Source organism: uncultured Arcobacter sp. (assembly GCF_937982575.1).
GTDB lineage: Bacteria > Campylobacterota > Campylobacteria > Campylobacterales > Arcobacteraceae > Arcobacter.
The window spans coordinates 55554-105552 of the sequence record NZ_CALJLR010000007.1; the positions used below are offsets into that span (position 1 = coordinate 55554).

Sequence of the window (49999 nt, forward strand, 5' to 3'; positions counted from 1 at the left end):
AAACGAAAGGATACTCCTAAGAAGGTCAAACCATATCTTGAAAAGATACTTGAATTATTACTTGAAGGTAAGACAGAAAATGATATACAAGAGTATGTTGCAAAAGTTAAAGAAGATTATATGAAGATGTCTATTGAAGATATCGCACAACCAATCACAGTTAAAAACATACGCAAATATCAAACTGGTGATGGATGGGCATCAGGAACACCACACCATGTAAAAGCAAGCATAGTGTATAATAATTATATCACTAAAAATGGTTATACTAATCTAAACCTTATACAAGATGAAGATAGTATAAAATTGGTATTCTTGAAGAAACCAAATCCAACATTTGAAGAAAAGATTGCATTTATCAAGAAATTTCCTTGCAAAGAGCTTGAAAAGTATGTAGATTATGATGAAGTATTTGATAAATCGTTTATGCATGTTGTGAAATCAATATGCGGTAAACTAGGAATGAAGATTGAAGATAATCCAATGTATGACATTGATGATATTATTTAAGGAGGGTTGACGATGAGCTATTTTAATTTTGGATATACTTGTCCAATTATTGATTCAAATATAAAAGGGTTTCAAGAAATAGTTGAAAACTATATCAGAGATATTATATTTGATGTGTATCAAGGAAAGGTTTCATATGCGGATTTAGATTCAAACGAGGATGAACAAGCTGAATATAGAGATTATGTTATATCAACAGCTGAATGTATATACGGTGATGTTGAATCATATTTTGAGGGTACTAGAAAGACTAATGAAGATATACGAAATTCTGCTGAAAAGCAAATAACAGATTTGGATGAAGAAATAGAGCGATTAAAATATATTATATCTGATAAAGAAGATGAGATAGATAGTCTTAAAAGTCAGATTGATGAGCTATAGGAGGTATAAAGATGAGTAACAAAACACCTGAAATGGATGATTTCCAAAAACAATTTGCAAAGATTCTAGGATGGTCTGGAAATGATGATGAATGTAGAACATGTAATAAGAAGGTAAACACTCAAACAGATTTCAAAGACAAGCTTAGTCTTAAGGAATATTCAATTTCTGGAATGTGTCAGGAATGTCAAGATAAAATATTTGGTTAATTACTATACGCTATATCGTATAATTTAAATATATGCGGTGTAGCGTATAAAACTTTTTGAAATTTGTTATTGACACGATTTAGATTGTATAGTAATGTATCTATGTAAGATAAATTGAAAGAGGTTATATTATGAAACTTTCTAAAGAAGCTCAAATGAAATTAGCGATATATTTAGCTGAACTCAGTGAAACATTTTGGAATGCTATACAGGATTTCAGAAGTGTCAAGCTTGGTCATATCGTTAAAGATGATTTATTTGATTATGAGCTTGATGAACTTAAAAGCACAAGAGTTCTTGGAAGATGTAAAGATTCAAACGGTAAATTCACAATACTACTTAACCCAGACCTTATAGAAAAATTCTTTGATGATTATAAAGAAACAATTGCACACGAATACACACATTTTCTTCAGGGTAGAGTGTTTCAGGGTTGTATGTCACATAGAGACAATTTTAAAGTTTTTATGAGGGTATTCGGTTATGCTGATGCAAAGGCAACACAACAAGTTTCAAATGAAATCATCAATCATGTTAAAGGATATAGAAAACAATCAAAGAAAACTTATCACGTTTATAAATGTGGCTGTCAGGAACACTATATAGGCAAAGTTAAACATAAAAACATGGAATCAAATCCTTATAGAAAATTAAAATGTACTGCATGTAATTCAAGATTGAATTATTTAAATAAAACTGTTGACAAGTGATTTAAATTAAGTTATAGTTTTTATATCAAAGAGAGGTTATATTATGAAATTTAAATATGAATCAACTTTTAATACCCAGATTGAAAAGTTTCTAAAAGAAATCATATTTCCAAAATGCAAAGAGGTTATAACAAAAGATTTTGATGAGTCTATACTAGATGATGTTATCATTGATAATATTGTTTCATGTAGTTTGTTTGGTAGATATAGTCTTAGTAAAAACACAGTGTTTTTAAATTATAAAATACTTGAAGCTGATTTTGAAAACTTTATAGGGGTAATTGTTCATGAATATGTTCATTTTCTTCAAGGTAGAGTTTTCAAAACTAAAATAGGTCATAACCCTCTTTTTAGAAAGGTAATGGTCTCACTCGGTTATGAACAACACAAATCAGCAAAATACAAGGAAACTCCTAATCTTTGGTATAGTATACTTGCATCACAAAGAAAGGGTAATAAAAGACATTTTATATACACATGCGATTGTGAAGGTCGTGAATGGAATGTAAAAGAAAGCAACCATATCTGGAATCAAAAACACGACACCATGACATGTCGATTATGCAATGCAAAAATAAATTATACTGGAAAAATGGTTGACTTTAGTGAATGACAGTGATATATTGAATTATAAATTGAAAGAGGTTATATTATGATAGCAGAAACAATTCTTAATCAGCTTGGCGGTAGGTCAAGAGTAAACATTATGATAGGGCTTAAAGATGTTTTTAAATCTGGTAAAAATGGGGAATCTCTCCAATTCAAATTTAAAGCAAAATCACCAGAGAAAATCAACTTTGTAAAAATAACACTCAATTCACTGGATTTATATGACATTGAATTCGGTTATATAAGAGGTATGAATTATACAATTAGAAAAGAGCTTTCAAATGTATATTTTGACCAGCTTATTCCAGTGTTTGAAGAAACAAAAACACCCAAACAACCCAGTAAGTATGAGGTGCTTGTAAAAGCTATGCCCGACCATTTTATGGATGAACCTAAGTTTGTACGCACTTTGAAAGAGTGGGCTGTTTATCACGATAGATACAAACCAGTAGGAGCTAAGAAGTTCACAACCCAGTTAAGAAACTACAGCAACGACAATCCACTTAAAGCGATAGAGATTCTTGATGTTTCTATGGGATGTGGATGGCAAGGCATATTCCCACTGGATAAAAAACAGAGGAGACTAACAATGAATAAGCAACAAGCAAAAGAACAGTATGATAACATGATGGCAAAATCCGACGAATTAAGAGCAGAAGCTGAAAAGCTTAAGGTTATCATAGACGCACCTGAGTCAGTGGTATGGAAGCCGATAGGGGGCGAAGAGTGTTTTAGGATTGATGATACTGGTAAAATAGTACGAATATCTTATACGTTACGCCACCATGAAGCTTCTTACCTTCGTGGTCGCATCAAACGCACTTGTGAAGAAGCTCAGAGGTTCGCAGACAGCGAGCTTATAATGTGCGAACTACAAAGGAAAGCTGATGAAGCTAATGGTGAGGTGTTGAGGGGTAAGGATTGGAGAGGATATAGACATTGTTCAATCTCTTTAGGTAATAATGATGCTTTTAATATAACGCACTCATGCTTATGGGTGGTAATGCATTCTTGTGCAGGCTTTAAGAATCACAAAGATGCACAGCAAGCACTTGACGAGCTTATTGAAAAGTATGGCAAAGATAAGGTGAAGACGGCTCTGAGTGGGGTGTGGAAATGAATATAACTACATTAATTATAATATCTATAAATTTACTTTTGGCAGGATACTGCGCAAACCAAAATAAAATAGGTTTTGTGATTATCGGTTGTACTATATGTATATGTATTCTTTTGTCAGATGTCATCGAAGCAATTAAAGTAAATAGGTGTAGAAATGAGTGAGTTAAAACCGTCAGAAGTAAGACAGTTCATGGAGCAGAAAGGACTATTACCTAATAACTCCACTCAATGGGTTAAAATGATAATGAATATGCAAGCTGAAATCGACAGGCTGAAAGAGGATAATGAGGAACTCGATAAACAAATCTCTGCTTGCGGCTTATCGGCAAAAGGTCTCTTATTTGAGCCTCAACAAAATCAGAAGTCTGGAGCATTGGTTGCCTTTAGAGAATTATATGCTGAAAATTTTAGCTTAAAACAACGCAACGCAGAGCTTGTGGAGGCGTTGACTACAGCTGACGAGTGTATTCAAGTTCTTTCTATGCTGAGTGGTGTTGATACTAATGACGTTCAGAAAATTATCAAACAAGCACTCGCTAAAGCAAGGGGGGAAGCGTGATTACAAAATACAAACAACTAATTCCACACGGTAAGAGTGATGAGAACGGCGATTGTTTCCGTACAGCGGTAGCCTGTCTGATGAATATACCACCTGAAGAGGTTCCGCATTTTTGCAGTAAAGAAAACACGGACTGGTCAGGGGAGTTTATGAGCTGGCTACAAAGTAAAGGATACACAACAGTAAACCTCGAATGGGGCGAATGGGTAGAAGACTGCTTAAAAGGTACATACCATCTCTTGCTTGGAATTTCTCCACGCTTTGAAGGACTATTCCATGAAATAGTCGGTTACGAAGGTTATCCGTTCCACGATCCGCACCCAGATAACTCGATGATTACGGATGATACTAGCAAATGGCAAATAAAGCTCATTATTCCAAAGCATTTTAATAAATGTAAAGACGATGAGAAATAAATTAAAAGGAGAACCCACATGTCAGAACTCATAATCTGTGTCGGTGGATGGATAATAACCAATGGCTTTTTGCATTTTCAATAATAACATTTTTCGCATTCGCCATTCCAACAATGATAAGCATGGAAATGAACAAGAAAACATTTGACAAAATAACACCAAAAGATTATGATGCTTTTATTAATGTTTTTGAAAATCCTGAATTTAGGATTGGGTATATTAAAAGTATTCAACATGGGATTTTTTATTCACTATGGAATTTTGGGAAACCTTTTTCATATTATAATGTCCCTGAAACCGTTGATATGAATATAGTAGAGATTGTTCGTAAAGAAATTTATAAAGGTAATGTTCGTTGTAAATAAAAATAAATTAAAAGAGGTAAAGAAATTATGAAAGTGAATTACAAAGGAAGAGACCAGAAAAGAGGAAAGATTAAACCTAGAGATATTGCAAAAAGGCAAAAGAAAGCAATGCAAAAAGCACTTGGGTTTCCAGAGTTTGAGATTGACTCATTCGCATTCGAAAAATCATTCGTGAGGTAGAAATATGAAAAAGATAGGCATTATATGTTCAAGAAATTATAGTCTCTCTGCTTATGATATGGATTTTATTGATAAAACAATTAAATCAATATGTGCAAACTATACACCAATACTATCACGTAGAACTGGAAATGGTGAAATTATGTCTGATTGGTATGGAACTCATAAAAGAGATATGATTTGTATGTCACAAAGATATTTTGATTCTTGGGTTCATGAAAACCTTGCAATGATTGATACATGTGATGAAATGGTTTTTATCTGGGATGGTCAATCTGAAGGTACTGAGTATTGCATTAACACAGCAAAATTTCTTGGTAAAAAATATACAATAATTAGAAATGGATGGTCAATTATATGAGTAAAAGTTATGACAAAGACCCAATTGGGCAAAGAATGAAACAATACGAACATGTATATACTTCAGATTGTGTTGAAAAGAAAACACCAGTTGTAATAAGAATTGATGGTAAAGCTTTTCATACATATACAAAAGGATTTGAATATCCATTCGATGAAGATATCACATATGCAATGGATAAAACAACTGAATATCTTGTAAAAAATGTTCAAAACTGTTGTATTGGGTATACACAAAGTGATGAAATAAGTCTCATTCTACTGGATGATAAGAATGAACACTCTGAACAAATGTTTGGAAATAAGATACAGAAACTTGCAAGTGTTACAGCTAGTATGGCTACGGCAATATTTAATCAAGTCATTAAAGACCGAACAAGCACAACAAAACTTGCAATGTTTGATTCCAGAATATTCAATGTACCTAAAGAAGATTTAGGTAATTATATGTTATGGATACATAGAGATTGTATTAAAAATTCTGTGTCAATGTATGCAAGGACAGTATATAGTCACAAAGAGCTTTACAAACAAGGTAAAGCTGATATGATAGAAATGATTGAAACAGCATTCAATGAAGGTAGATGTGATAGAACTTGGCATAACCTACCATATAGATTTAGATATGGTATTGTAATGACAAGTAAAGATGGTAGACATTTTCCAAAAGAAGATTGGACATACTACACATGGAATAATGTTATCAATCAATATTACGAGGATTAGAAAAATGATACCAACAATATTTTCAGCTGTTTGTGATATGTGTGGAAATGTAACACATCAGAATTATACACCTATTTGTTCTCATATAGTCTGTTATGACTGTTTGAAAGCAAATGATATGGATTGTCCAGTGTGTGATAATCTATGTATAAAACAGGATGTTGGTATGAAGTATCAAAATAAAGATAAAGAAAAGAAAAAACTAAAAAGGTAAGGAGTAAAAATTATGGAAATGAACGCTATGTTTTGGACTGACTTTTATAAGGTTGGTCATATTAATCAATACCCAAAAGGTATTAAAAAGGTTTATTCAAACCTCACAGCGAGGACAAGTAGACTCAATGGAGTAAATGAGGTCGTTGTGTTTGGATATACACATCTAATCAAAGATTTCATTATGGATTATTTTCAAAAGAATTTCTTTGATAAACCAAAAGAAGAAGTTGTAAACAGTTATAAATCTGAAATTACAATGGCTCTTAATACTGAAGATTTCGATACAACACATATTGAAAGGCTTCATGATTTAGGTTATCTTCCAATTGTTATTAAAGCACTTCCAGAAGGAACACTAGCACCTATTAGAGTTCCATTCATCACTATTGAAAATACTATTGATGAATTTTTCTGGGTGACAAACTATATTGAAACTATTTTCAGTGCTATTATTTGGCAACCTATCACAAGTGCTACTATTGCATTTGAATATAGAAAGATTGTTGATAAGTATTTTGCTGAAACTGGTAGTGATGAAATGGAATGGTTTAAAGATTTTCAATGTCATGATTTTAGTTTTAGGGGTATGGGTGGAAGAGAAAGTGCTTGTACATCTGGTATGGGGCATCTTACATCATTTATGGGAACGGATACTCTTCCTGCTATTATTTGTGCTAAACAGTATTACAACGAAGATGGTTTTGTTGGTGGAAGTGTTGGTGCAACAGAACATAGTGTAATGACATCATCTGCGAAAATATACGCTGAAAAAATAAATGAAATAATTGAAGAATGTTCAAATAAAGAAGATGCGTATGAAAAGATTATGGAATTGGTTGAAAATCCCAACCTAATTCTTTAAATGTTTTTCCTATATGAGATTCATTTAAATCATATGTGTTTGAAATCATTCTTTTAGTAATTATTTTAGATGCATTATTACACCTTTTTCTAATGGTATCAACAATTATACCACATGATTTAGATGCTTGATTAGCTGATTTGAATATACCAAATGGTGTTATCCAATCACCTTTATATTGAGCATTTCTTTCTGGGTTATTAATTTTAGTGGTAGATATTTTGTTTTTAATGGATTTATTTCTAGGAGTATTATATAAATGACTTTCTTTACCAGCTTTATGAGGGTTGTTATTTTTCCAATTAATTGATTGAATTTGTCTTCTTTCTTTAGTCATTACTGACACACCCTTTCTATTTTTAGAATTGGCTTTAGCAAATTCAATTTTTGATTGTTCATAAACGGTTGATGTTATTTTATATGTTCTTTTAACGTCACCATGTGTTTGGTTACACATAGCCCAGAATGCAAATTTTAATTTGTTATTGTTTGGGTAAATTTTAGTTAAAAGATGATGACAAATAAAATGTTCTTTAGCTGTTAGTAAAACTAAATTAGATGGATTATTATCACCACCAAGTGATTTTGGTACAATATGATGATTTTCAAAATATCCATCATTTTTAGACCTATTTTTATTTTTGGCTAAATTAATAATTTGTGTATACATATTTTTATAATTCATATATAATATTTATCTTTATATGAGTTAAAAAGGAGGATTTTAAAATGAAAAATAAGTTTTTTACAGATGAAGAAATGATAGGGTGGGGGGAATTAATAACTATTAAGAATTTAATTTCAAATGTTTACCCAAACGGAATAGTATCTATAGTGTCCGACAGTTTTGATTTCTGGAAAGTTGTTGGTGAATATCTTCCAACTCTTAAAGATGATATCATGAAAAGAGATGGAAAAGTTGTTATCAGACCAGATTCAGGAGACCCCGTTGATATTATTTGTGGGATTGATATACCTGATTTTTCTGAGTTTATAACACTTGACCTTGTTAATGATAGTGATGATGGTCATCTTGCAGAACTTATAAAAGATGATATAAGAAATGATGAAGATGGGTTTGAACATGCAGGTACAGTTATTGGTATTTGTAGAGTCAATGAGAAATATTTTGAATATACTGTTAGCATTGATTATTATATTGAAGATGAATGGAGTTCATATCCTAGAAACTATATCAATAATATGGAACTTAGTTCAATTAAAGAAATTAAGCTAACATGTCAGGAGAAAGGACTTATTCAATCCCTTTATGATACTTTTGGTGGTAACAAAAACAGTAATGGTTATATTGAACTTGACGCTCATATTGGTGCTATTTATGGTGATTCTATCACACTTGAAAGATGTGAAAAAATCCTTGAAAGACTCAAAAAGAAGGGATTTGCATCAACAAATATCGTTTTTGGAGTTGGTTCTTATACTTACCAATATAACACCAGAGACACCTTTGGGATGGCTGTAAAAGCTACAAATGTTACTATCGGTGATGAAGAACAAGCAATCTTCAAAGACCCTAAAACAGACAACGGTGTCAAAAAATCCGCTAAAGGTCTTCTTTATGTTCAAAAAGATGAAGAAGGTAAAATAGTTGTTGTGGATGGAGTGAATAGAGAAACAGAAGAATGTTCACTTAACATGCTCAAAACTGTTTTCAAAGATGGTAAACTTATCAGAGATGAAAAGTTTAGTAATATTAGAGAAAGGCTTAGAAATGTTTAATACAGACCCATTTCTAACAAATAGTATGTGTGTAGAAAGGCTACTGCAAGATTATCAGTCACATGGTAATCTTGTGGTTGCTTTTGATTTCGATAACACAGTTTATGACTATCACCATAAGGGTTATAAATTTGATAAACTTTTTGAAATACTTAGAAGGTGTGAACAGGTTGACATGACATTAGTTTGTTATACTGCTAATCCTGATGAAAAATTTATATCTAATTATATACGTGCTATAATAGGATTGAAAAAGTTTAAAATCAATGAATCCCCTGTTGACACTGGTGGTAAAAAGATATATTATAATATACTTTTAGATGATAGGGCGGGGCTTTATTCAGCATACTGTAATTTGAATATGGTTCTAAGCATTATTGAAAAGGAAAGACAAGAAGAGATTCAAAGGAGGGTTTCAAGATGAGTCAAAATAATATTGTACTGAGTGATGTTACATTTAACAAATTTCCTAATGGTGAAGTTGTATTAAATGAAGACGGATTTAATCACATTTTTAATTATAGTGAAGCTTGGGTTGCTGTTGTAGTCGATAAACCAATTGATGATATTGTGACAAAACTATTACAAGTATGTGAATATGTTAAACTTAAAGGATTTAAAATAAGCCTATATTTTCATTATCTTCCATTTGCAAGATATGATAGGAGTATGTCAGAAGTTGATATTAATGCTCTTAAATGGTTTGGTAAACTTATATCAAATATGGTCAACCCAGAGATGGTTTATCTGATTGACCCGCATAGTGATGTTGCTGAAGCTGTATTTGATTGTCCTGTTAACATCATTAAGAAAAAAGAAATATGGGATAGTAGTTTTTTTGGATATAATCCATTCTCACCAACCTCCAACATTGAAAATGATAGATATATAGTTTCACCTGATTTGGGTGCTGTCAAAGAAACGTATGAACTTGCTAAAGAGTTTCAATATAAAAATATTGCTATTGCTACAAAGGTTAGAGAACTTTCAACAGGTAAAATCATTGCATCAGATATAGATGTTAAAGATTTTGAAGGTAAAGATGTTGATGTGTTTGATGACATTTGTGATGGTGGTAGAACCTTTATTGAACTGGCTAAAAAGATGAATAATACTGGTAAGAAAAGACTGTTTATCACACACGGATTCTTTACAAACGCTGAACAGTTTGAAGAGCTTAATAAGCTTTATGATGAAGTTTATTATCTTTATGACTATAGATAAGGAGGAAAAATGACACTACAAGAACAAATACAGAAATCATTGGTAAACGCTCGTAAAGTGAAAGATAGTAATACACTCTCTACAATGCAAGTTGTAGTCGGTGAAATGCAGAGACTACCAAAGAAAGTTTTGAATGATGATGAAGTTATTTCATTACTCAAAAAGATTGTTGCTAATGAGCAAGAGAAGATTGATAAGTATGGTAAAGGTGATGAAAAGTTTATACAGATTATTAATGATTTTATCCCATCAGAATTGCCTGAAGAAGATATAATTGACTGGATTAAAGAAAATATTGATTTTTCTTCACTTAAGAATAAAATGCAAGCTATTGGTATTGTTACAAAAAACTTTGGTTCTCTTGTAGATGGGAAAAAAGTTAAAGAAATTATTGAGAGGTGTTTTAATGTCCAAAATATATAAAGAGATTATTAACACTTGTGGTGAATGTAATGGTTGTATTATGATTGATAAAGGTTATCATGAATGTGAGTATGAAGGGTTTGAAGTGAATCCAGATGAACTTCATAAAGATTGTCCATTAGATGATGAATAATTTTTTTATAATACTATTAACACAATTAGCTTTTGTATTTTTCAGAAATTTAAATATAAAGGCGGTGGCATCAGAAAAACTTTATGCTGTATTAATAACAGGGTTAGGTATACAGCTTACATGGTTGGGTTCTACAACATTAGCTGTAACGGCTACAATCAATCAGGACATATTAACCATAATTGGTTATTTGTTGGGTGGTGCTATAGGTAATTTCATGACTGTGAAAAAATAATAAAAAAGTAGTTGACAGACCTTACATGATGATATATTGTATTTATGTAAGGTCAATTAAACATAAGAGGTTACATTATGAAAGCTAAAGAATTGAAAGCTGAAGTTAAAAAAATCAAAGGTAAGCTTTACGGTACACTGTGCATACAAGATTATGCAACTGTGATAGAAAAATCTAGTTTTATAAAAATGCTAGATGAGTTTTCTGATGATGAGGAAACAAACCTTACAATTATAGAATGGGAAACTGGGCAAAAATGTGTTGACATAGACTATTAAATATATTAAGATTAATTATCAATTCAAAGAGGTTACATTATGAAAGTTACTATTTACAAAAAAGATGAATTTTTCGGAAGCGTTAAAAAGATTGAAGCAAATCTTGTTGAACACGGTCGCATGAAGTATGCACAATACAACAGCGCACCATTCGTTATTGCAAAACCAAAAAGAAAAAGAACTGCTTATAGATGGGTAGAAACTTTTCAACCTTATATGATTATTGTAAAGGGTTGGGATGCTCCTGCTGTTGACAATCCTTTTGTAGTTACTGAAAAGAATGACAGCGTGACAATATCCCGCACAAAATATTCTTCATTTGATGAAAGATATGGAACAGACTTTGATAAAGTTATTGATGCTTGGATAGCTGAAGATGAATCAAGACTTGTTGCTGACTATCGTGATTCATACCAGAAAAAAGAAGTCCAGAGAGTTATCAAACTTGATGTAAAAGCTATTGACAATAAAGGTAATGAATACAGCGTTATTCTTAAGGATGAACCATTTGATGGTACTCCTGAAGAGTGGAAAAGAAAACTTGTACTTAAGATTGAAGACACTCCTGCAAGTTGGTATCTTTTCACAGTGTTCGCAGAAAGTAGAGGGATTATTATCCCTGATGAAATTTCTATCAGTGGAAACGATTGGACTTGTGTAAACATGAGAGAAATCAGACAGGCTGTTAAAGATGTGCTAGGCTCTGAATTCTATGAACAACAAAAAGAAACTAATTAAGAGGTAATTATAATGAATACTTTGGTTACTATAGAGGGTAGAACAAACGGAATAACTGAATTCATTGAAGCCAGTGATATAGACCATTTGAAAAAACTTTCAATCAAAGAAATGATAAGATTAAATCTTTGTTATATATCATTCAAGGCTGATAGTATAGAATATAGATATAATAAAGACTTGAACGAGTGGTTTAAGTATAAAAGAAATAAAAGAATTTAGTGAAGAGGTATTAATATGTTTAGAGCAATTTACAAATTTTTCATGAATAACAGAAGAGCAAAGTTTTATAAGCAATGTATGAGATATGTAACAGAACAGAAAGGTATAAATCCTTATGGAGCTTGGGGTGATACAACACCTATTGATTATGATATATCATTAGTGTTAAAACTTCTTTTCACTCAAAATGATATCATAGCAATTTTAAAACCAGAAGATAATGGTAATTATGAGAGAATATGTGTTTTTTCAAATGGTCAAGCTATAAAATATTGGAATGTTAATAAATGGTATGGTTGGTTTAATAGCTTCACTATATATGATTCTGAAGGAAAGATTATTGTCAGTTTTTCATATCTTAACGATAGAAAAATAATTAAACCTAACGTCCTGAAGATTGTAAAAGAAAAAATAATTAAATTCGTGTAAAAGAGGTATTACAATGACTAAAGAAGAACTAATTGAAAAATAAATTATGTGAGAAGTCTTATTCCACACAACCCACTTTCAGATGCAACTAAATTACAATGCTTTGAATGTAAACATTTATCCTATAAAGAAGGGTTAGTTCAATGCAAATGTCCATCCGAAAGATATTCAGCAATAGTATTCAGGGATGTTATGTGGTATTCTCCAAACGTACATAAGGTTCACAAATATGGTATTTGTTCCAAATATGATGAACTGCCAAAAGAGAAACACGAACTTCTATGGAAAATAATATTCAGTGAAGTCGAAAAATATGAAGTTTATTTAAAAAAGCTGATGAGAGGATATAAATGATAAAAATTAAAGATAAAGAATATACGTTTGAAGACTTTAAAAAATTATCTGAAGAAAAGGATGAATTCTGTATGAAAACTGAAATTGTGGATGGTGAAACATTCTATTCATTTTTCTATAATGTGGCATTTGAGGATACATTTGATTCAGACCTTGCAAGAGAATTCAGAGGGATTGTTTTCAATGATAAGGGTGAATGTGTTGCAAGACCATTTCACAAGTTTTTTAATATCAATGAAAATGAATACACTCATATAAACACATTAAGACAGTATGAGGACGGCTATTTTCTTCCCTGTGACAAGTTAGACGGTTCTTTGATATATCCTATTATGGTTAATGGAAACGTTAAACTCAGGTCAAAGAAATCGTTCTATTCAGATGTTGCTAAGAATGCTCAAAAATATATTGATAACACCGATGATGGTCAAAAACTAATCAGTCATATTAAATCATATTTTAATTGTGGTATGACTCCAATGTTTGAATATATTTCACCAGATAATAGAATTGTGATAAACTATAGAAAAGAGGAACTTAAACTTCTTGCTTGTAGAAATACAATTGATGGTACATATGGCGTTCAATTCAACAATCCAACATTCAAACTGAGTAAACTTGATTCTTTTATTGAAGAAACGAGAGAAAGAGAAGGTATTGAGGGATATGTACTATATCACTATATTGATGGTGAAGTTAGGGATATTCTTAAGATTAAAACAAAGTGGTATCTTGTAAGACATAGACTTAAATCAAATATCCTGTTTAAGAATGTTTTTGACAGTGTTGAAAGTGGTTCAGTTGATGATATTGTATCTATTTATAAATCACTTGAAATGTATGATGAATATAATGAATATAAAACAAAAGTTTCAGTGATTCAGGATAGATTCCATAAGACTTATAAACAGATTAAGAATGTCTATGAGGGTATCTGTGAGACATATCCAGATATTGTTACAGATGACAAAAAATTTGCTTTACTAATTAAGGATATGGGTATAGAATATACAGGATTGATATTCAGCTATAGAAAAGGAATGGATATTACATCAGGTATTTTTAAAATGCTTAGAAGAGTATATAAAAGTGACAAGGAATTGTGGTTGTCATGAGATTGAAATTAAATACTGAAAAAGACCCATTTGACAATCCTAATGTTTATAGTGCAAAAATAATTGATAAAACATTTTTTGCCTTTTTTCCTGTTACTATTGTGGAATATTGGGATAATACTAAATCTGAAACACGTTGGTTTGAGAAAGTTACCGTTAGATATGAGCTTGAAAAAAGATGGTATGATGGAAAATATGTTTATACGGCTATGAAATTTATAGATTAAGGAGGTGTTCTAATGTTTGTATTTGATGATATGCTGAAAGATGTTTTTACTAATAAGGTGTTCAAGGTCAAAGGAATTAATATTAAGAATAATCTGATATACTATAGAGGGTATGATAAAAAGGGTAAACGGATTGAAAGTTGTAATGTTGATAGAGCATATACAGTAATTAATCATTGACAAAATAATTTGATGTTGTTATAGTTTAATAATACTATAAGGAGAGGTTAAAATATGAATAGAAGCAATTATGAAATTATAGAGGATTTTTTGAACTCTGACGAAGGGTTTGAATATGTGAGACAACTTAAAGATGTTGACCACACATACTACAGTTATAAAGATTGGAAAGTGAATAAACATCATTTGGAATGTGATATATTTACACATACAATGATGGTCGTGAATAACGCACTTCAGGATAATGCGCCAATTGAACTTGTTATTGCTGGACTCTTTCATGACTATGGTAAATGTTTTACTAAAGAATTGATTGATGATAAAGAAAGAGCAATGTTTAAGAATCACTGGAATTACAGTACAATAGCTTGTATTGAATATATCAAACTTGATGTGTTTAATTTGAGTCGTTCACAGATTATTGAAGTTCTTAGAATTATTAATAATCATCACTTGATTTATCAGTTTAATAGCAGTGATAATAAGAAGAAAACGGGTAGAAAGGTTTATGAAAAGTTTTATAAGTCTGAATCCACTCTTAGAAAAATTGTGAAGTTTGCTGAATATGACCATTACGGACGTATCACAGATGCGCCTATGGAAATTGCTCATGATGTATACGAAGAGTATATTTTTTCACATTTTAATACTGCTGAAGAAACGAAAGATAAGAATATTCATGCATACAAGAATCTTGTAATTATGAATGTTGGTCTTCCATGTTCTGGTAAATCAACATACACAGAAGATTTTGTGAAACATTATGAATACACAGTCCATGCCAGAGATAATATTATGAGAGATTATTATATAGACAATAATCACATGATTGTTAAAGATGGTTATATGGAAGTTCCAAGTTATAATGTAATATGGGATAGTGTTGACCATGATGCAGTTAATGAAAGATGTGAAGAACTTTACAGAGAGTATATCACAGATGCTAAAAATGTTATCATTGATGAAACAAATCTCAGTTTCAAAACTAGACAGAAGAAGTTTAACAAATTTCCATTGAAATATGGTAGAGTTATGCATGTTTTTATGACCCCTTTGAGTGTTATAAAAGACAGAAATACTGTAAGAAGTAGAACAACTGGTAAAACGATTCCAGAAAATGTTTATTACAATATGCTGTCAAGTTTCCAAATACCATATGACAATGAATATGATTTCATCAATTTTATATGGTGATAGATATGATAAAATTTAACAAAGGTTGTAGACCAAAAGAATCTGGTGAATATATGGTTATATATCGTGGCGATATAAAATATATGAATTATGAAATGCCTGATTATGAATGTAACGGTGCTGAAGTTGGCGATTGGTCAACGGGTGATATAATGAATAGAGATTATTATTGTGCTTATGACATTGAAGGTTATATAAAGATAGAATTTAAAGAGGATTCAAATGAATAAAGACATTATAACAGATATTGACAATTTTATAGATGATGAGTTTGAATTTGCTTGTAAAATAGATTCAAACATTTATGGTATAAAAGATTTCATCAGAGAAGGCATTGAATGTATTGGTAATAACCCAGATGAATTTGATATCAATGAATATAAAGATTATATAGTTGAAAAATTGACAGATATAATAAAAGATGATATAAAGAATCATATTAATGAAACATTTAAGGAGGTATAAGTATGAAAATTAGTTTTATTGAAGAGAAGGGTACAACAAAACACGGATTATTTATAATGAATGGTGAAGAGGTTGAGTTTATCCCAAATAGGGGTGAAATTGTCACATATACTGGAACTGAATACAGGGTTAAAGAAGTAATAACAAATTTTTCCCAACATCCAGTGTTAAACAGAGTATTGAAATAATTCTTAGTAAAAGGGAGGGTGTTATGAAAGTAAGAAAGAAACCTGTTGAAGTAGAGGCTATGCAATGGACGGGTTCACCATCCATAGTATCATTTATTGGTGTTGAAAATTGTACATATAATTCTACACCAGATGGAGATTGTCTTTTAATTAAAACACTTGAGGGTGTTATGAAAGCTGATGTAGGTGATTATATTATTAAAGGTGTTAATGGTGAATTTTATCCGTGTAAGGAAGAAATATTTCTTAAAACATATGATTTTGTTGAAGATGAAGAACCAAAAACAACTAAATCACTTGCTAATACTGATAGCAATGGTGCTAAAAAGAATGTAAAGGACATTCAGTTCTGGGGTGATGGTGATACATTTAAACTTATTTCTAAAGCATCGTCTGAGAATGAAGGGTGGATGAAATCAACAAAGGCTATGCAAGTTGAAGGTATGTTACAGACATCGGTTGTTGTTCAGGTGACAACACAACAAAGAAATCCAGATGGAAGCTATTCTGTTGCTGAAGCAGTCACACACATACCAGATGCTTATATTAAAGAAAAGAAAGATGAATCTGGTGCTGTAATATCCAGAGCAATTAAACATGGGGGAATCTAATGATACAGAAACAAATAGATAAAAGGATTTATTATAAGGTTCAAAGTTGGATTAAATCTATTGAAGATAAAACTCTTAGAACTAGAATTCTGGATAATATTGTTGTATCTGGTGGATGTATTACATCAATGTTACTGGATGAAGAAGTCAATGATTATGATATTTATTTCAAAGATATTAACGTGTTAATTGATGTTGCTAATTATTATTGCAACTATGCTATAACCAAATCATCGGCAAGAAATAAATTCAGAGACCATACAAACAATTATGGTGATAAAAATGACCTTAGAGTAATGATTTATGATTCTGAGAATGATAAAGATATTAAATGGTCTGTTGATAATGATTATGATGAAGGTGTGCATATGTTTTATGGATGTAACTATCATGAACTCAGTGATTTTGACCTTCCACTACAGTACACAGCAGAACCTTTTAAAGATGTTAGATATCAGGTCAAATGTTTTACACCATCATCAGGTATTACAAAGGTAAAATATAATAAGAATATGACTGATAAACCATACAAACCTGTTTGTATAACTGATAATGCTATATCACTTGAAAACGATATACAGCTTATACTTAGGTTTTATGGAAATCCTGAAATAATTATTTCAAACTATGATTATCAGCATACTAAAATGTATTGGACTTATTCAACTGGTGTAGTAATTAACATTGAATCACTTAAATGTGTACTTAATAAAGAACTTAAGTATACGGGTTCAAAATTCCCAATTGCAAGTCTTTTCAGAATGAGAAAATTTATCAAAAGAGGATGGTTTATTAATGTGGGTGAAATCCTTAAAATGGTCTACCAAATAGATAGACTTGACCTTTATGATATTAAGACTATGTATGAACAGCTTGTGGGTGTTGATGTTCTGTATATGAAACCTTTTATTGATGCTATGATGGAATATGCAAGAAAGGGTGAAGACAGATTTGGAATTGACCATCATGAGGTAATCAAAATAATTGATTCTGTATTTGAGAAACGATATATCAATCCTGAAGAAATTTATGAGGATGATTCTGATGGGGAAGATTAAAAATTTACAGATGACTGAATGTTATTATTGTGGTTCATCTGAAATTATTCATCATTGTAATATATGTGGTAAACCTTATTGTATGGAACATGGTGAAGAACCATTTGAAATAGATGATGAAAGGTTTTCAAAATACCTAAATGACTTTATCTGTAATGACTGTCAGGGATGTATTCAGATGATGGAAGATTAATTATGCAGATTGAATAACGCAAATTGCATAAATATTTGATTCACGTTTCACCCTATTCCTTATATTATACATTGTATGATATTTTTTATGGGGTGAAACATTTTTATTTGACAAACATATTTATAAGTGATATAAATATGAAAAATATATAAAGAGAGGTAAGATAATTGTTAGATGATATACAAGTTTTGTCAGATTTAGAACATGTCCTGAAACGTTCATCTCGTTATATTGGTGTTACAACACTAACAGACCAAGACATCTGGTATTATAACATGGGGGATGATTATTTCACATTTCAAAACGTGGAATATATACCAGCATTGATTAAACTGTTTGATGAAGTTATTTCAAACTCAGTTGACGTTGCAATCAAAACTAATTTTGAGTATGCTAATAAAATTGATGTGACTGTTGATGATAATTTTGAAATCATCATTACAGATAATGGATGTGGTCTAAAAACCGATATAGAACCTAAAACTGGACTTCCGATGTCTGTTGTGGCTTTTACATCACTTAGAGCGGGTTCAAAATTTGATGATGATTCAAGTTCAATTGGTCAAAATGGTGAAGGTGTTAGCCTTGTTAATATCTTTTCAAAATCATTTGATGTTGATACATCCAATGGAAAAGAACGTACCATATTATCATGCTCTGATAATCTTTCAAACATGACATATGATATTAAAAAATCTCGTAAGAAATACACCAAAGTATCATTCGTTCCAGACTATAAATTTTTTGGAATAGATGAACTTGATGGTGTTCATATAAATCTTATATACAAGCGTATACTTGATTTATCCGCTTGCTATCCACAAATTACATTTACATACAATGGTAAGAAATTACAGACTAAAACCTTTAAAGACTATGTTAAAATGTATGGAAATGATTTCAAAATATTTGAAACTGAAGATTCAAAATTAGCTATATTACCAACTGATGAATTTCAGTCAGTATCATTTGTCAATGGTATTGAATGTAAGCGTGGTGGCATCCATATACATTATCTTATGGCGAAATTATCTGATGACCTGAGAGAAGTCTTTGGTAAGAAGTATAAAGAAATCAAACCAGCTGATATTAAGAATAAAACATTTGTGATATATGTTATGAATAATGTTATCGCACCAAGATTTGATTCACAGACTAAAGAATATTTGAATGATTTTAATGGTCTTGGAACATACATAGGTGATGTTTATTTTGGCTGTGAGATAGTCGATAAGCTATCTGTATTTAAAGAATATAAGAACAATATTATAGATGCTTATAGGGTTAAAGAAGAGCTTAAAAAGAGAAAAGAGCTTGCTAAAAAGGAAAACTCTATACAAAAAGTTGAAGTCCCAAAACTCGTTGAAGCAAATTCAAAGTTTAGAGAAGATTGTTCACTGTTTATATCTGAAGGTGATTCGGCTGTATCCAGAGCATTATCAGTTAGAGATAAAGAACACCATGCAATTTTCCCACTTAGAGGAAAGTTTATGAATGTCCTTAAAAAAGGTGATACTGATATTATTAAGAATAAAGAGATTCAAAATCTATTATCCATTATGGGATTGAGATTAACAGACCCAGATATTAGTTCATGTAGGTATGGACAAATCAATATCCTTTGTGATGCTGATATTGATGGTCAAAGTATCATTGCTCAATTACTCAATTTCTTTTATAAATATTGGACTGATTTGTTTGAGCAGGGAAAGATAAATATAATACTTAGTCCGTTGATAATAGCTGATACTGTTAACGGAGAAAAAACATATTATACTTATCAAGAGTATATGAATGATAAATCAAATGTTATCAAGATTTTAGAATATAACAAAGGTCTTGGCTCATTGTCAAAAGACCAATACTATGATATTATGCACAATCCAAAATACATAAAAGTAAGTATTGACAATCTTAGTCAATACTCATTAGAATTAGCCTTTGGTAAAGATGCAGAATCAAGAAAATCATGGTTACTTGGTGATAGTGTTTTATACGAATAAAATTTTTATTATATAGGAGGGATTATGCCAGCATATGACGTTAAATGTGCAAACAAAGAATGTGAATATACTAAAGAGTATATTTGTACCCACTCACAATTAGAAACTATTATGGAGTCTGAAAAGTGCCCTGAATGTGGTGCTAATATTGAACGTGATTGGAGAGATAACAAATCAGAATTTAAGATTAATGGATTTAGTTATAAGAATGGTTATGGTAAGGGGGGTAAATTTAAGTGCTAGAACAAAACATATCCAAAGAAATATTTGATAAAAAATATCAATTTAAAGAACATAGAGGAAATGATTATTATAAAGAAACAGAAGCGGGGTTTTATCAAAGACTTGGTAACGGTGTTGATGTTGATGGTATAGAACAAACACTTGCTAATCATGAATCAGCATTTGGTGGGCGCATCATGTATGCGCTTGGAACTGGTAAAGGTTTTACAACACTTTCAAACTGTTTTACAATATCAATTAAAGCAGATTCAATGCAATCTATTATGGACTGTGTTTCTGAAGGCGCATTGATTCTTAAAGCTGGTGGTGGTATTGGAATGAGTTTCTCAATTCTTAGACCAACAGACGCAATACTTACTACAACTGGTGGAAAGTCTTCTGGTGCTGTTTCATTTATGTACATCTTTGATGCAATGTGTGGAACTATAATTAGCGGTGGTTCAAGGCGTGGTGCAATGATGGCAACATTATCTATCTATCACCCTGATATTCTTAGATTTATTGAATGTAAAAGAGATGGAAGTTTAAAAAATTTCAATCTTTCAATTCTTGCATCAGATGAATTTATGGATGCTGTTGATAATGATAAAGATTGGGAATTTATATTTCCTGATGTTACATGTCCTGAGTATAAAGAACAATGGGTATTTGGTAAACTCGGTGGTAATATCAAAGAATGGAGAGATAGAGGACTTCCAATTAAATCATATGGAACAATGAAAGCGAGAGAAATATTCGATAAAATTTCTCTATCAAATTATAACTATGCAGAACCAGCATTAATTTTTATTGATACAGTGAATGAAATGAATACACTTGCTTATACTGGTGAATGGATTGATACAACTAATCCTTGTGGTGAACAACCACTTTACCCATATGGAAGTTGTAATCTAGGTTCTATAAACCTTTCAAAATTTGTAAAGAATCCATTTTCGGATGACTCATATATTGATTATATTGAGATGTCTAAAGTGATTGAAATGATGGTAGAAGGGCTTGATAATATACTTGATAAAAATTGGTATCCATTATCAGAACAATACGAAGAGACTAAAAACAAAAGACAGATAGGTCTTGGTATAACAGGTCTTGGTGATATGCTTGCAAAAATGAAACTAAGATATTCATCACAAGAAGCAAGAAATCTAGTCGAAGGTGTCATGTTTAACATGGTTAACATTGCATATCAAAAGTCAAGTAAAATAGCACGTGATAAAGGTAGTTTTGAACTGTTTGATGTTGATGAATTTTTAAATAATGGTTTTGTGCAAAGTGGTGTTCTGTTAGATGAAACTATTGAAATGATTAAAGAGAATGGTCTTAGAAACAGTCGTGTACTTTCAATCGCACCAACTGGAACAATGAGTCTATTTCTTAATAACTGTAGTTCAGGTATAGAGCCTATTTTCGGGCTTGAATTTGAGAGAAAGATTCGTCAGGATAATGGTGAATTCATTCCAGAAAAGGTTAAAAATTATGCTTGGAAAGAATATACAGATATGTTTGGTGAAACAAATGAAGTCCCTGATTATTTTGAAACAGCACATGAAATAAATCCATTAGACCATGTAAAGATGCAAGCGATTTGTCAGAAATATGTTGATACAGCTATTTCTAAAACTATCAATTGCCCTGAGAATATCAGTATTGGTGCTTTTAAGGATATTTACATGACTGCGTGGATGAGTGGTCTTAAAGGTGTTACATGTTATAGGGATAAATGTTCACTTTCACCAATTCTATCAATTGATGGTGATAAACCTGAACAATCTAAACCAGAAGAAGGTGTTTTAACACATATACCAGTTGAAAAAGAACTGTTTGACCTTGAAGATGCTAAAAGACATATTGTTATATGGAAGGGTATTAAGGTTTATATCAATGTTGTGTTGGATGAGGAAGGATATCCGCTTGAAATATTCAGTCAACTTCCTTATGAGGCTGGTTTCCTTGATATGAATAGTGATGAGTGGAGACAAGATATATTTATGGAAAGAATGTCATACTGGCACACGATTTGTAGACTTATATCACTTTGTCTTAGATATAGCATTGATTTAGAAGAGGTTATGAAACAGCTTAAAAAGTCTTCTTACGCAATGTTTCATCTTGGTAATATACTTCATAGGGTGCTTAAACAATATCCTATTATAGATGAATCTGATGATTCTGAAGAGGAAAAGGAAGAAACTGTGTATGAAATATGTCCATCATGTGGTAAGCAAGCTTACTCTAAACAGGGTGGGTGTGACATATGTTATGAATGTGGTCATAGTAAGTGTAGTTAATATTTACTATTGACATATATTTTTATAAGGTGTAGACTATAAAAATTAAATATAAGCTACACCTTATATTTTTGATATAAGTTTTATAAGGAGGATATTATATGATAACATTTTATTTGGGTGGTGCTATGCGAAACCCTAATAAAGATTTTATGAAACCAGATGAACTTGAGTTTTATAAGGAAGATGTTGAATGGAGAAGTCGTATTAAATTTGTTTGGGGTGGCGTTGATTATAAATTTCTTGACCCATGTGACAAACATAAAGAACTTCATGCTAAAAGGATTCCAGTGACAAACACAATGATTTTTGAATCTGATAATTATGCTATTGAAAAATCTGATGTATGTGTATTCAATATTGAAGCTATGAATGATGGTTATCCGTGTATTGGAACATTACTTGAAATGGGTATGTGTATTAAAGCTGGTAAACCATTTGTAGTCATAACATCAAATAAAGAAGTCATTGAAAAACATCCATTTATAGCAACAAAGGCTTTCATGGTTATTAAAGATTATAATGATTTTGACCCAAGAATATTTGAAGTATAAGGTTATAATATGCTAGCTGAAAACAAATCAATTACGGAAATAATTGATAATGACTACAAAGAGTATTGCAATCACGTGATATATCATAGAGCAATTCCATCTATGATTGATGGGTTTAAACCTGTTCAGAGAAAGATATTTTATGTGATGAGAAGTATTCATGATTTTACAAAGATTGAATCGGTGTCTGGTAAAGTTATTGACAAGGCTAATTATGAACATGGTGGTACATCAGTTTCAGAAGCTTTAACAAAGATGACACAAGATTTTTGTGGTTCAAACAATATACCTTACTTCATTGGTAAGGGTAGTTTTGGTTCTCAAATCATTCCTAATGGTTATGCATCACCACGATATATATTTTCAAAGTATAATAAGTTTATGGATTATATATATCTGGATAATGCTATACTAGAACAGTCTGATAATATTGAGAACCCAGAACCAAAACATTATTATCCGATTATTCCAATGGTTCTTGTGAATGGTGCTAAAGGTATTGCTGTTGGATTTGCAACAAACATATCAAACTATAATCCTAAAGACATCATAAAGTATATTCAAGATGATTTAACGGGTGTGAGATACAAAGAACCTCTCAAACCATATTATAATGATTTCAAAGGTGATATTGATAAGTATACCTGCTATGGAGAATGTGAAATTATCAACACAACAACAATCAGAGTAACAGAATTACCAATCGGTATAACCAGAGAACAGTATATTGAATATCTTTATAAACTTGTCAACAAAAAAGAAATAGAAGATTTCACAGATAATTCAGATGATAAATGGGATATAACTATTAAAGTCAAAAGAGCTACTCTTGCTGATACCGATTTTAATATATATGACAAACTCAAATTATCAGCTAACGTGAATGAAAATATTACTGTTATTGATGAGAATGGGGAAATCAAAGTATACAATTGTGTTGAAGATTTGATTAGAGACTTTGTTGATTTTAGAATTCAGATATACTATAAGCGCATAGAATATATGTTAAAAGTCATTCAGGAAAAGATTGATAGACTTGACACGCATATGCTGGGTATTGAAAACATACCATCTGATTTTATTAATATGACTGACAAACAAATCAGGTCACATTATAAATCTTGTGGTATGAATGAAGACCAGATTGATTTTGTTATGGGGTTATCAATTAGTAGACTTAATAAAACATACATAGCAAAAATCAAAAAGGATAAAACTGAACTTCGAAAAGAGTATAAATATTATAAAGAAGTTGATGCAACTGATTTGTATCTGGCTGATTTAAATATACTTTTGGAGAAGTTAAATGGCATACAATAAGTATTCATTGGTTCATGTTACTGTAGATAAGAAAGATTATAAAATGTTTAAAAGGTATATTGATGTTGTTTTTGAAGATGCGAGAGATAAAGACGATATACTCGTTGGCAATCAAAGCATACTCATTGACACCACATATCTATTTGAACTGAATGGTGGGCATTGTTTTTACAATCAAGGAACACCAATGAAAAAATCTATTGTGAACATAATGGATAAAATGAATGAACTATATGAACAGTTTAAAAACGATTATTTTTTGATTTATATTTAATGAGGGATAAATGAATAAAAGAAAATATGAAAGTGTATATGAAGATTATATTGAATTGCTTGACAGTGGTATATGCCCACAAGATGCAATAATCCAATTATCAGAAGATTATGATTGTGCATTAACCACAATTCAAAGAGATATTAGAAGAGCAAAATCCGCAATCGAAGCTAAAGAGTATTCTGAACAGGCTGAAGAAGATGGTCATTTTGTAAAGGCTAAATCAACTCTTTATAAAGATGGTCAAAAGGTTCTTGAATGGGTTAAAACAGACATCAACAAAGATATACTCCATCAGAAGGTTCAAAAAGCTATTAAAGAGCTTATACAAGAAGCTGAAGGTATTTATGAACCCATTCCATATGAATTTAAAGAACCAGCTAATAAAGATTTGACAGTATTCTTTCCAATAGCAGACTCACATTGGGGTATGCTTGCACATGCTGAAGAAACAGGTCAAGATTATGATTTAAAAATTGCTGAAGAGTGGTTTGAAAAGGCTACAAACTATCTCATTGAAACATCACCAAACGCACAAGAGTGTGTTATATGTGATTTAGGAGACTTCTTACATAGTTCTAACGATGAAAACAGAAGTCGTAGTGGTCATGCCCTTGATACAGATAGCCGTCATCATAAAACGGTTAAAACGGCTTTTAAATGCATGGTAAGACTATGTGATAAACTACTTAAGAAATATGAAAAGGTTCATTTCTATTCTGTTGCTGGTAATCACTCAGAATATGCTAACATCTATTTACAATCATATATATCAGCTTGGTTTAATAAAGAAGATAGACTGATTGTTCATGAATCACCAGCAATGCAACAATATCACAGAGTTGGTAAAGTTATACTTGGTTTTACACATGGTCATATGTTGAAAGCTAATAGGGCTGGTGAAACATTTGCATTTGATAATCAAGAGTATTTCAGTGAGTCAAAGTTTAGATATTTTCACTTTGGACATGAGCATACTAATAAAACGTTTGAGAGTCCTATTTGTGTTGTTGAACACCATAAAAATTTGACACCAAATGATAGTTGGTCGGCTAGTCAAGGATACAGAGGGTATGGTGAAGTTAAAGCGATTTTATACAATTCAAATTATGGTGAAATAGGTAGAATTATATTTAATACACAGATGCTTAACATGGGGGATTGATGTTATGGGTGGAGTGGATGAATTTTAAAAGTGGGATTTATTCCCACTTTTTTCATTTTAAGGCTTGACAACATATATAAAGTGTATTATCTTTATTATGTAAGGCTAATTAATAAATATGAGGTTTGACTATGCTGAAATCTGAAATTAAAGAGCTTAAAGACAAGTACAACAGAGCATTCGAAAAAGAGATGAGAGAACATAGAAATGTTCTTAGAAGTTTTGAATTACCTGAAGAGCTTCAGTTTAATGATATAATACAGGATGTCTATTACACATCACCAGCACTTCACACAACTAATTCTTATATCAAGCGTATAGAAAAGATGATAAAAGAAATCTCGTATGAGCCTATTGTTGAAGCTGGTAAAGCTATGAAAGCAATTGCTGAAGAATATGGTCAGGTTAATGAAGAAATCAAAAACATACCAGTGACAACAAAGAGACCTAAAGTTGACCCACTCGCAGAATACAGGGTAACACCACACATTGTTAGAGATAAAAGAGTGATACTCAAACAAGTTGCTAGTAAATTCAAAGTTGCTGTTGGAATGTATGGTTCTAAAACTCACAAAGGAAGTGGATATGTTTGTACAATGGATGATGGTTCTATAGAATACATAGTCAGCATAAGTTGTGGTTCTCAGAAGTTTCTTGATACCATGATTGAGTCGGCACTCTATGTGCTTCCAGATGACTATCCAGTTACTTGTGAGAAATGTTTAAAGAAATAATTATGAGGGGTTAACACCCCTCAATTTTTAAGGAGGTTTTATGAATTTTATGGATGTATTAATGGTGGTAGGGATTATGTGTCTTATTTGGCATTACAAACTCAATTATGGGTTTATCCTGAACGGTAAAATTAAGAACACATTTAAATCATTTTATGATGTTGAGGTCATTGCGTTGGATGGTATGAAACTTGAAAATGCCAAAGTGGTTTTTGATGAATGTAAAATTGACATTGATGATGTTATTACTGAACATGATTCAAAACTATGTATTTTCAATAGTTATGTTAATTGCAAAGGTATAATACCTTATAATTCTGTATTACAGGTTGAGAATGATTCAATCAATACTAATGGTGGAAATGCACTTCATTGTGATAATAATTCTATCATTAAAGCAGAGAATTCAATTTTCGAATGTGGTAAAGAAGATAATGATGCCTGTGGAATTTACTATGGTGATGCTAAATTTATTTATATCACGGGATGTCATTTTAATGGGTATGATATGGGGATGATTTTCCCAGCTAGAACAAAGAATATACAATCTAAAATTGACTCTATCAAAAAGAGTGAAATTGAATTGAGAGAAGACGAAAATGGACAAAAAACGTGCTATTATTTTGATTGATGGTAAAATGGCTTTACCAAAAGAATTGCTTACTGAGATTGCAACTAAAAATGTTGTGCATGATGCATATGACCATGAAGTTGTAAAACATTACGGACGTAAGAAATATGTTAAAGCAGACTCTAAAAAATATAGCAAGAAAAGAAGGTTTAGAAACTATCAAAAAGATAAATAATAAAAAGAATTATTTTAAGGAGAATTATTTTAATGAAGAAAGTAAGAGATATTATTAAAGAAGCTAATATGAGTTCAGTTGTTGCTAAAGGACAAGTTTTTTATATTGGTAACAGCGTTCTTATGAATGTTGATGGTCAAACAGTAAAAATGATTATTGATTCTATCACTGATGCTGGTGTTGTACTTAAAAACACTCAAACTGGTTCAATGGTAACAATGTCTAACATGGATTTCGCTGACAAACTTCAATCTGGTATGGATGGAACTGTTTCAGAAGAAAAAGATATGGAAGATGAAGAAGACGATGAAGATGGTGAAGGTATGAAAGATAAAGAAGAAGAGATGGACTAATGAAAATCACAGATTTTAAGAATCTATTTCTTGAAATGTCTGATGAAGGTTCTGATATAAGCCCTGAAGATTATGCTGATGAACTTCACATGCTTATATATGAATTCATGTCTGACCTTGATGAAACTAATTTACCTGAAGAGCAACAGGATATGTATTATGAAATAATGGATGGTCTCGGTGATTATCTGGATGTTGTTGACGGTGAAGAAGATGATGAAGAGGACATGGAAGAAGCTGTTGCGCCTCGTAAAAATCGTATATCCAGAAAAGATTGGATACAACGTAAAAAAGAATATCGTAAGCATAAAAACAAAATTAAGCTTCAACAAAAGCGATATAGAAAGACAACTTCTTACAAAAAATATCAGAAAAAGGCTAAGAGACTTTCAAAGATAGGTAAGACAAGTACAGGAAAGAGACAAACAACAAGGATTAGAACATAATAACTGATAAGTGGACAAAAGGAATGTATAGGAACATTGCCAGCGTAGCAAAAGAAAAAACCTAAGAAGAGTGTCGTAATGCTTCAGACAGCTTAAATTGATATTTAAGTAATGATTAGTTATTATGAAAGTTATTCCCCTTTCAAACAGCGGTACACTGATAAAGTACGTCAGCCCTGAAAGGGGTTTTGTTTTTCTTATTGACAAATATAATTAGATAAGTTATATTATGGGTATATAATTATGAAGGAGGTTTATAATATGGAAATTAAATTTTTAGGTTCTGGTGGCGGGCTTGTTTCACCAGATGTCAATTATCATTCAAATATGGTGGTAACATTTGATAATGGTTATAAACTGTTAATTGATGCTGGAACACATATACAGTTTTCACTTGCTGAAGCTGGTATTAAACCAGAAGATATTGATGGTATTGCAATCACACATCAACACGCAGACCATGTAGGTGGTCTTGAATGGCTCGCATTCTATAATAAGTTTATGGTGAACAGAGATGAAAAGTTACACCTGTTTTATGGTGAAAGAAGAGCTGGTGGCTATCCATCAGAAGCTTTAAGTGAACTTTGGGAAACCACCCTTAAAGGTGGGTTGGAAATTCTAAACAAATCAAAAGTCACCATTAAAGAATATTTTGACATTTATAAAAGTTTGGGTGGTGTGAGATTTATCCCAAATAATCATTTAGAATATACGACAAAGGTTAATACCCATAACAAACTTGCACAAGATATTAAATCTTATGCGTTTTCATTCTCATTACTTCTTGAGAATGTGTTTATTTCTGGTGATGCTAAATATCCAACTGAACAGATGTTAAACATTATGCAACAAGTAGACACGGTTTTCTATGATTGTGAGTTTGCTAATTATGAAGGTTCTGTTCATGCTCAATATCATGAACTCAAACAATTACCAGATGACATCAAATCAAAAATGTATCTGTACCATCACAATCTAACCAACAAAGATATTGATGATGCAATGAATACATTTGTTAAAGAAGCTGGATTTGCTGGTATAGTTAAAAAAGGTGATACTTTTACAGTATAAACAAAAAGTTAATTGAATTAACAGATATAATATGATAGAAATATATAAAATGATGGAGGTATATTAATGGATAAAACGACTCAGATGATATTTGAAAATTTTGCAGATATCAACAACTCAATGATAGTGGATGAACCAAACACACTTAAAACTGGTCATGCTGATGATAAAATTTTTGGTGCTTATGACCATGAAGAAAATTTCCCGTTTATGGCATTTTACAATCTCAAAGAATTTCTTGGACTTATTAAAATGGGTGATGGTGTAGAATATCTGGAAGATAGTGTTGTTATTACAAACACAGCAACAAAATCATCTATAAGATATTATTACAGTGATTCCAGACTTATCAACTTTCTTAGAGATAGAAAGACCAATGAAGTCAAACCTAGTGAGAACATCAAGAAACATAAAGCGGATGTCATTGCAACATTTGTTTTTGAAGAGTCTCAAATCAAAGAAATGATGAAAATTTCTAGTGTAATGAAACTTAAAAAAGTTAACATCAATATTAAAGATGGTAAAGGTATTATCAGAGCATATGCAGATGGTAAAAACGATAATATCAAATTTGATATTGTGGGTGATTTTGACGGTGAATGTGATTTCACAACAGCACCAGAGGTATTTAAAATTATCAATGGTACATATAAATGTGAGGTAACAAGCAAATATATGAAGCTGATTCACAAAGATATTCCACTGGTTTACAAAGTTCCTAGATTCAAGGTATAATCATGAGTCTGTTAAGAAGGTTTTATGATGACAAAGGATGGATTCATAAATATAGACCTAAAACAGTTGATGAACTAATCATTCCAGATAACCTTAAAGAGTATGCTAAAAATATTATTGAAAGTGAAAACATTGGTAGCATACTCCTAAATGGTAGGGCTGGGATTGGTAAAACAAGCTTTGCATTCGTGTTAGCTGATACTTTGGAGTATGACACTCTTTATATCAATTGTAGCGTTAAAACAGGTATAGATGTCCTTAGAACGGATATTCAAGATTTTGCATATAGTATGAGTCTTGAACATGATAAAAAAGTTGTGATATTGGATGAAATGGATAGGCTTTCTCCTAACACAATGGATGGTTTAAAATCATTCATGGAAGAGTTTTCTTCTACAACTGATTTTATATGTATAACAAATCATAAGGACAAATTACCAGAACCAGTTATTAGCAGAACTGAAGATATCGAATTCTCATTGTCAAAGGATGACAAAGTTAAACTTGCTAAACAGTTTTATGCTAGGTTTGTAAAGATACTTGAAAGTGAAAACGCACCTTGTAATAAAGATGTGTGTAAACATCTTATGGCTACATACTTCCCAGATATGAGAAAGATACTTATTGAAGCTCAAAAGCTGAATAAGCAAGGTATTCTGGGTGATTATGATGTTGTTAGAAGTAAAATCATTGACGGGAGTGAGACATATAATCTAATCAATGATGCTGTTAAAAACGGTGTAAACTATCCTAAGATTAGAAAATTTGTGATGCAATATGGTGATGCGGATACGTTCTTTTCATATGTATTTGAAACATTTCACAAGAATGTTAAACCTGAGTTTATACCACAAATGGCTCTTATGATTGAAGAACATTCATATAAGTCAAAGTTTTCAGCGGATATACAGATTAACTTGACTGCTTTTATAATGGATGTCATACTATTAATAAATGGTGATTAACAATGTTTGATATACTGAAGGATATATCTGAATTTAAAACTGGTAATGTTGATATGAAAAAGTATAATGCTTTTATGATTAACAGATTTGTATCAATGTTACCAGACACAATGATTTTAGCAAACTTGATGAATCAGTGTCCAGATATGCCAGTTGAAGCACAATATCAATTCTATTTACATGCAATGCCAAAGAAAAGGCGATTCTTTAAGTATATTAAAGATGAAAAAGAAACAGATAAATGGATTGAGATGCTAAAAGAATATTATGACATTGATGATGTTGAAGCAAGAGATTATGCAGAGATGTTTACAGAGGAACAATTGATTGAGATTTATGAAATTATGAATACAGGAGGACTTAAACATGAATAATTATAGAGATATTTTTGAAGCTCTATTAGCGGGTAAAAAACTGAAAAGCTCGGATTGGGGTGATGGTGAATATATTAAAATGAATGATAATGGAATGCTCATTGATGAAAATGGGGATGAACTTTTTATGGAATCTTTCCCACTTCAGTATATGACCATTGTAGACGGTGAATAATGGAATATGGAATTAAGATAAAACCAAATTCATTTCGTATTGTTAGAGAAACACTTGAAAGGATAGGGTATAGAAATTGGCATGAGTTCTATCTTCAGCCAGAATGTTATATACTCTATAAAAAGGGCGAATATTATCTTGTGCATTGGAAAGAGATGCACTTAATTGATGGTGTTTATATGGAGCTAACTGAAGATGACCTGATTAGGCGTAATAACACGCTTGTATTACTCCATGAATGGAATATGTTAAAAGATGAACAAAAGGTCACGTATAATAAAAAAGCACATATAGACTTTATCAAACACTCTGACAAAGAGAAATATGATATTAGACATAGATATAATATAGGTAAGATTAAGAAAACTTGGGTGTGTGGTATATTTGAATTTGTTGACGCACCTGAAGAGTTTAAAGAAACTTTTAACTATGCTGAATATTTTAAAAGGCATGAAAAACTTTGTAATGGTATCGTGCAAGAACAGCCATTACTCAGAGGTTTTGATGATTATGCTATTGAATATCATATTCACTGGTTAGAAGACCAAACAAAGTATAATTTTAAATATATAGGACAAAATTTAGACTATATTAGACTTATATTGGAGGTTAAATGATGGATGATGTAGTTCAAGGAATTTTAAATGAATATGATAAAGGCAAACCCATTTTTGATAGTCTGTTTACATGTGATAGTTGTGGAATCGTTTCAGAGTTGGAAGAAATCTTTAAAATGATTGAATCTGATGATGTTAAAAAATGTATGTCTATATTGAATAGCAAACATATGATTAAAAAGGTTTTACATGATGATGAACCACATGAAATTTCTATATGTTATTATGATGCTATTATAATAAATGCATTTGGAGTTTATTATGAACCTGAACATGGTTCAAAAAGACAAATATGCAATATGAATGTTTTTAGAGTATAGTTATGATTAAACGTAAAATTAATACTATAAGATATAAACTAATGTGTAAAAACAGACATATGAGAAAAAATTGGGAAAATGGTAGTTTTTCACTTAGGTCTAAATTACTAATTTACACTAATCCAATCCTTAGAAAAATCCAATGGTGGTCTAAAAGACCTTTTCTGATTGTGGGTCTTTGTGAATGGGTTGGTACTGAGAAACCAAGATATCCACTTTTTAAATATTATAAAATAGCTAGAATTAGGATTCAAAAATGATTCTATCTGATAGTCAAAGACATAAATTATTTGATGCTATAACTCAAAAAGAATTAAAGATTAATACATTCAAGTTCGATTTCAAGTATATATTTCAAAATCCATATGATATAACATCAGATGATTTGAAAAAGTTAAGAGATGAGCTTAAAAAGATAATGAAAAGTTGCAATATAGCATAAAGAGTTATAATGATTATGTGAATAAAATCCTTGACAAACTAGAAACAATGATATAAACTCTTAAAAATTTGGAGGTAAATAAATGGAATTTGTTGAAGTTATTAAAGAACTTCGTGAAACTAGAAGTTCAAAAGAGAAAGTTGAAAAACTGAGTAAGTATAAATCAGATGAACTATTTAAAGAATTTTTTGACATGGTGTATAATCCATATGTAAATACATATATCAAAAAAGTTCCAAAGTTCAATAATGGTGAAAATGATGCATATAGTATGCTTATTGAGTTTAAGAATCTGTTTTATGCACTGTCATCCAGAAACATATCAGGAAACACAGCACAATCCGCTGTAAAAGGATTTCTTGATAGATGTGATGCGGATGCTTATGATATCTATACATGCATTCTAAAACAGAATCTAAAGATGGGGATGGATGTTAAAAGTATTAATAAAGCTATGGGTGATATTATTGAAGTCCATGAAGTGCAAAGGGCTAATAAATATGAACCCTCAAAAGACCCATCATACTATAAAACAAATATGTTCTATGCAAGTGCTAAACTTGATGGGTTAAGATGTACATATCTTTATGAAAAAGATAAACTACTTACTAGGGGTGGTAAAGAAATCATTGGAATGGAGTATATTCAATCTAAATGTAAACAAATTTGTGAAAGATTCAATGTTAATCTTATTGATGGTGAACTATATACACACGGTGTTCCATTTCAAACAATTCAAAGTATTGTTACAACTGAAAAGAATGTGAATCCAACTCTCAAAAATAAGATTGATTATATCGTTTTTGCTCTTGATGGTGAAGGTATAATTGAACCTGAAGATATGTATATCACACTTAGCCAGCTTGATAAACCTGACATGCTTGGTAATAGCATTCTAAGTGAACATGATAGAGTTCGTGCTATTAAATATGAGCCAATTGCAAATGACCCTAAAGCTATTGAAGCTAAATGTATTGAATATGTTGAACAAGGATTTGAAGGTATTATGCTTAGACATCCAGAAATCCATTATGATAATACAAGGTCAAACAATCTACTCAAATATAAACTGTTCATTGAACATGATTTTGAAATCATTGGTATCCTTGAGGGTACTGAAAAGTATGCTGGTATGCTTGGTGCTGTTAAGTGTAGAGGTGAATTTGATGGTAAAGTTGTTGAATTTGAGTGTGGTTCTGGTTGGTCTGATAAAGAACGTATGATGTACTTCAATTCAGATTCAAGTGTTGTTAATGCTTATTATGATGCAAAACTTTTAAACATTACGGGTTCTGCAATTGCTAAAATGGATATCATGAAAGAAAAGATTCTTGTTGAAAGCTTTATTGAAGAGAATGATAAAGATTATCTAAAAGGCAAACTACTTGAAACTAAATTTCAGGGATTGACAGATAAACCAAATGATGAAAATGTATGGTCTCTGAGATTTCCTATTGCAAACAAACTTAAACTGGACAGGTGATTATGAAAACCTGTCCATTTAATGACCATAAAGAATGTGTTGATACTTGTATGTTTTATGAAATCATAGAAGAACAAGTTATCAAAGGTGATAATACAGGTGGTCAAGTAATGAAAATGGTTAAAAAGCCTAAATGTATGATATTTATAAGGAAATAACATGATTATAGAAGGTATAATTGTTGATACAAATAATGACACACCTGAGACATTTTTTGAGTTTAGAAAAAATGGTGATTTTTTACCTGTTGATTATAAACCAAAGGAATGTTATATTGAAATACTAATTCCATATCATGATGGATTGACAATTGGTAAAAAATGCAGATTGGAGGTTATAGAAGATGAAGATAATTAGTTTTGTTGGTAAAGCTGGTTCTGGTAAAGGTTATCAAATGATGAAACATTTAGAGGATGTTAAATCTAATGGGTATCCTGTTATGTGCATGAGTCTTGCAGACCCACTAAAAGAACTGTTTAGAAAAAACTTTGGAATGTATAGAGATGGTTCAATTGATGAAGATGTTTATAAGTATCTGGAAACAGCACATGATGTAAACATTGGAAAGGGTATACTTGATTATACAGCGGGTATATACAATAGAACTTATGGATATGATTATACTATACTAAATGAAAAGATTCAGGAAGCGAGCAAACATGTTCCAAAGGTTATTGAAGCTATAAAGAATAAAGACATTAGAAAATGTTTGCAACTGTACGGTACTGAGGTTGCTCACACGTTCAGTAATTCAATTTGGGTAGACTTCCTACTTAAAAAACTTTTTAAGCTCTTAGACCTCAATTTTATCGACTCTGAGCTACATGTTTACATCGATGATATGAGGTTTGCTACAGAATATGATACTATATCTAATTTTGCAAATGTGTATGGATATAAATTTGAATGTTATGGGGTTGAATGTTCTGATGAAGTTAGATGTGAAAGACGCAATATGACTATGGATGAACTTAAAGTCCTAGATTCACATAAATCTGAACAAGAAGTCGGGATTATCATTGACAAGCTTGAAAAAGAATATATAATAAATAACAATTAAGGTAAAATTATGAAAGAAGTGATATATATAATTAACAAATTTATGAACTTGACCATCATAGAATATATTGTATTGGTATTGGTTCTAACTATTGCTATAGGAGGATATATACATGATTTTTGATGAAAAACTTTCAGAGTATATTGAAAAACAGGTTGAAATTGGTATTCAGGAACATAAGAAAAAGCTTAAAGCTGATATTGATGAACTTAAAGGCGTATTCTGTGTATCCAGTGAATATAATTATGCAATGGAACGACTTTTCGATAAACTATATGAGGTAATTAATGGGTGATATTAGACGTAGAGTATATAGTATAACAAAAGAATTTATGAACGATTCCTCGATACCTATAGACAGTGTGAAAAATATTATCATGGAATCTCTTGTACATGGTATAGCACACGACTTTATGAATGATATGAAATTTGAAGATATTCCTTCAAAATATAGACCATTGATGGGTTCTTATGAATATGATTTAGAATTGTATATATCACAATTACCACCAAGAGGCAAGGATGCTCTAATCGACTTTATCAAAGAATTGAGAATACTCATGGAGAAATATCAATATGCTGGATTTAGTGATTCTGGGCATCTATATGATAGGATTAAAGAGATAATACCAGATAACATACATGGATAAAAGAGGTTGAGAATGACAGAAAAAGATTGGTATACTAAAATTGGTAAAATGAAAGACCATAGCAAAAGAAAACAATACAAATTCGGTATATACGGTCTTAGCTCTGATAAACTTTGGAAGCGTGATGTGAGTAAAAGAAGACGTACAAAATTTAAAAATGTTATTAACAGAATAAAAAATGATATACTTGATATTGATGATATGGTCTGGAATGAAAAGAATCAGTCTGTATCTGATATATGGGAAATATATTAATTAAAGGAGGATGAATAATGTTAACAAAAGAAGAAAAAAGAGAAGGTTGGGCTATATGGCGATATGGAATTGGTATACTCATTGTAACAATTATCATATTTAGTGTACTTGGATATCTTGGAATGTTTGGTCAAACTATCGTGGAAAGAAAAATCTATGAGAATAGTTATCAATATTCAGAAGCAAGAAAAGATGCTGTATATACATATAAAGCGCAAATTGCTGAAATTGAAAGACAACTTAGAAACCCAGAAATTGATGGGACTACAAGAACAAATCTTGAATCACAGCTTTCTGGAATTAGAATACTTATGATGAAGGAGGATATGAAACGATGAGAAAACTTTTTATTGTACTACTAATTATCGCATTTGCTACAACTGCATTTGCGGGATGGGGCAGTGATTCACAAGAATCACAAGAGGCTCAAAAAGTAGCAAAACAGCAAAGACAATATTCAATTGGTCAACCAATTCCATATTTTGATTGGTCACTTGAAAGAGATTTAGTTATTCAGCTATATCAAGTAAGGAATAAAAAGGTTGCAACCCATTCTGTATGGAGAAGTGATTATGGTTTTATAGAGGGTGATTGTCCATCATTTGGATATGGAATACCTTATGACACATCACTTACAAATCCACTTGTGGCAACACATGAAGATAGTAGAGGTTACGGAGGTGGTGCTGGTGCGCTCACATCTGTTGAACAAGCAGAACCAAATGGTATTTTTGCATCAAAAAATACATCGGCTACATGGGTAATGTGTCTTAGTGAAACTGGAACATCTATTGAACCAATATATGTTGAAACAAAAGTAACAGTATACCCATACCCTGTAAAGGTAGACTATGATAAAAACCGTGTTAAAAGGGCTGGTAAAGCTTCAGTAAATATGGTGAAATAATGCACAATATAAAGGTTAAACTGATTTCACATAGTTCAGTTGATGGGGTATTATCAGCAATTGGGAAACCATATAAAAATGAAAATCCATCTATAGAACTTGTTAAAAAGATTTGTTGCGATGAAAATTATGAAGAAAAACATGGTTCAGTATTAGAACATGTATATATGACATTTGATATACTTGGTGCTAGTAGATGTTTTCTTCAGGAAATGGCAAGACATCGAATTGCATCACCAACAGTAGAATCAACTAGATTCAGTCTCAAAAAGATTTTAAAACATTTTGATGAGATTATTAAATCTGGTGATGATGATGAGAATGCATGTCGTAATGCAATAGAGAAATATTTCCTATTTCCAGAAAATGATATACTTGTCAATAAAGGATTGTCAACAGAACAGATTACGATGTACTATAACAATCTTTATGACATTGATAAAAAATCTATTGACACAATGAGAGAATTGATGTCTAATGGAATCAGTCAAAATGATATTCTGAAATATTTCATAGTAGAAAATTTTAGAATTAATATGACATGGACAATCAATCTCAGAAGCTATAGAAACTTTCTTAAGCTTAGAAAATCTGAATATGCACATTTTGAGATTAATAGTGTTGCATGTCAAACTGAAGATGAAGTTAATAAAACTTGGATAAAAGAATTAATATAAGGAGGATGTATTATGAAATGTGAAGATATACTTAAACACGGTGTACTTATTGAAGTTGGTGGTATTAATGGGCTTCTTAGAATTGATGAAGATGGAGACCTTATAACAGATGCGGGAGGTCAATATATCTGTGAGGGTAGATATTTTAATGATAATCTAATTGATAAACAATATAATCATACTATTATGAAAGTTTTTCTCCCTGAATACTCGTTTGTAAATGGAAAAGTTGAAAGGTCTCTTAAACTCATTTGGGAAAGAGGAAAGGGTGTTATACCTGAATGTATAGTTGAAGATAAAGTTGAAGATAATTATAATCTTCTTGCTATTAAAAGATATAACTATGAATATGATAAAGAATGTTCTGAATGTGGAATGAATCATACTTATATTAAAGAAAGAGGTATCACAATGGTTCTCTTTGAAAAAGATAATATTCCATATATTGGATGGTCAAGATGCGCACCTGATGATGATTTCTCTAAAAAGAAGAGTATTCAATTTGCAAAAGAACGTGCAGTGGAAGTTAAGACTGTATATAGTTTTATGGGTGAAGCTATTGAATTTGAAGGGATTGAATCAATATCATCTTTTATCAATATTGATGATGATAAACAAAAATATAGAGTTAATGAATGTTTAACAGATTTTTGTAAACAAGAATATGTTCGCACCCCAATTAGAAAACTTACAAAGGATAAATAGTTATGGATACTAACTATAGACATAGAATGACACCTGATGAGTACATTAAAAACATGATTCCACCCAAGTTCCGTGAAATGGCTGGGTGGAGTCCTGAACAAATCAGAGCAGAATATGAAAAGATTCTAAACAAAGAATCAACTCTCACAAGAGCGCAAAGAGATAGAATAGTACAAATAATTAATATACTGGATAAGCAAAATGATATTCAAGAAAGGGAAGAAGTTCAAGAAACTGCGTAAACAATATATAGACCTGAAAGAATGGGAATATATAGTTCATAAGCTTAAAAGATTATCTGTAAAGAATGTTCAATTTGATGTTGAATATGCAGACAATATGTTTAAAGGTATTAATGTGATATTCAAAGAGATTCATGTAGGTTATATCTGTATGAATAATCTGGAATTGGTAATATTTAAACGTTATGCCGATTTAAAATATGTAGATAATCTGAAATTAATTGTTGACACATGGCTAAACTATGTGCTAACTTCAAGAAGAGCTATACGAAATCATTATTTCGGTAACTAAAAATTATAAGAGGTTATATTATGAAACAAGAAATAAAAGACAAACTAAATCGTATTATTGAAGTTTATACTATCTGTGGTATTTTTGTTATAATAATGATAATATATACAGTTATTACCAGCAATACAAGCAAAAATATCACAGAACGGTATGACAATCAAGTCAAATCACTAAAACTTGATATAGTTGATAAAGAAAAATCCATTGATAATCTTATGGATAAACTATCAGCTATTGATGAAAAACAACATCAAAATATCAAATCCTATATAATGGAAATAAACAGACGGATACCTGAATCAATTGCTAATGATATGGCTACTGCTTTCATTAAGATTGGTAAAGATAACAATATGAATCCATTAACACTTGTTTTCATTGCTGATGCTGAATCTGATTTCAGAATTGATGCTGATTCAGGTCAGGCTTCGGGTTCTATGCAAGTAAATCTATCAGTATGGTATGATAAACTTGTTGAAGAAGGGATAATCAAACAGAAGAGAGATATTTATAACGTTTACAATGGTATTGATGCTGGTAGATATGTTTATCAACACTATAAAGACATATGTGATGAATATAAAAGTGAAAATAGACTTAGAGGGCTTGGCTTTCACAGTGTTGAAGAATGTGCAAGTCGTAAATACTTTGGTATAACAATTAAAAATGGTAAACCAACAAAAAGTAGTATAGAATATTACAAAAAGTTTGAACAAGCTATTGTAAACTATTTTATATATGTAAATTAAAAGAGAGGTAATAATCATGGCATGTAGTAACAATGGTTCAAGAGGTAGAAACTGGTCTGAATGTATTGAAGCAGAAGTTGAATTTTGTGTTAACAAATTTAACACATTTATCCAAGTAGGAAATTGGATTTCATGTCAATTTCTGGGTATAAAACAGATATCAAAGATTGTAAAGTGTAGATTTGGTTGTAATGTTAGTAATACATTCCATGTTGCATATTTTACAGATGGAATGAGTCATAATGTTGATATTGAAGATTTAGAAGTGATAGGAAATGTGGATGACACTCTTAAGCTTGATAGACTGTTTAAGAAACATTTTGCAGAGGGTGATACGCTCTATTTACCCATAAATAAAACTGTTTATACAATGCAATCTGGGGATTGTACAGACATGGTTAGAGGTATTCTACCAGTTGTAAATAAAAATCTTGCTAAAATAGCAATGTATAATGGTAAAAGAGTAACACCAGTTCTGAGTGGATACCCAGATTATTCCTTATTTTATCAAGATGGTCGATTCTTTATTAATAAAAATGATGAAATTATTATCATAAAAGATGTTTTAGCAAAAGATTATATCATATTAGATGATGAACCTAAAATAGTTGAAATAACACTAAAAGAGGTTATGAAAATTATAGCAAATAAAAAGGGATGTTTACCTGAACAAATCAGAATAAAAGGTTGACAATCGTTTTTAAACAGTGTATATTCTTATAAACTAAACAAAGAGGTAATATTATGTCAAATTATAAAAAAGCTAAAGAAAAATGGTTAAGCTTATCATGGTATAAAATAGCTAATAGAATGCTTAAAAAGTATACCAAATACTATATTTATAACAGTGGTGGGTTATTTACAGGTAGAGGTGATGTATTGGATTCTGGTGAAATTATGGCTGGTGACATATATATTGGTCATTTTTCTAACCATAACGGGTTTCATTTGAACATGGATTATAATAAATCTGATACAATTAGAAGGACAATTCAAAAATTAAATAAAATTTATTTCAGATTATACAACAGGGAAAAACGAAAACTGAAACCCATAAAAGATAAACAAAAATTTGAAAGAGTATCACGTGTTGAAGGTGGTGTTAAATAATGAAGCTAATTCAGGAGGATGTATGAAATTCAAATTAAAAGAATATGGGCTTTCAAAAGTCATACAAACAAACAAATATACTATAAACAAATGTAAACGTGGTTCAAACTTATACAGGGTTGAAATGATTCAAAATGGGTTTATCAGTACCAATTTTAGAAATATTGCATATGGTGAAACTGTTAAAGATGCATTGGATGGTCTTGTTGATGATATTAAAAAGCGTGGCTTGTTTTTCTTTGATGGTAAAAATGTTGTAAGGGTTAAAGCACAACATCTTATAAATGATATGAAGGAGGTTTAAAGAATGAGAGAAGAAGAAAGAAAAATTATACAAGAAGTGATTGAAATACTGGATATTTATCTGGGTGATACAGACCCAGATGACTTAGATGTTGAAGATGAATTTTGTTCGGAGGAATATCCAATTCATTATTGTTATCATAAACTGTCTTCAATAACAGGAGTTGATTAATTATGAGAAAAGTATTTATAATTATACTAACAATTCTTATGGCTATTAATACATTTTGCCAGTAACCCACCTATTATAAAATCTAAAAATGTATACAAGGTGTGTTTGGAAGGTGTATATTATTATTATGTATATGAAAATAATATGGGTAAAGCTGGTGGTATTACTGTTGCATATAATCAAAGAGGTTTTGTTCAGAATTGTCATGAGGAATGGAATAACAAATATAGAAAGGTAAAGGTGGGAGAATAATGAGTTATATTGAGCATGAATCATTATTACTTAAAGATTCAGAACATAGACAAATGTTAAAAACTTTGTTTGAAGTGCAAACATTTTTAACTATGTTAGATAGGAGGGGTATTAGTATTTTATGTTCCTCATACCCTGAAGATATTAGAAAAATGGTGAATAAGACTATAGAAGAGATAACAATGGAATAATCGGAGGTTTAAAGAATGAAAGTATCTGATATGACATTTGATGATTGTTATATAACAATTGAAATCAATGATGAGATTGAAATAAGTCTTTTACTTGAAGATATGTATGGTGATGGGTATCTCATGTTCCATTGTGATACACTTAGTCAACCGTTTTGTTGGCTTATAGACATTGATAAAAAGTTTAGAAAACGTGAAACTGCTGAAAAACACGCAAGAACCCAGATTAAAAAGATGATAAGAATGGGCTGTAAATGGTTAAAAGAAAATGAGTAAATTTGTTTTTTCATGTTATACTTGTAATTCAGATGAATATAAGGTAAACTGGAAACATGGTAAAATAAAATGCTTGAATTGTGGTAAGGTTATTGATATAAAAATTCCTAAACATAGGAGATATAATAATGAGTAAAACATGTGAATCTTGTACACATTCTAAACATGTATGTAACATGGATAATGAATATAACTATTGTAAAATAATGCAAATAAAGATTTCAAACGTTAAATGTGCAGAAGAATGCTCATATTTTTCAGATGATGTAGAGTATGAATATAGATTTGACCATCCTGCGTATAAAGATTTCAGAAAAATATTTACAAAATGGTTGCATAACACATCATCTTGTTTTGAACGTGATATCCTTAGAAACCAACAAGAAAATCTTTGGAATGAGTATAAGAAACAATTAAAACTATAAGAGGTATAATTATGATATGGAATAAAAAGACCAAAAATGGTAAGTCATCCGATTCAATTGTTAAAAATGGTAAAATTATTATGCAAAAAACTTTATCAGAATGTTATGATAGAATAAATGCTATGTCCACTGTTAAAATTAATATTGTTGCTGTTGGAAATGATGGTTTTGGAAGTCATATGCAAATATGGTGTCGTAACTTTAAACATCCTGAAGAGATTTCCAGTTGGGCTGAAAAAGCTGTTACAAAACTTAAAACATTAAGCACGGTTAATATAGATGTGAGTGGTGATGATTTGGATGGAGATTATGTATCACACACTTTTAAATTTGACAAAGATATTGGTAAGATTTTTCTTGATTATGCAATACCAGAAGCAATTGATTCAAGTTCAGATTTTTATAACAGTATGAATGGGATTCTAATGATTGAGAGTAAATGATGAATGCATGCAAACAGTATAAAGATTGGATAAAAAAGATGCGTAAATTGTATGGTAAAAAGAATAGAAAAGGTACTATCCCATCATGGGCATTAGATGATTATCTCATGGATATACGAGATGATAGAAGTAAGAAAAATTATAAAAGAAGAAAATATAAAAAAGAGGTGTATGATGAAAAAAGTAATAATGATAATTTTAATAGCAATAACAATAATTAGTTGTGATTATGGTTTAGATGCTCAAACAACTGTCAGTAAAATTAAACAGTGTACTCAAAATGGTATGGGTGTTGATGTATATCGTTGCAAAAGCGGTGAATCAAATTTTTATATAGTTGACATTGTTTGTTCAAATGAAAAGGGGTTTATGATAATAGATTATCCATGTATCACACCTTTTAATCAAATTCTGGAAGGTCAAAAAGAGGCTCAAAAATGAAAGTAGAAGATATTCTGAAAGTTGTTGAAAAGTTGAATTCATTTTTTGAACATGTTGATTATAGTGATGAAGATTTATCAGCAATCAATTTCAATTATAGATATTGGGATTGGACATTCACAATCAATTTCAATGATATAATTCTGTATGATGATTCATACAACACATGTGAAGATAGAGAAACAATTGAAGGGCTGTATAATTATTGTTTTTCAGAGTTTAAAAGATTCGTGCAGATTCAAAATGATATAGTAAGGATACTAGATGAAAAGGGTTAAAGATGGATTTGTAAACTTTTTTGAAATATTTTTGAATTTGTTATTGACATGTTTGAAATCTTCTGGTAATATTATTTATCAAAACAAAGAGAGGTTATAACATGGCTAAATCATTTACAAAGAAAATCATGAAAGAACTTGAAGAAAAGTTTGGTTTTATCAGAAAAAAGTCTGCAAAAACTATTGAAGTGTTTATCCCTTCAGAAGATGATGAAAGGGTTGCTGACTATGAAGAAACAGAAGTAATGTCCAATGATGTTTGTGCGTTTCTACTGGAAAACAAATATTTTGAAAGCGTTATAGCATACAAAACTGGTTATAACTCATGGATAATTGATATTGAATCTTACAGTCCATCTGAGTTATACTATATGGAACTTTGTAAAAACAATATAGATTAAGAGAGGTTATATTATGACTAAAGTTGAAAATCTTAAAGAACAATGGAAAACATGTAACGATGATGAAAGGGTTGCAATTGTTAGACAGATTTTAGAAATTGAGAACCCACTTCATAATAAGACAATTGTCTGCAATCATGATAAATATGGTATTAATAAATCTATCATCGAAGCTCCATATGATTATGAATTATATGAGAGTGGTAAATGGTCTGGAAGAATTATTGGAAAATACTCTGATAAAAATGATAATGAGGCACTGAAAGACATGTTTAAAAATGGGTTTGCTATAGTTTATAAAGATTATATTGAAAGTGAGGAAATATAAATGGTAATGAAATATCAAGGGAAATCAGTCCAAACAGAAACAATAAACGTTGAAATCGACAAAGATATCATTCAACAGATATATGAATATTTTGAATGGCAATCATGGACTAAATGTCTTATAATAGATGTGATTGATTTTAAAATTATCGATACTGAAACTGTTATTGTAATATATAATTACGAATAAAACTGTTGACAAGTGTAAATCAGTGTGATATAAATAAACATAAACTAAACAAAGAGGTAATATTATGAAAAAAGTAATTGGATATGTAATTATCAAAAAAGACGGTTCAGAGGTTCTTAAAACAAACGGTAACAGAGGTCGTAAAGAACAAAAAATCTATGAAAAGGAAGCAACCGCTAAAGGTATCATCACAACACTCAAACTTGATAAAGAGGTCTGGATTATTAAACCTGTTGAAGTTGATGTGATGTGTGATGATGAAATTGAATTTGATGCTGTTCTGGAAGTGTCTAAATCATTCGAAAGGAATCTTGCAACAGGTTATCCAGCATTCGGTAAAATTTACAATGATAAAAAGGGTAGATTTACTGATGGGACTGAAGTCAGAACTTCCCCTGTAACAAACTATACAGACAGTAGACTCTATACAAAGAGTGGTACAGTATACAAACTTAAATGGGTTTAATATTATGAAATATGCTAAATTAGACTGTTACTCAGTATGCACGGATTCTGAACGTTCTTCTGAAAGATTTGGAAGCTGGTCAGAAAGCCACAGCTTGATATTTAACAGCCACACATTTAAAGTTGTTGGAAAAGATGTATATGGTACAATTCCTTTCAACTTTGATACCGATGAACAAGATGTATATTTTCTTCTTTATGTAAGTTATGAAACTGGTGACAGTTTCGGTAAAAGTTCAGGTAATACAGAATTTATAGGACTCTATAATGACCCAAAAATAGCTAAAGAAAATCAGCAAACCATCGAAGATTATGTAGAACACAGAAAGAATGATAATTGGTCTGTTGAACTTTGGAACAGTGATGGAAGTGAAAAATACAGTTATTCTACCTCCGCATTCACAGGCTATTTTGAATATGTTGAAAATATAGATGTTATACCACTTATGATAAAGAGAGGTTAATATGGGAATTCAAGATTTTGATACTGATATTAGATTTGTTGAGAAAAACTGGTCAAATATTGATAGTGCAATTAAGTTTGTTGAACTACTCATTGAAGAACACCCAATAATGTTCAGAGATTATATATCATATGAAGATTTCATTGATGATGATTTTGTATACATTGTTGATTGTATTAAACAAGATACACAATTTAATAAAAACTCTGAATATGAAGTATCTGTTGTATATCTTGGTACAACTATTGTTTCATTTGAACTATGTGGTAAGTATTGTGATTCATTCAGAAATTTTAAAATATTAAATAAACCTACATTTGAATGTGTAATGATGGATATGTACCGTAAACAGCTTAAAAGATTCGCAATAGATTATTAAAGGACTTGACAAATGAAGAAAGGTAATGTATTTGAATGTGTAGTGGAAGTTAGATATAATTTCTCAAAGGTTAAACGTGTTTATGTAGATGTTGTTGCTGATAGCTTCGAAGATGCTATTTCAAAAGCTGAAAGACATTGTGACAAAGAACACGGGGGTAAAATTGCAACCCTAAAAACAATTAATATTAAAAGTGAGGTTATATACTGATGAAACCGATTTACAGTGAAGGAAAGGTTAGAAAAGTTTATATTGATTATAGTGAAAACATTGGGTTTGTAGAAATCCCAATAGAAGCTGATATAATAGATTTAATATTTAGTGATGCTTATAGATATATTGTCTATGTAGAACATCCTAATCCATCTACAAAGGGATATAGAAAAGTTTTGATACATTCTATTGCTGAAGGTCAAAACGTTCCTTACAACTCAAAATATATGGTCTCACGGGTAAATGGATTTAATAACTCTATAACAAGTTACTTCATTGAAGAAACAGACGTATATATTAAAATAAATTAAGAGAGGTATAATATGTATTTTGAAATTAGTGCAAGACAATCAGGAAAAACAGAACGACTGATAAGAATGGTTAACAAATTTGTACATAAACATGATTTTAGAACAGGTTGTATTAATATTATAATTGTTAGCTGTAATCGTTATAATGCTAAAGATATTATGGATGAAATATATAAAATTGGTGTTCCAAGAAGGGATACTATTGGTATGGTTTGCTATAGTTATTCCATGTTTTTTGAAGATGTTGAACGCATTATTAATAATTCAATACCAAATACAATTTTTGTTTTTGATGAATTTGGATTTACTCGAAATCTGAATGAAAATAATCAACTCAAATTTCAACACATTAGAAATATTGATGAGAAATTTGAATTGATTGCTTCAACTACTGCTAATAAACAGTATACACTTGAAGAACTGTTTACATCAAATGAGCTATTTCCATATCTTCTTAGATATAATCAAGGGAAGTTTGAAAGTTTTGAAACACGTTTAGTCAGAGAAGATAAAACTATGTGTGAAGAACAATATGAGACACAAATTAAAAATAATTTTGTAAAGGTAAAGTAGGAGGTATAATTATGAATGTTTCAATGGATAAAAAGTATAGAACAAGGGCTGGTGATGAAGTAAAACTTCTTTGTAATAATGGTACTAAAACATACCCATTTATAGGAATCATTAAAAGAAAGGGCGAAGAGTTCTTTGAGGAAGAACCGTTTGCTTGGGGTAATGATGGTTCATGCCTGAATGATTGCTCACACCCAGAATTTGATAAAACACTGGTAGAAGTTTCACCATATGAAGATTGGAAAATTGATGATAAAATTGAAGTCAGTGATGATGGTATAAAATGGAGAAAAAGACATTTTGCTGGGATTAATGGAAATGGAAATCCCATTGCATGGGCGGATGGGACAACATCATGGAGTGCGAGTGATAGCTATAGTTGGAAATATGCACGTAAAGGTTAAACAATCATGAAAACATATAAAAATCTTCAAAACTGTAAAAATGTGTATATGGGTATTGATAATAATTTTAATATCCTTGAAGAAATATACCGAGAAATTATAAGAGTAGAAAATATTGATTATAAAGATGTTGAAGAAGACATTCAAGATATCAACATTGTGGAAATATTTTATATCAATGAGACGCATATTCAAGTGATATACACTGTTTCAAGGGGTTCTAAATATTTTAAATCATTAAAAAGAAAAAGCCATCAATATGCTGTTGACAAAACTCCTGATATGCTGTAAAGTATATAAATAATAAGCGGGTATGGTGGAACTGGTATTCATGAAGAACTTAAAATTCTTTGGTGGAAACACCGTGTGGGTTCGAATCCCACTACCCGCATTTAAGGAGTGTTTATGTTAGAAAAAATAGTTAAAGAAAAGATATTATTACTTTATCCTGAATATGATAAAGTATATGGTGTTCACACAAGAAAAGATGGAAGACAAACAATTTTACTAAACAAAAGTTATATGTCTAAACATGATAAAGGAAGAAATAAAACTATATCTTACCCAAAAGCAATTATGGAAGTTCATTTAAATAAAAAATTGGATAAAAATGAAACAGTAGACCATATTGATAAAAATCCATTAAATAATGATATATCAAATTTACAAGTATTAACATTGTCTGAACATGGTAAATTAGATTGTAAAAGACGTAAACCTATATTTTTATTATGTGACTATTGTGGAAAAGAATTTCAAGCAACTGTAAACCAAATAATAAATAGGAATACTGGTAGAAAACTTGCTTCTTGTTGTAGTCGTTCCTGTTCAGGTAAATATGGCAAAGAAATACAAATGGGTGTAAGACAGCCTATTAAAAGAGTTAAAGGTTTGGAAAAAGAATATTATTGTAATAAAGAATTAAATGAGGGTAAAATATGACAGAGTTTATTTCAATCATGATTATTGCGGTGTTGTTAGTTATATTAATTATAAAAAACACTAAAAATATAGAACCTGAAGAAGAGATTGAAAAGTCTAAGGAAATTGAAGACAACATCACTGATAATCCACGTAGAAAAAACAAAGATTGGGAACGTAGGAATGATAAAACTTGTTACTCTTGTCATTATTGGTTTGAAAATGCTGGACATGATTGTGCAAAAGAACTTAATCATTGGATGGCTAAAGAACGGATTCGTAACAATTGTATAGGATTGTATTGTGAAGATTATGAATTTGTACCCTATGAAGAAAGGTCTATTGTGGCTAAAAGAGTTTATCAGGAATATGAATAAAATTATATAAGAGGTTATATTAAAATGATATTACAGCCAAAACCAAATAGTATGAATGAACACATTGGAAGAATTTTTGTAACAGATAGATATTCTGTTGAATTGTGTAGAAATCATCCCGATAAAATATTTGTATTCGGTGATAATCTTCAAAAAACTGGTAGAGGTGGTCAAGCTATTATCAGGGATTGTAAAAACACCTTTGGAATTCCTACAAAAGTTAAACCAGCAATGACTGAAAGTTCATTCTTTTCAGATAAACCATATGAGTGTATTGCAGTTGAGGAAGAGCTTGTAAAATTAAATAAACTATATAATATGGGTAGAAATCTTGTATTCCCTATTGATGGAATTGGAACAGGTTTAGCAAAGTTGAAAGAGAAATCACCCATGATATACAATTTAATAAAAGAATATTTTGAAGAAAAATTCAATTTAAATATAATGTAAAGGAGAGTTAAAAATGCATGTAAAAGAATATATCTATAGAAACGTTATAAGGTGTAAAAAATGTGGTGATATTATTGAATCATTTCATCAACATGATTTCAAATTTTGTCACTGTGGTGAAGTAGCAGTGGATGGTGGAAAATCTTATATTAGGAGACAAGGAACACCAGACGCATTTGAAGAACTATCCGTGTATGTAAACAAACCATCATGGACATCAATTGATAAAGATGGAAAATACTATACACAGTTTATATTTGAATTAAGCGGTGAACATATTGAAAATATTATTAAAGATGGGTATAACAATATTCATATATATGCAGAAGCCTATAAAAGAGGTATTATTGACATTAACAAATATATGACAGAAATATTTGATGGTGATTTAACATATATGCTGTCTCTAATTGGGTTCTCAGAAATGGCAGGTATGAAATTCATATACAAAGAGAATGCAAATATTTATAATGTCACAGGCGTTTCAAAT

Annotated in this window: 95 protein-coding genes and 1 tRNA gene (2 of these 96 only partly in view); 95 read left to right on the forward strand and 1 reads right to left on the reverse strand. The window is 30.7% G+C overall.

Annotated elements, in window-relative coordinates; genetic code table 11:
- The 14 genes from Q0617_RS07215 to Q0617_RS07280 all read left to right on the forward strand — a co-directional run.
- Nucleotides 1-510, forward strand: the 3' portion of a protein-coding gene (locus Q0617_RS07215) for a DNA polymerase domain-containing protein (RefSeq protein ID WP_298751946.1). The gene continues 1983 nt to the left of window position 1, outside the view; 510 of the gene's 2493 nt are visible here — the last part of the coding sequence; its start codon lies off the left edge, out of view; it ends in the stop codon at nt 508-510.
- A gap of 12 nt (nt 511-522) precedes the next feature.
- Complete coding sequence (locus tag Q0617_RS07220; protein WP_298751948.1) at nt 523-894, forward strand: hypothetical protein; 372 nt, start codon at nt 523-525, stop codon at nt 892-894.
- Between the two features lie 11 nt (nt 895-905).
- Nucleotides 906-1103: a hypothetical protein gene (locus Q0617_RS07225; protein WP_298751950.1), complete on the forward strand. Its 198-nt coding sequence runs from the start codon at nt 906-908 to the stop codon at nt 1101-1103.
- A gap of 131 nt (nt 1104-1234) precedes the next feature.
- Nucleotides 1235-1813 carry a SprT-like domain-containing protein gene (locus Q0617_RS07230; protein ID WP_298751955.1) on the forward strand — a complete coding sequence of 193 codons (579 nt, stop codon included), beginning with the start codon at nt 1235-1237 and terminating at the stop codon, nt 1811-1813.
- A 43-nt stretch (nt 1814-1856) separates the two neighbouring features.
- Entirely contained in the window at nt 1857-2426 is a 570-nt protein-coding gene (locus Q0617_RS07235; protein WP_298751957.1) for a SprT-like domain-containing protein, read from the forward strand.
- A gap of 39 nt (nt 2427-2465) precedes the next feature.
- Nucleotides 2466-3542, forward strand: a complete 1077-nt coding sequence (locus Q0617_RS07240) for a hypothetical protein (protein ID WP_298751958.1) — start codon at nt 2466-2468, stop codon at nt 3540-3542.
- Between the two features lie 156 nt (nt 3543-3698).
- Nucleotides 3699-4103 carry a hypothetical protein gene (locus Q0617_RS07245; RefSeq protein WP_298751959.1) on the forward strand — a complete coding sequence of 135 codons (405 nt, stop codon included), beginning with the start codon at nt 3699-3701 and terminating at the stop codon, nt 4101-4103.
- Complete coding sequence (locus tag Q0617_RS07250; RefSeq protein WP_298751960.1) at nt 4100-4519, forward strand: hypothetical protein; 420 nt, start codon at nt 4100-4102, stop codon at nt 4517-4519. Before Q0617_RS07245 ends, Q0617_RS07250 begins: the two co-directional genes overlap by 4 nt.
- 128 nt (nt 4520-4647) lie before the next feature.
- Nucleotides 4648-4884 carry a hypothetical protein gene (locus Q0617_RS07255; RefSeq protein WP_298751962.1) on the forward strand — a complete coding sequence of 79 codons (237 nt, stop codon included), beginning with the start codon at nt 4648-4650 and terminating at the stop codon, nt 4882-4884.
- A 27-nt stretch (nt 4885-4911) separates the two neighbouring features.
- Nucleotides 4912-5064, forward strand: coding sequence for a hypothetical protein (locus Q0617_RS07260; RefSeq protein WP_298751964.1), 153 nt, complete (start codon nt 4912-4914; stop codon nt 5062-5064).
- Nucleotides 5065-5068: 4 nt separating this feature from the next.
- Nucleotides 5069-5425 carry a hypothetical protein gene (locus tag Q0617_RS07265; protein ID WP_298751966.1) on the forward strand — a complete coding sequence of 119 codons (357 nt, stop codon included), beginning with the start codon at nt 5069-5071 and terminating at the stop codon, nt 5423-5425.
- Nucleotides 5422-6150, forward strand: coding sequence for a tRNA(His) guanylyltransferase Thg1 family protein (locus tag Q0617_RS07270; protein WP_298751968.1), 729 nt, complete (start codon nt 5422-5424; stop codon nt 6148-6150). Before Q0617_RS07265 ends, Q0617_RS07270 begins: the two co-directional genes overlap by 4 nt.
- A gap of 4 nt (nt 6151-6154) precedes the next feature.
- Nucleotides 6155-6364, forward strand: coding sequence for a hypothetical protein (locus Q0617_RS07275; RefSeq protein WP_298751970.1), 210 nt, complete (start codon nt 6155-6157; stop codon nt 6362-6364).
- Between the two features lie 12 nt (nt 6365-6376).
- Nucleotides 6377-7228: a nicotinamide phosphoribosyltransferase domain-containing protein gene (locus tag Q0617_RS07280; RefSeq protein WP_298751972.1), complete on the forward strand. Its 852-nt coding sequence runs from the start codon at nt 6377-6379 to the stop codon at nt 7226-7228.
- On the opposite strand, the gene Q0617_RS07285 is transcribed toward Q0617_RS07280, so the two are convergent.
- Complete coding sequence (locus tag Q0617_RS07285) at nt 7191-7913, reverse strand: HNH endonuclease (protein ID WP_298751974.1); 723 nt, start codon at nt 7911-7913, stop codon at nt 7191-7193. The two genes, Q0617_RS07280 and Q0617_RS07285, sit on opposite strands and share 38 nt — an antisense overlap.
- 44 nt (nt 7914-7957) lie before the next feature.
- Between Q0617_RS07285 and Q0617_RS07290 the strand changes: the two genes are divergently transcribed.
- The 81 genes from Q0617_RS07290 to Q0617_RS07690 all read left to right on the forward strand — a co-directional run.
- Nucleotides 7958-8968, forward strand: a complete 1011-nt coding sequence (locus Q0617_RS07290; RefSeq protein ID WP_298751976.1) for a hypothetical protein — start codon at nt 7958-7960, stop codon at nt 8966-8968.
- On the forward strand, nt 8961-9392 hold the full coding sequence (locus Q0617_RS07295; protein ID WP_298751977.1) for a hypothetical protein: 432 nt from the start codon (nt 8961-8963) through the stop codon (nt 9390-9392). Before Q0617_RS07290 ends, Q0617_RS07295 begins: the two co-directional genes overlap by 8 nt.
- The gene (locus Q0617_RS07300; protein ID WP_298751979.1) at nt 9389-10192 is read left to right on the forward strand and encodes a hypothetical protein; all 804 of its coding nucleotides are present in this window, start codon (nt 9389-9391) and stop codon (nt 10190-10192) included. Before Q0617_RS07295 ends, Q0617_RS07300 begins: the two co-directional genes overlap by 4 nt.
- A 9-nt stretch (nt 10193-10201) precedes the next feature.
- Nucleotides 10202-10615, forward strand: a complete 414-nt coding sequence (locus Q0617_RS07305; RefSeq protein ID WP_298751981.1) for a GatB/YqeY domain-containing protein — start codon at nt 10202-10204, stop codon at nt 10613-10615.
- A complete protein-coding gene (locus Q0617_RS07310) occupies nt 10599-10748 on the forward strand; it encodes a hypothetical protein (RefSeq protein ID WP_298751983.1) in 150 nt (49 codons plus the stop codon). The genes Q0617_RS07305 and Q0617_RS07310 overlap by 17 nt, the downstream gene beginning before the upstream one ends.
- On the forward strand, nt 10738-10983 hold the full coding sequence (locus Q0617_RS07315; protein ID WP_298751984.1) for a hypothetical protein: 246 nt from the start codon (nt 10738-10740) through the stop codon (nt 10981-10983). The genes Q0617_RS07310 and Q0617_RS07315 overlap by 11 nt, the downstream gene beginning before the upstream one ends.
- Nucleotides 10984-11060: 77 nt before the next feature.
- Nucleotides 11061-11261 (forward strand): hypothetical protein, encoded by a 201-nt coding sequence (locus Q0617_RS07320; protein ID WP_298751985.1) that lies wholly within the window; start codon nt 11061-11063, stop codon nt 11259-11261.
- Between the two features lie 39 nt (nt 11262-11300).
- A complete protein-coding gene (locus Q0617_RS07325) occupies nt 11301-11999 on the forward strand; it encodes a hypothetical protein (protein WP_298751988.1) in 699 nt (232 codons plus the stop codon).
- Between the two features lie 12 nt (nt 12000-12011).
- Complete coding sequence (locus Q0617_RS07330) at nt 12012-12221, forward strand: hypothetical protein (protein WP_298751991.1); 210 nt, start codon at nt 12012-12014, stop codon at nt 12219-12221.
- A gap of 15 nt (nt 12222-12236) precedes the next feature.
- Nucleotides 12237-12650 carry a hypothetical protein gene (locus tag Q0617_RS07335; RefSeq protein WP_298751992.1) on the forward strand — a complete coding sequence of 138 codons (414 nt, stop codon included), beginning with the start codon at nt 12237-12239 and terminating at the stop codon, nt 12648-12650.
- 425 nt (nt 12651-13075) lie between these two features.
- Nucleotides 13076-14119 (forward strand): RNA ligase, encoded by a 1044-nt coding sequence (locus Q0617_RS07340; RefSeq protein ID WP_298751994.1) that lies wholly within the window; start codon nt 13076-13078, stop codon nt 14117-14119.
- Nucleotides 14116-14346 (forward strand): hypothetical protein, encoded by a 231-nt coding sequence (locus Q0617_RS07345; RefSeq protein WP_298751996.1) that lies wholly within the window; start codon nt 14116-14118, stop codon nt 14344-14346. The genes Q0617_RS07340 and Q0617_RS07345 overlap by 4 nt, the downstream gene beginning before the upstream one ends.
- A gap of 234 nt (nt 14347-14580) precedes the next feature.
- Nucleotides 14581-15720, forward strand: coding sequence for an AAA family ATPase (locus tag Q0617_RS07350; RefSeq protein ID WP_298751998.1), 1140 nt, complete (start codon nt 14581-14583; stop codon nt 15718-15720).
- 5 nt (nt 15721-15725) lie between these two features.
- The gene (locus Q0617_RS07355) at nt 15726-15950 is read left to right on the forward strand and encodes a hypothetical protein (RefSeq protein WP_298752000.1); all 225 of its coding nucleotides are present in this window, start codon (nt 15726-15728) and stop codon (nt 15948-15950) included.
- On the forward strand, nt 15943-16185 hold the full coding sequence (locus Q0617_RS07360) for a hypothetical protein (protein ID WP_298752002.1): 243 nt from the start codon (nt 15943-15945) through the stop codon (nt 16183-16185). Before Q0617_RS07355 ends, Q0617_RS07360 begins: the two co-directional genes overlap by 8 nt.
- Before the next feature lie 2 nt (nt 16186-16187).
- Entirely contained in the window at nt 16188-16373 is a 186-nt protein-coding gene (locus Q0617_RS07365; protein ID WP_298752004.1) for a hypothetical protein, read from the forward strand.
- A 23-nt stretch (nt 16374-16396) separates the two neighbouring features.
- The gene (locus tag Q0617_RS07370; protein WP_298752007.1) at nt 16397-16984 is read left to right on the forward strand and encodes a hypothetical protein; all 588 of its coding nucleotides are present in this window, start codon (nt 16397-16399) and stop codon (nt 16982-16984) included.
- Nucleotides 16984-18042, forward strand: coding sequence for a hypothetical protein (locus Q0617_RS07375; RefSeq protein WP_298752009.1), 1059 nt, complete (start codon nt 16984-16986; stop codon nt 18040-18042). The genes Q0617_RS07370 and Q0617_RS07375 overlap by 1 nt, the downstream gene beginning before the upstream one ends.
- Nucleotides 18029-18235 carry a hypothetical protein gene (locus tag Q0617_RS07380; protein WP_298752011.1) on the forward strand — a complete coding sequence of 69 codons (207 nt, stop codon included), beginning with the start codon at nt 18029-18031 and terminating at the stop codon, nt 18233-18235. The genes Q0617_RS07375 and Q0617_RS07380 overlap by 14 nt, the downstream gene beginning before the upstream one ends.
- A gap of 167 nt (nt 18236-18402) precedes the next feature.
- On the forward strand, nt 18403-20238 hold the full coding sequence (locus Q0617_RS07385; RefSeq protein ID WP_298752013.1) for a toprim domain-containing protein: 1836 nt from the start codon (nt 18403-18405) through the stop codon (nt 20236-20238).
- A 24-nt stretch (nt 20239-20262) separates the two neighbouring features.
- The gene (locus tag Q0617_RS07390) at nt 20263-20481 is read left to right on the forward strand and encodes a hypothetical protein (RefSeq protein WP_298752015.1); all 219 of its coding nucleotides are present in this window, start codon (nt 20263-20265) and stop codon (nt 20479-20481) included.
- Nucleotides 20475-22772, forward strand: a complete 2298-nt coding sequence (locus Q0617_RS07395; protein ID WP_298752016.1) for an adenosylcobalamin-dependent ribonucleoside-diphosphate reductase — start codon at nt 20475-20477, stop codon at nt 22770-22772. The genes Q0617_RS07390 and Q0617_RS07395 overlap by 7 nt, the downstream gene beginning before the upstream one ends.
- 101 nt (nt 22773-22873) lie before the next feature.
- Entirely contained in the window at nt 22874-23326 is a 453-nt protein-coding gene (locus tag Q0617_RS07400) for a nucleoside 2-deoxyribosyltransferase (protein WP_298752018.1), read from the forward strand.
- Between the two features lie 9 nt (nt 23327-23335).
- Nucleotides 23336-24646 carry a DNA gyrase subunit A gene (locus tag Q0617_RS07405; protein WP_298752020.1) on the forward strand — a complete coding sequence of 437 codons (1311 nt, stop codon included), beginning with the start codon at nt 23336-23338 and terminating at the stop codon, nt 24644-24646.
- A complete protein-coding gene (locus Q0617_RS07410) occupies nt 24633-24920 on the forward strand; it encodes a hypothetical protein (RefSeq protein ID WP_298752023.1) in 288 nt (95 codons plus the stop codon). Before Q0617_RS07405 ends, Q0617_RS07410 begins: the two co-directional genes overlap by 14 nt.
- A 10-nt stretch (nt 24921-24930) precedes the next feature.
- A complete protein-coding gene (locus Q0617_RS07415; protein ID WP_298752025.1) occupies nt 24931-26085 on the forward strand; it encodes a hypothetical protein in 1155 nt (384 codons plus the stop codon).
- A gap of 131 nt (nt 26086-26216) precedes the next feature.
- Complete coding sequence (locus Q0617_RS07420; protein ID WP_298752027.1) at nt 26217-26819, forward strand: hypothetical protein; 603 nt, start codon at nt 26217-26219, stop codon at nt 26817-26819.
- Between the two features lie 175 nt (nt 26820-26994).
- Nucleotides 26995-27450: a hypothetical protein gene (locus Q0617_RS07425; RefSeq protein WP_298752029.1), complete on the forward strand. Its 456-nt coding sequence runs from the start codon at nt 26995-26997 to the stop codon at nt 27448-27450.
- Complete coding sequence (locus Q0617_RS07430) at nt 27419-27625, forward strand: hypothetical protein (RefSeq protein ID WP_298752031.1); 207 nt, start codon at nt 27419-27421, stop codon at nt 27623-27625. The genes Q0617_RS07425 and Q0617_RS07430 overlap by 32 nt, the downstream gene beginning before the upstream one ends.
- A gap of 32 nt (nt 27626-27657) precedes the next feature.
- The gene (locus tag Q0617_RS07435; protein WP_298752033.1) at nt 27658-27978 is read left to right on the forward strand and encodes a hypothetical protein; all 321 of its coding nucleotides are present in this window, start codon (nt 27658-27660) and stop codon (nt 27976-27978) included.
- Complete coding sequence (locus Q0617_RS07440; protein ID WP_298752035.1) at nt 27978-28424, forward strand: hypothetical protein; 447 nt, start codon at nt 27978-27980, stop codon at nt 28422-28424. The genes Q0617_RS07435 and Q0617_RS07440 overlap by 1 nt, the downstream gene beginning before the upstream one ends.
- A 243-nt stretch (nt 28425-28667) precedes the next feature.
- On the forward strand, nt 28668-29495 hold the full coding sequence (locus tag Q0617_RS07445) for an MBL fold metallo-hydrolase (protein ID WP_298752037.1): 828 nt from the start codon (nt 28668-28670) through the stop codon (nt 29493-29495).
- A 66-nt stretch (nt 29496-29561) separates the two neighbouring features.
- Nucleotides 29562-30230 (forward strand): hypothetical protein, encoded by a 669-nt coding sequence (locus Q0617_RS07450; protein ID WP_298752039.1) that lies wholly within the window; start codon nt 29562-29564, stop codon nt 30228-30230.
- 2 nt (nt 30231-30232) lie between these two features.
- On the forward strand, nt 30233-31195 hold the full coding sequence (locus Q0617_RS07455) for an AAA family ATPase (protein WP_298752042.1): 963 nt from the start codon (nt 30233-30235) through the stop codon (nt 31193-31195).
- A 2-nt stretch (nt 31196-31197) separates the two neighbouring features.
- Nucleotides 31198-31569, forward strand: coding sequence for a DNA polymerase clamp loader subunit A (locus Q0617_RS07460; RefSeq protein WP_298752044.1), 372 nt, complete (start codon nt 31198-31200; stop codon nt 31567-31569).
- A complete protein-coding gene (locus tag Q0617_RS07465) occupies nt 31562-31744 on the forward strand; it encodes a hypothetical protein (RefSeq protein WP_298752046.1) in 183 nt (60 codons plus the stop codon). Before Q0617_RS07460 ends, Q0617_RS07465 begins: the two co-directional genes overlap by 8 nt.
- Nucleotides 31744-32361, forward strand: a complete 618-nt coding sequence (regA, locus tag Q0617_RS07470) for a translational repressor RegA (RefSeq protein WP_298752048.1) — start codon at nt 31744-31746, stop codon at nt 32359-32361. Before Q0617_RS07465 ends, regA begins: the two co-directional genes overlap by 1 nt.
- Nucleotides 32358-32681, forward strand: coding sequence for a hypothetical protein (locus Q0617_RS07475; RefSeq protein WP_298752050.1), 324 nt, complete (start codon nt 32358-32360; stop codon nt 32679-32681). The genes regA and Q0617_RS07475 overlap by 4 nt, the downstream gene beginning before the upstream one ends.
- Nucleotides 32682-32683: 2 nt before the next feature.
- Complete coding sequence (locus Q0617_RS07480) at nt 32684-32941, forward strand: hypothetical protein (protein ID WP_298752052.1); 258 nt, start codon at nt 32684-32686, stop codon at nt 32939-32941.
- Complete coding sequence (locus Q0617_RS07485; protein WP_298752054.1) at nt 32938-33123, forward strand: hypothetical protein; 186 nt, start codon at nt 32938-32940, stop codon at nt 33121-33123. The genes Q0617_RS07480 and Q0617_RS07485 overlap by 4 nt, the downstream gene beginning before the upstream one ends.
- 82 nt (nt 33124-33205) lie before the next feature.
- Nucleotides 33206-34606 (forward strand): hypothetical protein, encoded by a 1401-nt coding sequence (locus tag Q0617_RS07490; protein ID WP_298752057.1) that lies wholly within the window; start codon nt 33206-33208, stop codon nt 34604-34606.
- Nucleotides 34607-34608: 2 nt separating this feature from the next.
- A complete protein-coding gene (locus Q0617_RS07495; protein WP_298752059.1) occupies nt 34609-34764 on the forward strand; it encodes a hypothetical protein in 156 nt (51 codons plus the stop codon).
- Between the two features lies 1 nt (nt 34765).
- A complete protein-coding gene (locus Q0617_RS07500) occupies nt 34766-34963 on the forward strand; it encodes a hypothetical protein (RefSeq protein WP_298752061.1) in 198 nt (65 codons plus the stop codon).
- Nucleotides 34950-35666, forward strand: a complete 717-nt coding sequence (locus Q0617_RS07505) for a hypothetical protein (protein WP_298752064.1) — start codon at nt 34950-34952, stop codon at nt 35664-35666. The genes Q0617_RS07500 and Q0617_RS07505 overlap by 14 nt, the downstream gene beginning before the upstream one ends.
- 112 nt (nt 35667-35778) lie before the next feature.
- Nucleotides 35779-35961 (forward strand): hypothetical protein, encoded by a 183-nt coding sequence (locus Q0617_RS07510; protein WP_298752066.1) that lies wholly within the window; start codon nt 35779-35781, stop codon nt 35959-35961.
- 37 nt (nt 35962-35998) lie between these two features.
- The gene (locus tag Q0617_RS07515; RefSeq protein WP_298752068.1) at nt 35999-36316 is read left to right on the forward strand and encodes a hypothetical protein; all 318 of its coding nucleotides are present in this window, start codon (nt 35999-36001) and stop codon (nt 36314-36316) included.
- Between the two features lie 12 nt (nt 36317-36328).
- Entirely contained in the window at nt 36329-36571 is a 243-nt protein-coding gene (locus tag Q0617_RS07520) for a hypothetical protein (protein WP_298752070.1), read from the forward strand.
- 17 nt (nt 36572-36588) lie between these two features.
- Nucleotides 36589-36909, forward strand: a complete 321-nt coding sequence (locus tag Q0617_RS07525) for a hypothetical protein (RefSeq protein ID WP_298752071.1) — start codon at nt 36589-36591, stop codon at nt 36907-36909.
- Complete coding sequence (locus tag Q0617_RS07530; RefSeq protein ID WP_298752072.1) at nt 36906-37478, forward strand: hypothetical protein; 573 nt, start codon at nt 36906-36908, stop codon at nt 37476-37478. The genes Q0617_RS07525 and Q0617_RS07530 overlap by 4 nt, the downstream gene beginning before the upstream one ends.
- On the forward strand, nt 37478-38155 hold the full coding sequence (gene thyX, locus Q0617_RS07535) for an FAD-dependent thymidylate synthase (protein ID WP_298752073.1): 678 nt from the start codon (nt 37478-37480) through the stop codon (nt 38153-38155). The genes Q0617_RS07530 and thyX overlap by 1 nt, the downstream gene beginning before the upstream one ends.
- A 12-nt stretch (nt 38156-38167) precedes the next feature.
- Complete coding sequence (locus Q0617_RS07540; RefSeq protein WP_298752074.1) at nt 38168-38860, forward strand: hypothetical protein; 693 nt, start codon at nt 38168-38170, stop codon at nt 38858-38860.
- Between the two features lie 2 nt (nt 38861-38862).
- Nucleotides 38863-39102, forward strand: coding sequence for a hypothetical protein (locus Q0617_RS07545; protein WP_298752075.1), 240 nt, complete (start codon nt 38863-38865; stop codon nt 39100-39102).
- A 312-nt stretch (nt 39103-39414) separates the two neighbouring features.
- Complete coding sequence (locus Q0617_RS07550) at nt 39415-40143, forward strand: hypothetical protein (RefSeq protein ID WP_298752076.1); 729 nt, start codon at nt 39415-39417, stop codon at nt 40141-40143.
- 16 nt (nt 40144-40159) lie between these two features.
- On the forward strand, nt 40160-40834 hold the full coding sequence (locus Q0617_RS07555; RefSeq protein WP_298752077.1) for a hypothetical protein: 675 nt from the start codon (nt 40160-40162) through the stop codon (nt 40832-40834).
- Between the two features lie 53 nt (nt 40835-40887).
- Entirely contained in the window at nt 40888-41253 is a 366-nt protein-coding gene (locus Q0617_RS07560; RefSeq protein ID WP_298752078.1) for a hypothetical protein, read from the forward strand.
- Between the two features lie 22 nt (nt 41254-41275).
- The gene (locus Q0617_RS07565) at nt 41276-41557 is read left to right on the forward strand and encodes a hypothetical protein (protein WP_298752080.1); all 282 of its coding nucleotides are present in this window, start codon (nt 41276-41278) and stop codon (nt 41555-41557) included.
- Between the two features lie 3 nt (nt 41558-41560).
- Nucleotides 41561-41728 (forward strand): hypothetical protein, encoded by a 168-nt coding sequence (locus tag Q0617_RS07570; protein WP_298752083.1) that lies wholly within the window; start codon nt 41561-41563, stop codon nt 41726-41728.
- 105 nt (nt 41729-41833) lie between these two features.
- Nucleotides 41834-41980, forward strand: coding sequence for a hypothetical protein (locus Q0617_RS07575; protein WP_298752085.1), 147 nt, complete (start codon nt 41834-41836; stop codon nt 41978-41980).
- Nucleotides 41980-42171 (forward strand): hypothetical protein, encoded by a 192-nt coding sequence (locus tag Q0617_RS07580; protein WP_298752087.1) that lies wholly within the window; start codon nt 41980-41982, stop codon nt 42169-42171. The genes Q0617_RS07575 and Q0617_RS07580 overlap by 1 nt, the downstream gene beginning before the upstream one ends.
- 15 nt (nt 42172-42186) lie before the next feature.
- Complete coding sequence (locus tag Q0617_RS07585; protein WP_298752089.1) at nt 42187-42447, forward strand: hypothetical protein; 261 nt, start codon at nt 42187-42189, stop codon at nt 42445-42447.
- Nucleotides 42448-42575: 128 nt separating this feature from the next.
- Nucleotides 42576-42872, forward strand: a complete 297-nt coding sequence (locus tag Q0617_RS07590; RefSeq protein WP_298752091.1) for a hypothetical protein — start codon at nt 42576-42578, stop codon at nt 42870-42872.
- Between the two features lie 11 nt (nt 42873-42883).
- The gene (locus Q0617_RS07595) at nt 42884-43315 is read left to right on the forward strand and encodes a hypothetical protein (protein ID WP_298752093.1); all 432 of its coding nucleotides are present in this window, start codon (nt 42884-42886) and stop codon (nt 43313-43315) included.
- The gene (locus Q0617_RS07600) at nt 43312-43536 is read left to right on the forward strand and encodes a hypothetical protein (RefSeq protein ID WP_298752095.1); all 225 of its coding nucleotides are present in this window, start codon (nt 43312-43314) and stop codon (nt 43534-43536) included. Before Q0617_RS07595 ends, Q0617_RS07600 begins: the two co-directional genes overlap by 4 nt.
- Nucleotides 43490-43756, forward strand: coding sequence for a hypothetical protein (locus Q0617_RS07605; protein WP_298752097.1), 267 nt, complete (start codon nt 43490-43492; stop codon nt 43754-43756). The genes Q0617_RS07600 and Q0617_RS07605 overlap by 47 nt, the downstream gene beginning before the upstream one ends.
- Complete coding sequence (locus tag Q0617_RS07610) at nt 43753-44034, forward strand: hypothetical protein (RefSeq protein ID WP_298752099.1); 282 nt, start codon at nt 43753-43755, stop codon at nt 44032-44034. Before Q0617_RS07605 ends, Q0617_RS07610 begins: the two co-directional genes overlap by 4 nt.
- 101 nt (nt 44035-44135) lie before the next feature.
- On the forward strand, nt 44136-44435 hold the full coding sequence (locus tag Q0617_RS07615; protein WP_298752102.1) for a hypothetical protein: 300 nt from the start codon (nt 44136-44138) through the stop codon (nt 44433-44435).
- Nucleotides 44436-44448: 13 nt separating this feature from the next.
- On the forward strand, nt 44449-44763 hold the full coding sequence (locus Q0617_RS07620) for a hypothetical protein (RefSeq protein WP_298752103.1): 315 nt from the start codon (nt 44449-44451) through the stop codon (nt 44761-44763).
- A complete protein-coding gene (locus tag Q0617_RS07625; protein WP_298752105.1) occupies nt 44764-44952 on the forward strand; it encodes a hypothetical protein in 189 nt (62 codons plus the stop codon).
- A 64-nt stretch (nt 44953-45016) separates the two neighbouring features.
- The gene (locus Q0617_RS07630) at nt 45017-45418 is read left to right on the forward strand and encodes a hypothetical protein (RefSeq protein ID WP_298752107.1); all 402 of its coding nucleotides are present in this window, start codon (nt 45017-45019) and stop codon (nt 45416-45418) included.
- Between the two features lie 94 nt (nt 45419-45512).
- A complete protein-coding gene (locus Q0617_RS07635) occupies nt 45513-45881 on the forward strand; it encodes a hypothetical protein (RefSeq protein WP_298752109.1) in 369 nt (122 codons plus the stop codon).
- A 1-nt stretch (nt 45882) separates the two neighbouring features.
- Nucleotides 45883-46260: a hypothetical protein gene (locus Q0617_RS07640; RefSeq protein ID WP_298752111.1), complete on the forward strand. Its 378-nt coding sequence runs from the start codon at nt 45883-45885 to the stop codon at nt 46258-46260.
- Between the two features lie 12 nt (nt 46261-46272).
- Nucleotides 46273-46470, forward strand: coding sequence for a hypothetical protein (locus Q0617_RS07645; protein ID WP_298752113.1), 198 nt, complete (start codon nt 46273-46275; stop codon nt 46468-46470).
- Nucleotides 46470-46784, forward strand: coding sequence for a hypothetical protein (locus Q0617_RS07650; RefSeq protein WP_298752114.1), 315 nt, complete (start codon nt 46470-46472; stop codon nt 46782-46784). Before Q0617_RS07645 ends, Q0617_RS07650 begins: the two co-directional genes overlap by 1 nt.
- Nucleotides 46785-46850: 66 nt before the next feature.
- Nucleotides 46851-47357: a hypothetical protein gene (locus Q0617_RS07655; protein ID WP_298752117.1), complete on the forward strand. Its 507-nt coding sequence runs from the start codon at nt 46851-46853 to the stop codon at nt 47355-47357.
- 11 nt (nt 47358-47368) lie between these two features.
- A complete protein-coding gene (locus Q0617_RS07660) occupies nt 47369-47761 on the forward strand; it encodes a hypothetical protein (protein ID WP_298752119.1) in 393 nt (130 codons plus the stop codon).
- A gap of 6 nt (nt 47762-47767) precedes the next feature.
- On the forward strand, nt 47768-48052 hold the full coding sequence (locus Q0617_RS07665) for a hypothetical protein (RefSeq protein ID WP_298752121.1): 285 nt from the start codon (nt 47768-47770) through the stop codon (nt 48050-48052).
- A gap of 16 nt (nt 48053-48068) precedes the next feature.
- A tRNA-Leu gene (locus Q0617_RS07670) sits at nt 48069-48152 on the forward strand.
- 14 nt (nt 48153-48166) lie between these two features.
- Entirely contained in the window at nt 48167-48703 is a 537-nt protein-coding gene (locus Q0617_RS07675; protein ID WP_298752123.1) for an HNH endonuclease, read from the forward strand.
- Nucleotides 48704-48720: 17 nt separating this feature from the next.
- Nucleotides 48721-49059 (forward strand): hypothetical protein, encoded by a 339-nt coding sequence (locus Q0617_RS07680; RefSeq protein WP_298752125.1) that lies wholly within the window; start codon nt 48721-48723, stop codon nt 49057-49059.
- A 24-nt stretch (nt 49060-49083) separates the two neighbouring features.
- Nucleotides 49084-49509, forward strand: a complete 426-nt coding sequence (locus Q0617_RS07685) for a hypothetical protein (RefSeq protein WP_298752127.1) — start codon at nt 49084-49086, stop codon at nt 49507-49509.
- A 13-nt stretch (nt 49510-49522) separates the two neighbouring features.
- Nucleotides 49523-49999: the 5' portion of a hypothetical protein gene (locus Q0617_RS07690; protein ID WP_298752129.1), read on the forward strand. Its footprint extends 114 nt past the window's final position; 477 of the gene's 591 nt are visible here — the first part of the coding sequence; the start codon lies at nt 49523-49525; its stop codon lies off the right edge, out of view.

Coding starts and splice junctions, on each gene's coding strand:
- Q0617_RS07220 (WP_298751948.1), top strand. CDS start 523: ATGAGCTATTTTAATTTTGGATATACTTGTCCAATTATTGATTCAAAT.
- Q0617_RS07225 (WP_298751950.1), top strand. CDS start 906: ATGAGTAACAAAACACCTGAAATGGATGATTTCCAAAAACAATTTGCA.
- Q0617_RS07230 (WP_298751955.1), top strand. CDS start 1,235: ATGAAACTTTCTAAAGAAGCTCAAATGAAATTAGCGATATATTTAGCT.
- Q0617_RS07235 (WP_298751957.1), top strand. CDS start 1,857: ATGAAATTTAAATATGAATCAACTTTTAATACCCAGATTGAAAAGTTT.
- Q0617_RS07240 (WP_298751958.1), top strand. CDS start 2,466: ATGATAGCAGAAACAATTCTTAATCAGCTTGGCGGTAGGTCAAGAGTA.
- Q0617_RS07245 (WP_298751959.1), top strand. CDS start 3,699: ATGAGTGAGTTAAAACCGTCAGAAGTAAGACAGTTCATGGAGCAGAAA.
- Q0617_RS07255 (WP_298751962.1), top strand. CDS start 4,648: ATGAACAAGAAAACATTTGACAAAATAACACCAAAAGATTATGATGCT.
- Q0617_RS07260 (WP_298751964.1), top strand. CDS start 4,912: ATGAAAGTGAATTACAAAGGAAGAGACCAGAAAAGAGGAAAGATTAAA.
- Q0617_RS07265 (WP_298751966.1), top strand. CDS start 5,069: ATGAAAAAGATAGGCATTATATGTTCAAGAAATTATAGTCTCTCTGCT.
- Q0617_RS07270 (WP_298751968.1), top strand. CDS start 5,422: ATGAGTAAAAGTTATGACAAAGACCCAATTGGGCAAAGAATGAAACAA.
- Q0617_RS07275 (WP_298751970.1), top strand. CDS start 6,155: ATGATACCAACAATATTTTCAGCTGTTTGTGATATGTGTGGAAATGTA.
- Q0617_RS07280 (WP_298751972.1), top strand. CDS start 6,377: ATGGAAATGAACGCTATGTTTTGGACTGACTTTTATAAGGTTGGTCAT.
- Q0617_RS07285 (WP_298751974.1), bottom strand. CDS start 7,913: ATGAATTATAAAAATATGTATACACAAATTATTAATTTAGCCAAAAAT.
- Q0617_RS07290 (WP_298751976.1), top strand. CDS start 7,958: ATGAAAAATAAGTTTTTTACAGATGAAGAAATGATAGGGTGGGGGGAA.
- Q0617_RS07295 (WP_298751977.1), top strand. CDS start 8,961: ATGTTTAATACAGACCCATTTCTAACAAATAGTATGTGTGTAGAAAGG.
- Q0617_RS07300 (WP_298751979.1), top strand. CDS start 9,389: ATGAGTCAAAATAATATTGTACTGAGTGATGTTACATTTAACAAATTT.
- Q0617_RS07305 (WP_298751981.1), top strand. CDS start 10,202: ATGACACTACAAGAACAAATACAGAAATCATTGGTAAACGCTCGTAAA.
- Q0617_RS07310 (WP_298751983.1), top strand. CDS start 10,599: ATGTCCAAAATATATAAAGAGATTATTAACACTTGTGGTGAATGTAAT.
- Q0617_RS07315 (WP_298751984.1), top strand. CDS start 10,738: ATGATGAATAATTTTTTTATAATACTATTAACACAATTAGCTTTTGTA.
- Q0617_RS07320 (WP_298751985.1), top strand. CDS start 11,061: ATGAAAGCTAAAGAATTGAAAGCTGAAGTTAAAAAAATCAAAGGTAAG.
- Q0617_RS07325 (WP_298751988.1), top strand. CDS start 11,301: ATGAAAGTTACTATTTACAAAAAAGATGAATTTTTCGGAAGCGTTAAA.
- Q0617_RS07330 (WP_298751991.1), top strand. CDS start 12,012: ATGAATACTTTGGTTACTATAGAGGGTAGAACAAACGGAATAACTGAA.
- Q0617_RS07335 (WP_298751992.1), top strand. CDS start 12,237: ATGTTTAGAGCAATTTACAAATTTTTCATGAATAACAGAAGAGCAAAG.
- Q0617_RS07340 (WP_298751994.1), top strand. CDS start 13,076: ATGAAAACTGAAATTGTGGATGGTGAAACATTCTATTCATTTTTCTAT.
- Q0617_RS07345 (WP_298751996.1), top strand. CDS start 14,116: ATGAGATTGAAATTAAATACTGAAAAAGACCCATTTGACAATCCTAAT.
- Q0617_RS07350 (WP_298751998.1), top strand. CDS start 14,581: ATGAATAGAAGCAATTATGAAATTATAGAGGATTTTTTGAACTCTGAC.
- Q0617_RS07355 (WP_298752000.1), top strand. CDS start 15,726: ATGATAAAATTTAACAAAGGTTGTAGACCAAAAGAATCTGGTGAATAT.
- Q0617_RS07360 (WP_298752002.1), top strand. CDS start 15,943: ATGAATAAAGACATTATAACAGATATTGACAATTTTATAGATGATGAG.
- Q0617_RS07365 (WP_298752004.1), top strand. CDS start 16,188: ATGAAAATTAGTTTTATTGAAGAGAAGGGTACAACAAAACACGGATTA.
- Q0617_RS07370 (WP_298752007.1), top strand. CDS start 16,397: ATGAAAGTAAGAAAGAAACCTGTTGAAGTAGAGGCTATGCAATGGACG.
- Q0617_RS07375 (WP_298752009.1), top strand. CDS start 16,984: ATGATACAGAAACAAATAGATAAAAGGATTTATTATAAGGTTCAAAGT.
- Q0617_RS07380 (WP_298752011.1), top strand. CDS start 18,029: ATGGGGAAGATTAAAAATTTACAGATGACTGAATGTTATTATTGTGGT.
- Q0617_RS07390 (WP_298752015.1), top strand. CDS start 20,263: ATGCCAGCATATGACGTTAAATGTGCAAACAAAGAATGTGAATATACT.
- Q0617_RS07400 (WP_298752018.1), top strand. CDS start 22,874: ATGATAACATTTTATTTGGGTGGTGCTATGCGAAACCCTAATAAAGAT.
- Q0617_RS07405 (WP_298752020.1), top strand. CDS start 23,336: ATGCTAGCTGAAAACAAATCAATTACGGAAATAATTGATAATGACTAC.
- Q0617_RS07410 (WP_298752023.1), top strand. CDS start 24,633: ATGGCATACAATAAGTATTCATTGGTTCATGTTACTGTAGATAAGAAA.
- Q0617_RS07415 (WP_298752025.1), top strand. CDS start 24,931: ATGAATAAAAGAAAATATGAAAGTGTATATGAAGATTATATTGAATTG.
- Q0617_RS07420 (WP_298752027.1), top strand. CDS start 26,217: ATGCTGAAATCTGAAATTAAAGAGCTTAAAGACAAGTACAACAGAGCA.
- Q0617_RS07430 (WP_298752031.1), top strand. CDS start 27,419: ATGGACAAAAAACGTGCTATTATTTTGATTGATGGTAAAATGGCTTTA.
- Q0617_RS07435 (WP_298752033.1), top strand. CDS start 27,658: ATGAAGAAAGTAAGAGATATTATTAAAGAAGCTAATATGAGTTCAGTT.
- Q0617_RS07440 (WP_298752035.1), top strand. CDS start 27,978: ATGAAAATCACAGATTTTAAGAATCTATTTCTTGAAATGTCTGATGAA.
- Q0617_RS07445 (WP_298752037.1), top strand. CDS start 28,668: ATGAAGGAGGTTTATAATATGGAAATTAAATTTTTAGGTTCTGGTGGC.
- Q0617_RS07450 (WP_298752039.1), top strand. CDS start 29,562: ATGGATAAAACGACTCAGATGATATTTGAAAATTTTGCAGATATCAAC.
- Q0617_RS07455 (WP_298752042.1), top strand. CDS start 30,233: ATGAGTCTGTTAAGAAGGTTTTATGATGACAAAGGATGGATTCATAAA.
- Q0617_RS07460 (WP_298752044.1), top strand. CDS start 31,198: ATGTTTGATATACTGAAGGATATATCTGAATTTAAAACTGGTAATGTT.
- Q0617_RS07465 (WP_298752046.1), top strand. CDS start 31,562: ATGAATAATTATAGAGATATTTTTGAAGCTCTATTAGCGGGTAAAAAA.
- regA (WP_298752048.1), top strand. CDS start 31,744: ATGGAATATGGAATTAAGATAAAACCAAATTCATTTCGTATTGTTAGA.
- Q0617_RS07475 (WP_298752050.1), top strand. CDS start 32,358: ATGATGGATGATGTAGTTCAAGGAATTTTAAATGAATATGATAAAGGC.
- Q0617_RS07480 (WP_298752052.1), top strand. CDS start 32,684: ATGATTAAACGTAAAATTAATACTATAAGATATAAACTAATGTGTAAA.
- Q0617_RS07485 (WP_298752054.1), top strand. CDS start 32,938: ATGATTCTATCTGATAGTCAAAGACATAAATTATTTGATGCTATAACT.
- Q0617_RS07490 (WP_298752057.1), top strand. CDS start 33,206: ATGGAATTTGTTGAAGTTATTAAAGAACTTCGTGAAACTAGAAGTTCA.
- Q0617_RS07495 (WP_298752059.1), top strand. CDS start 34,609: ATGAAAACCTGTCCATTTAATGACCATAAAGAATGTGTTGATACTTGT.
- Q0617_RS07500 (WP_298752061.1), top strand. CDS start 34,766: ATGATTATAGAAGGTATAATTGTTGATACAAATAATGACACACCTGAG.
- Q0617_RS07505 (WP_298752064.1), top strand. CDS start 34,950: ATGAAGATAATTAGTTTTGTTGGTAAAGCTGGTTCTGGTAAAGGTTAT.
- Q0617_RS07510 (WP_298752066.1), top strand. CDS start 35,779: ATGATTTTTGATGAAAAACTTTCAGAGTATATTGAAAAACAGGTTGAA.
- Q0617_RS07515 (WP_298752068.1), top strand. CDS start 35,999: ATGAACGATTCCTCGATACCTATAGACAGTGTGAAAAATATTATCATG.
- Q0617_RS07520 (WP_298752070.1), top strand. CDS start 36,329: ATGACAGAAAAAGATTGGTATACTAAAATTGGTAAAATGAAAGACCAT.
- Q0617_RS07525 (WP_298752071.1), top strand. CDS start 36,589: ATGTTAACAAAAGAAGAAAAAAGAGAAGGTTGGGCTATATGGCGATAT.
- Q0617_RS07530 (WP_298752072.1), top strand. CDS start 36,906: ATGAGAAAACTTTTTATTGTACTACTAATTATCGCATTTGCTACAACT.
- thyX (WP_298752073.1), top strand. CDS start 37,478: ATGCACAATATAAAGGTTAAACTGATTTCACATAGTTCAGTTGATGGG.
- Q0617_RS07540 (WP_298752074.1), top strand. CDS start 38,168: ATGAAATGTGAAGATATACTTAAACACGGTGTACTTATTGAAGTTGGT.
- Q0617_RS07545 (WP_298752075.1), top strand. CDS start 38,863: ATGGATACTAACTATAGACATAGAATGACACCTGATGAGTACATTAAA.
- Q0617_RS07550 (WP_298752076.1), top strand. CDS start 39,415: ATGAAACAAGAAATAAAAGACAAACTAAATCGTATTATTGAAGTTTAT.
- Q0617_RS07555 (WP_298752077.1), top strand. CDS start 40,160: ATGGCATGTAGTAACAATGGTTCAAGAGGTAGAAACTGGTCTGAATGT.
- Q0617_RS07560 (WP_298752078.1), top strand. CDS start 40,888: ATGTCAAATTATAAAAAAGCTAAAGAAAAATGGTTAAGCTTATCATGG.
- Q0617_RS07565 (WP_298752080.1), top strand. CDS start 41,276: ATGAAATTCAAATTAAAAGAATATGGGCTTTCAAAAGTCATACAAACA.
- Q0617_RS07570 (WP_298752083.1), top strand. CDS start 41,561: ATGAGAGAAGAAGAAAGAAAAATTATACAAGAAGTGATTGAAATACTG.
- Q0617_RS07580 (WP_298752087.1), top strand. CDS start 41,980: ATGAGTTATATTGAGCATGAATCATTATTACTTAAAGATTCAGAACAT.
- Q0617_RS07585 (WP_298752089.1), top strand. CDS start 42,187: ATGAAAGTATCTGATATGACATTTGATGATTGTTATATAACAATTGAA.
- Q0617_RS07590 (WP_298752091.1), top strand. CDS start 42,576: ATGAGTAAAACATGTGAATCTTGTACACATTCTAAACATGTATGTAAC.
- Q0617_RS07595 (WP_298752093.1), top strand. CDS start 42,884: ATGATATGGAATAAAAAGACCAAAAATGGTAAGTCATCCGATTCAATT.
- Q0617_RS07600 (WP_298752095.1), top strand. CDS start 43,312: ATGATGAATGCATGCAAACAGTATAAAGATTGGATAAAAAAGATGCGT.
- Q0617_RS07605 (WP_298752097.1), top strand. CDS start 43,490: ATGAAAAAAGTAATAATGATAATTTTAATAGCAATAACAATAATTAGT.
- Q0617_RS07610 (WP_298752099.1), top strand. CDS start 43,753: ATGAAAGTAGAAGATATTCTGAAAGTTGTTGAAAAGTTGAATTCATTT.
- Q0617_RS07615 (WP_298752102.1), top strand. CDS start 44,136: ATGGCTAAATCATTTACAAAGAAAATCATGAAAGAACTTGAAGAAAAG.
- Q0617_RS07620 (WP_298752103.1), top strand. CDS start 44,449: ATGACTAAAGTTGAAAATCTTAAAGAACAATGGAAAACATGTAACGAT.
- Q0617_RS07625 (WP_298752105.1), top strand. CDS start 44,764: ATGGTAATGAAATATCAAGGGAAATCAGTCCAAACAGAAACAATAAAC.
- Q0617_RS07630 (WP_298752107.1), top strand. CDS start 45,017: ATGAAAAAAGTAATTGGATATGTAATTATCAAAAAAGACGGTTCAGAG.
- Q0617_RS07640 (WP_298752111.1), top strand. CDS start 45,883: ATGGGAATTCAAGATTTTGATACTGATATTAGATTTGTTGAGAAAAAC.
- Q0617_RS07645 (WP_298752113.1), top strand. CDS start 46,273: ATGAAGAAAGGTAATGTATTTGAATGTGTAGTGGAAGTTAGATATAAT.
- Q0617_RS07650 (WP_298752114.1), top strand. CDS start 46,470: ATGAAACCGATTTACAGTGAAGGAAAGGTTAGAAAAGTTTATATTGAT.
- Q0617_RS07655 (WP_298752117.1), top strand. CDS start 46,851: ATGGTTAACAAATTTGTACATAAACATGATTTTAGAACAGGTTGTATT.
- Q0617_RS07660 (WP_298752119.1), top strand. CDS start 47,369: ATGAATGTTTCAATGGATAAAAAGTATAGAACAAGGGCTGGTGATGAA.
- Q0617_RS07665 (WP_298752121.1), top strand. CDS start 47,768: ATGAAAACATATAAAAATCTTCAAAACTGTAAAAATGTGTATATGGGT.
- Q0617_RS07675 (WP_298752123.1), top strand. CDS start 48,167: ATGTTAGAAAAAATAGTTAAAGAAAAGATATTATTACTTTATCCTGAA.
- Q0617_RS07680 (WP_298752125.1), top strand. CDS start 48,721: ATGATTATTGCGGTGTTGTTAGTTATATTAATTATAAAAAACACTAAA.
- Q0617_RS07685 (WP_298752127.1), top strand. CDS start 49,084: ATGATATTACAGCCAAAACCAAATAGTATGAATGAACACATTGGAAGA.